At 70.5% G+C, this 55,243-nt stretch carries 52 protein-coding genes and 2 pseudogenes; 23 read left to right on the forward strand and 31 right to left on the reverse strand.

Annotation, left to right across the window (positions count from 1 at the left end):
• Positions 1-91, forward strand: a 91-nt coding sequence (locus tag ABZ208_RS01325) for an adenosylhomocysteinase (RefSeq protein WP_356907737.1), incomplete at its 5' end; no start/stop codon positions are given.
• 76 nt (positions 92-167) lie between these two features.
• Here ABZ208_RS01325 and ABZ208_RS01330 read toward each other — a convergent pair.
• Genes ABZ208_RS01330 through ABZ208_RS01340 form a run of 3 tightly spaced genes read right to left on the reverse strand, consistent with a single transcriptional unit; the run spans position 168 to position 1,513 of the window.
• Positions 168-461 carry a hypothetical protein gene (locus tag ABZ208_RS01330; RefSeq protein ID WP_328393658.1) on the reverse strand — a complete coding sequence of 98 codons (294 nt, stop codon included), beginning with the start codon at positions 459-461 and terminating at the stop codon, positions 168-170.
• A 48-nt stretch (positions 462-509) separates the two neighbouring features.
• Complete coding sequence (locus ABZ208_RS01335; protein WP_356907510.1) at positions 510-1,046, reverse strand: hypothetical protein; 537 nt, start codon at positions 1,044-1,046, stop codon at positions 510-512.
• The gene (locus ABZ208_RS01340) at positions 1,040-1,513 is read right to left on the reverse strand and encodes an ATP-binding protein (RefSeq protein WP_356907511.1); all 474 of its coding nucleotides are present in this window, start codon (positions 1,511-1,513) and stop codon (positions 1,040-1,042) included. Before ABZ208_RS01340 ends, ABZ208_RS01335 begins: the two co-directional genes overlap by 7 nt.
• 126 nt (positions 1,514-1,639) lie before the next feature.
• Between ABZ208_RS01340 and ABZ208_RS01345 the strand changes: the two genes are divergently transcribed.
• Positions 1,640-2,500: a helix-turn-helix transcriptional regulator gene (locus tag ABZ208_RS01345; RefSeq protein ID WP_356907512.1), complete on the forward strand. Its 861-nt coding sequence runs from the start codon at positions 1,640-1,642 to the stop codon at positions 2,498-2,500.
• Positions 2,501-2,737 carry a DUF397 domain-containing protein gene (locus tag ABZ208_RS01350; protein ID WP_328393650.1) on the forward strand — a complete coding sequence of 79 codons (237 nt, stop codon included), beginning with the start codon at positions 2,501-2,503 and terminating at the stop codon, positions 2,735-2,737.
• Here ABZ208_RS01350 and ABZ208_RS01355 read toward each other — a convergent pair.
• Positions 2,730-4,637, reverse strand: coding sequence for a M64 family metallopeptidase (locus ABZ208_RS01355; RefSeq protein ID WP_356907513.1), 1,908 nt, complete (start codon positions 4,635-4,637; stop codon positions 2,730-2,732). The two genes, ABZ208_RS01350 and ABZ208_RS01355, sit on opposite strands and share 8 nt — an antisense overlap.
• Positions 4,638-4,816: 179 nt before the next feature.
• Here ABZ208_RS01355 and ABZ208_RS01360 point away from each other — a divergent pair, with 179 nt between their 5' ends.
• From ABZ208_RS01360 to ABZ208_RS01370, 3 genes and pseudogenes are all read left to right on the forward strand, one after another.
• Positions 4,817-5,419: a hypothetical protein gene (locus ABZ208_RS01360; protein WP_356907514.1), complete on the forward strand. Its 603-nt coding sequence runs from the start codon at positions 4,817-4,819 to the stop codon at positions 5,417-5,419.
• Positions 5,420-5,516: 97 nt separating this feature from the next.
• Positions 5,517-5,657, forward strand: a pseudogene (locus ABZ208_RS01365) (molybdopterin-binding protein); the annotation flags it as partial.
• Positions 5,658-5,805: 148 nt separating this feature from the next.
• Positions 5,806-6,828 (forward strand): hypothetical protein, encoded by a 1,023-nt coding sequence (locus ABZ208_RS01370; protein ID WP_356907515.1) that lies wholly within the window; start codon positions 5,806-5,808, stop codon positions 6,826-6,828.
• A 189-nt stretch (positions 6,829-7,017) separates the two neighbouring features.
• On the opposite strand, the gene ABZ208_RS01375 is transcribed toward ABZ208_RS01370, so the two are convergent.
• Positions 7,018-7,617, reverse strand: coding sequence for an NAD(P)H-dependent oxidoreductase (locus ABZ208_RS01375; protein ID WP_356907516.1), 600 nt, complete (start codon positions 7,615-7,617; stop codon positions 7,018-7,020).
• Between the two features lie 149 nt (positions 7,618-7,766).
• Here ABZ208_RS01375 and ABZ208_RS01380 point away from each other — a divergent pair, with 149 nt between their 5' ends.
• On the forward strand, positions 7,767-8,621 hold the full coding sequence (locus tag ABZ208_RS01380; protein ID WP_356907517.1) for a helix-turn-helix transcriptional regulator: 855 nt from the start codon (positions 7,767-7,769) through the stop codon (positions 8,619-8,621).
• Positions 8,622-8,666: 45 nt separating this feature from the next.
• On the opposite strand, the gene ABZ208_RS01385 is transcribed toward ABZ208_RS01380, so the two are convergent.
• On the reverse strand, positions 8,667-10,013 hold the full coding sequence (locus ABZ208_RS01385) for a 6-phospho-beta-glucosidase (protein ID WP_356907518.1): 1,347 nt from the start codon (positions 10,011-10,013) through the stop codon (positions 8,667-8,669).
• A gap of 30 nt (positions 10,014-10,043) precedes the next feature.
• On the reverse strand, positions 10,044-11,837 hold the full coding sequence (locus ABZ208_RS01390; RefSeq protein ID WP_356907519.1) for an FAD-dependent oxidoreductase: 1,794 nt from the start codon (positions 11,835-11,837) through the stop codon (positions 10,044-10,046).
• Between the two features lie 116 nt (positions 11,838-11,953).
• Here ABZ208_RS01390 and ABZ208_RS01395 point away from each other — a divergent pair, with 116 nt between their 5' ends.
• Together ABZ208_RS01395 and ABZ208_RS01400 are read left to right on the forward strand one after the other, a co-directional pair.
• Complete coding sequence (locus ABZ208_RS01395; RefSeq protein ID WP_356907520.1) at positions 11,954-12,394, forward strand: YchJ family metal-binding protein; 441 nt, start codon at positions 11,954-11,956, stop codon at positions 12,392-12,394.
• A 127-nt stretch (positions 12,395-12,521) separates the two neighbouring features.
• On the forward strand, positions 12,522-12,875 hold the full coding sequence (locus ABZ208_RS01400) for a hypothetical protein (protein WP_356907521.1): 354 nt from the start codon (positions 12,522-12,524) through the stop codon (positions 12,873-12,875).
• Between the two features lie 65 nt (positions 12,876-12,940).
• On the opposite strand, the gene ABZ208_RS01405 is transcribed toward ABZ208_RS01400, so the two are convergent.
• Entirely contained in the window at positions 12,941-13,741 is an 801-nt protein-coding gene (locus tag ABZ208_RS01405) for an alpha/beta hydrolase (protein WP_356907522.1), read from the reverse strand.
• A gap of 136 nt (positions 13,742-13,877) precedes the next feature.
• Between ABZ208_RS01405 and ABZ208_RS01410 the strand changes: the two genes are divergently transcribed.
• Positions 13,878-14,456 carry a DUF6434 domain-containing protein gene (locus ABZ208_RS01410; RefSeq protein ID WP_356907523.1) on the forward strand — a complete coding sequence of 193 codons (579 nt, stop codon included), beginning with the start codon at positions 13,878-13,880 and terminating at the stop codon, positions 14,454-14,456.
• Positions 14,457-14,602: 146 nt separating this feature from the next.
• On the opposite strand, the gene ABZ208_RS01415 is transcribed toward ABZ208_RS01410, so the two are convergent.
• Entirely contained in the window at positions 14,603-14,860 is a 258-nt protein-coding gene (locus tag ABZ208_RS01415) for a hypothetical protein (protein ID WP_356907524.1), read from the reverse strand.
• A gap of 683 nt (positions 14,861-15,543) precedes the next feature.
• On the reverse strand, positions 15,544-16,614 hold the full coding sequence (locus ABZ208_RS01420) for an ATP-dependent DNA ligase (RefSeq protein WP_356907525.1): 1,071 nt from the start codon (positions 16,612-16,614) through the stop codon (positions 15,544-15,546).
• Between the two features lie 52 nt (positions 16,615-16,666).
• Here ABZ208_RS01420 and ligD point away from each other — a divergent pair, with 52 nt between their 5' ends.
• Positions 16,667-17,692, forward strand: coding sequence for a non-homologous end-joining DNA ligase (gene ligD, locus ABZ208_RS01425; RefSeq protein WP_356907526.1), 1,026 nt, complete (start codon positions 16,667-16,669; stop codon positions 17,690-17,692).
• A 405-nt stretch (positions 17,693-18,097) separates the two neighbouring features.
• Here the strand turns inward: ligD and ABZ208_RS01430 are convergent, their stop codons facing one another.
• The 6 genes from ABZ208_RS01430 to ABZ208_RS01455 form a co-directional block, all read right to left on the reverse strand.
• Positions 18,098-19,255, reverse strand: a complete 1,158-nt coding sequence (locus ABZ208_RS01430; protein ID WP_356907527.1) for a cytochrome P450 — start codon at positions 19,253-19,255, stop codon at positions 18,098-18,100.
• The gene (locus tag ABZ208_RS01435; protein WP_356907528.1) at positions 19,252-20,712 is read right to left on the reverse strand and encodes a class I adenylate-forming enzyme family protein; all 1,461 of its coding nucleotides are present in this window, start codon (positions 20,710-20,712) and stop codon (positions 19,252-19,254) included. Before ABZ208_RS01435 ends, ABZ208_RS01430 begins: the two co-directional genes overlap by 4 nt.
• A gap of 374 nt (positions 20,713-21,086) precedes the next feature.
• The gene (locus tag ABZ208_RS01440; RefSeq protein ID WP_356907529.1) at positions 21,087-21,851 is read right to left on the reverse strand and encodes a glycosyltransferase family 2 protein; all 765 of its coding nucleotides are present in this window, start codon (positions 21,849-21,851) and stop codon (positions 21,087-21,089) included.
• A complete protein-coding gene (locus tag ABZ208_RS01445) occupies positions 21,848-22,870 on the reverse strand; it encodes a ketoacyl-ACP synthase III (RefSeq protein WP_356907530.1) in 1,023 nt (340 codons plus the stop codon). The genes ABZ208_RS01440 and ABZ208_RS01445 overlap by 4 nt, the downstream gene beginning before the upstream one ends.
• A 155-nt stretch (positions 22,871-23,025) precedes the next feature.
• On the reverse strand, positions 23,026-25,236 hold the full coding sequence (locus tag ABZ208_RS01450; RefSeq protein ID WP_356907531.1) for a family 16 glycoside hydrolase: 2,211 nt from the start codon (positions 25,234-25,236) through the stop codon (positions 23,026-23,028).
• Positions 25,233-27,722, reverse strand: coding sequence for a ThuA domain-containing protein (locus ABZ208_RS01455; protein ID WP_356907532.1), 2,490 nt, complete (start codon positions 27,720-27,722; stop codon positions 25,233-25,235). The genes ABZ208_RS01450 and ABZ208_RS01455 overlap by 4 nt, the downstream gene beginning before the upstream one ends.
• Positions 27,723-27,919: 197 nt before the next feature.
• Between ABZ208_RS01455 and ABZ208_RS01460 the strand changes: the two genes are divergently transcribed.
• Positions 27,920-28,921 carry a multicopper oxidase domain-containing protein gene (locus tag ABZ208_RS01460; RefSeq protein ID WP_356907533.1) on the forward strand — a complete coding sequence of 334 codons (1,002 nt, stop codon included), beginning with the start codon at positions 27,920-27,922 and terminating at the stop codon, positions 28,919-28,921.
• A gap of 373 nt (positions 28,922-29,294) precedes the next feature.
• Here ABZ208_RS01460 and ABZ208_RS01465 read toward each other — a convergent pair whose 3' ends face one another.
• Positions 29,295-30,263 carry an ArsR family transcriptional regulator gene (locus tag ABZ208_RS01465; protein ID WP_356907534.1) on the reverse strand — a complete coding sequence of 323 codons (969 nt, stop codon included), beginning with the start codon at positions 30,261-30,263 and terminating at the stop codon, positions 29,295-29,297.
• Between the two features lie 157 nt (positions 30,264-30,420).
• Here ABZ208_RS01465 and ABZ208_RS01470 point away from each other — a divergent pair, with 157 nt between their 5' ends.
• Positions 30,421-31,698, forward strand: coding sequence for an alpha/beta hydrolase (locus tag ABZ208_RS01470; RefSeq protein WP_356907535.1), 1,278 nt, complete (start codon positions 30,421-30,423; stop codon positions 31,696-31,698).
• 9 nt (positions 31,699-31,707) lie between these two features.
• Here the strand turns inward: ABZ208_RS01470 and ABZ208_RS01475 are convergent.
• Both ABZ208_RS01475 and ABZ208_RS01480 read right to left on the reverse strand, forming a co-directional pair.
• Positions 31,708-31,873, reverse strand: a pseudogene (locus ABZ208_RS01475) (carboxymuconolactone decarboxylase family protein); the annotation flags it as partial.
• A gap of 383 nt (positions 31,874-32,256) precedes the next feature.
• Positions 32,257-33,123, reverse strand: a complete 867-nt coding sequence (locus tag ABZ208_RS01480) for a hypothetical protein (RefSeq protein WP_356907536.1) — start codon at positions 33,121-33,123, stop codon at positions 32,257-32,259.
• A gap of 263 nt (positions 33,124-33,386) precedes the next feature.
• Here ABZ208_RS01480 and ABZ208_RS01485 point away from each other — a divergent pair, with 263 nt between their 5' ends.
• Together ABZ208_RS01485 and ABZ208_RS01490 are read left to right on the forward strand one after the other, a co-directional pair.
• Positions 33,387-34,184 carry a VOC family protein gene (locus tag ABZ208_RS01485; RefSeq protein ID WP_356907537.1) on the forward strand — a complete coding sequence of 266 codons (798 nt, stop codon included), beginning with the start codon at positions 33,387-33,389 and terminating at the stop codon, positions 34,182-34,184.
• A 64-nt stretch (positions 34,185-34,248) separates the two neighbouring features.
• Positions 34,249-34,503: a WhiB family transcriptional regulator gene (locus ABZ208_RS01490; RefSeq protein ID WP_356907538.1), complete on the forward strand. Its 255-nt coding sequence runs from the start codon at positions 34,249-34,251 to the stop codon at positions 34,501-34,503.
• Between the two features lie 3 nt (positions 34,504-34,506).
• Here ABZ208_RS01490 and ABZ208_RS01495 read toward each other — a convergent pair whose 3' ends face one another.
• The 4 genes from ABZ208_RS01495 to ABZ208_RS01510 all read right to left on the reverse strand — a co-directional run bounded on the left by ABZ208_RS01495 (position 34,507) and on the right by ABZ208_RS01510 (position 37,357).
• The gene (locus ABZ208_RS01495) at positions 34,507-35,112 is read right to left on the reverse strand and encodes a hypothetical protein (protein ID WP_356907539.1); all 606 of its coding nucleotides are present in this window, start codon (positions 35,110-35,112) and stop codon (positions 34,507-34,509) included.
• Positions 35,109-35,714 (reverse strand): hypothetical protein, encoded by a 606-nt coding sequence (locus ABZ208_RS01500; RefSeq protein WP_356907540.1) that lies wholly within the window; start codon positions 35,712-35,714, stop codon positions 35,109-35,111. Before ABZ208_RS01500 ends, ABZ208_RS01495 begins: the two co-directional genes overlap by 4 nt.
• A 103-nt stretch (positions 35,715-35,817) precedes the next feature.
• Positions 35,818-37,053: a hypothetical protein gene (locus ABZ208_RS01505; RefSeq protein ID WP_356907541.1), complete on the reverse strand. Its 1,236-nt coding sequence runs from the start codon at positions 37,051-37,053 to the stop codon at positions 35,818-35,820.
• Positions 37,046-37,357, reverse strand: a complete 312-nt coding sequence (locus tag ABZ208_RS01510; protein ID WP_356907542.1) for a hypothetical protein — start codon at positions 37,355-37,357, stop codon at positions 37,046-37,048. The genes ABZ208_RS01505 and ABZ208_RS01510 overlap by 8 nt, the downstream gene beginning before the upstream one ends.
• A gap of 131 nt (positions 37,358-37,488) precedes the next feature.
• Between ABZ208_RS01510 and ABZ208_RS01515 the strand changes: the two genes are divergently transcribed.
• Positions 37,489-38,844, forward strand: a complete 1,356-nt coding sequence (locus ABZ208_RS01515; RefSeq protein ID WP_356907543.1) for an SDR family oxidoreductase — start codon at positions 37,489-37,491, stop codon at positions 38,842-38,844.
• Here ABZ208_RS01515 and ABZ208_RS01520 read toward each other — a convergent pair.
• From ABZ208_RS01520 to ABZ208_RS01535, 4 genes are all read right to left on the reverse strand, one after another.
• Entirely contained in the window at positions 38,816-39,769 is a 954-nt protein-coding gene (locus ABZ208_RS01520) for a chitosanase (protein ID WP_356907738.1), read from the reverse strand. The two genes, ABZ208_RS01515 and ABZ208_RS01520, sit on opposite strands and share 29 nt — an antisense overlap.
• Positions 39,770-39,910: 141 nt before the next feature.
• Positions 39,911-40,885 carry an acyl-ACP desaturase gene (locus tag ABZ208_RS01525; protein ID WP_356907544.1) on the reverse strand — a complete coding sequence of 325 codons (975 nt, stop codon included), beginning with the start codon at positions 40,883-40,885 and terminating at the stop codon, positions 39,911-39,913.
• Positions 40,886-41,000: 115 nt separating this feature from the next.
• The gene (gene ddaH, locus ABZ208_RS01530; RefSeq protein ID WP_356907545.1) at positions 41,001-41,777 is read right to left on the reverse strand and encodes a dimethylargininase; all 777 of its coding nucleotides are present in this window, start codon (positions 41,775-41,777) and stop codon (positions 41,001-41,003) included.
• Between the two features lie 178 nt (positions 41,778-41,955).
• Positions 41,956-43,596: an ATP-binding cassette domain-containing protein gene (locus ABZ208_RS01535; protein ID WP_356907546.1), complete on the reverse strand. Its 1,641-nt coding sequence runs from the start codon at positions 43,594-43,596 to the stop codon at positions 41,956-41,958.
• Between the two features lie 367 nt (positions 43,597-43,963).
• Here ABZ208_RS01535 and ABZ208_RS01540 point away from each other — a divergent pair, with 367 nt between their 5' ends.
• Entirely contained in the window at positions 43,964-44,836 is an 873-nt protein-coding gene (locus tag ABZ208_RS01540) for an isocitrate lyase/phosphoenolpyruvate mutase family protein (RefSeq protein ID WP_356907547.1), read from the forward strand.
• Positions 44,837-44,858: 22 nt separating this feature from the next.
• Here ABZ208_RS01540 and ABZ208_RS01545 read toward each other — a convergent pair whose 3' ends face one another.
• Entirely contained in the window at positions 44,859-45,275 is a 417-nt protein-coding gene (locus ABZ208_RS01545) for an SsgA family sporulation/cell division regulator (RefSeq protein WP_328405389.1), read from the reverse strand.
• Between the two features lie 159 nt (positions 45,276-45,434).
• On the opposite strand from ABZ208_RS01545, the gene ABZ208_RS01550 reads away from it, so the two are divergent.
• On the forward strand, positions 45,435-46,532 hold the full coding sequence (locus ABZ208_RS01550; RefSeq protein WP_356907548.1) for an oxidoreductase: 1,098 nt from the start codon (positions 45,435-45,437) through the stop codon (positions 46,530-46,532).
• A gap of 4 nt (positions 46,533-46,536) precedes the next feature.
• On the opposite strand, the gene ABZ208_RS01555 is transcribed toward ABZ208_RS01550, so the two are convergent.
• Positions 46,537-46,836, reverse strand: coding sequence for a YciI family protein (locus ABZ208_RS01555; RefSeq protein ID WP_356907549.1), 300 nt, complete (start codon positions 46,834-46,836; stop codon positions 46,537-46,539).
• A 43-nt stretch (positions 46,837-46,879) separates the two neighbouring features.
• Here ABZ208_RS01555 and ABZ208_RS01560 point away from each other — a divergent pair, with 43 nt between their 5' ends.
• Positions 46,880-47,575 (forward strand): endonuclease V, encoded by a 696-nt coding sequence (locus ABZ208_RS01560; protein ID WP_356907550.1) that lies wholly within the window; start codon positions 46,880-46,882, stop codon positions 47,573-47,575.
• A 45-nt stretch (positions 47,576-47,620) separates the two neighbouring features.
• Here ABZ208_RS01560 and ABZ208_RS01565 read toward each other — a convergent pair whose 3' ends face one another.
• Positions 47,621-48,820 (reverse strand): saccharopine dehydrogenase NADP-binding domain-containing protein, encoded by a 1,200-nt coding sequence (locus ABZ208_RS01565; protein ID WP_356907551.1) that lies wholly within the window; start codon positions 48,818-48,820, stop codon positions 47,621-47,623.
• Between the two features lie 202 nt (positions 48,821-49,022).
• Between ABZ208_RS01565 and ABZ208_RS01570 the strand changes: the two genes are divergently transcribed.
• From ABZ208_RS01570 to ABZ208_RS01585, 4 genes are read left to right on the forward strand one after another with little or no spacing between them, the layout of a single operon-like run.
• The gene (locus ABZ208_RS01570; protein ID WP_356907552.1) at positions 49,023-50,177 is read left to right on the forward strand and encodes a CaiB/BaiF CoA-transferase family protein; all 1,155 of its coding nucleotides are present in this window, start codon (positions 49,023-49,025) and stop codon (positions 50,175-50,177) included.
• Entirely contained in the window at positions 50,174-51,316 is a 1,143-nt protein-coding gene (locus ABZ208_RS01575; protein WP_356907553.1) for an acyl-CoA dehydrogenase family protein, read from the forward strand. The genes ABZ208_RS01570 and ABZ208_RS01575 overlap by 4 nt, the downstream gene beginning before the upstream one ends.
• A 49-nt stretch (positions 51,317-51,365) precedes the next feature.
• The gene (locus tag ABZ208_RS01580) at positions 51,366-52,580 is read left to right on the forward strand and encodes an acetyl-CoA C-acetyltransferase (protein WP_356907554.1); all 1,215 of its coding nucleotides are present in this window, start codon (positions 51,366-51,368) and stop codon (positions 52,578-52,580) included.
• 38 nt (positions 52,581-52,618) lie between these two features.
• Positions 52,619-54,793 (forward strand): 3-hydroxyacyl-CoA dehydrogenase NAD-binding domain-containing protein, encoded by a 2,175-nt coding sequence (locus tag ABZ208_RS01585; protein WP_356907555.1) that lies wholly within the window; start codon positions 52,619-52,621, stop codon positions 54,791-54,793.
• 114 nt (positions 54,794-54,907) lie between these two features.
• Here the strand turns inward: ABZ208_RS01585 and ABZ208_RS01590 are convergent.
• Positions 54,908-55,243, reverse strand: a 336-nt coding sequence (locus tag ABZ208_RS01590; protein ID WP_356907556.1) for a hypothetical protein, incomplete at its 5' end; no start/stop codon positions are given.

The raw sequence follows: 55,243 nt of genomic DNA on the forward strand, positions 1-55,243 counted from the left end.
CGTCAAGCTGACCACCCTGCGCCCGGAGCAGGCGGCGTACATCGGCGTCGAGGTCGAGGGCCCGTACAAGCCCGACCACTACCGCTACTGACCGACCCGCACCATCCCAGAGACCAGGCCCCCGCCAATCCCCCGGGCGGGGGCCTGACCTGTGCCCCCGCACGCTGTCAGCGCATCGCGGCGATGGCCCACTCCGCGACGATCGCCACCGCGACGCCGACACCGAGCACCGCGGTGGCGACCTTTGTGCGCCCCACCCGGCTGAGTACCAGCGCGCTGCCCGACAGAATGAGCGCGATGCCGTAGAAGCCCAGGGTGAGCACGGAGTGCGTGCTGCCCAGCCGCAGCACCAGCGTGACCGCCACGGCGATCATGATGGCGGCGGAGAGTGCGATGCGGACGTGGCGTGCCTGACGTGGTGTGAGCCCCTGCCGCTCCGGGCCCGTATTGGCTTCTGACATGCCCGAAAGCCTATCCGTCGTGCTGCGCCGCGGGGCGGCCAACCCCGATCATGGCCTGCCGGTCCCGACGCGGGCCGGCCACAGCGGCGCTGTGCCCGTGAGCTGGCACGTCATGAGGTACAGCGGGATCGGCGGGGTGTACGGGCTGGAGTTGTCGGACGGGCCGACCAGCCGGGGGCTGGTCGCGGGTACCCGGGCCCCGCGGGCGTAGTGCGACGGCAGCGGCCAGGTCAGCCCCAGGTCGGAGCCCGCCGGCACGATCCACCACCACCAGTGGCTGTCGGCGAAGACGCAGCCGTTGCGCGGCAGCCGCGCAAGAAGCCGGAATCCGTAGCGCGCGGGCACACCGACGGCGTCGCAGCCGAGCGTGACGGGGAGCCCTGACGGGACGCGGAGCCGGGTGAGCCGGCTCTCACCGCCCCAGCTCGCAGCGAGCCTGCTTTCGAAGTCCCGCCTCGCGGCGTCCGCCCCCGTTCCGTCCCCCGCGCCCCGGGGTGCCCGACGGTCCGGCGGTTGCGCGCCGCCGTGGTGACCCCCGTCGTGGCGCCCGCTCCTGGTGAGAAACGCCGCCAGGCTTCTCAGCACGCCCATCCCGTCTCGCGGGAGAGCTCCGCCCATACGATGCGGCCGGTGCCGTGCTCACAGTCGTGCGCGCCCCAGGCGCTGCTGACGGCCTCGACCAGCAGCAGTCCGCGCCCGCGCTCCTCCTCGGCGGCAATGCCCTCCTCGGCGTTGCGGCACACCCGCGGACCCGTGGGCGTCGACCCCTGGTCCTGCACGGTGATGCGCAACTGCCGGTCTCCGTTGACGACTTCACAGGCCACCAGACTTCCACCGGTGTGCACCACGGCGTTGGTGACGAGTTCGGATATGACGAGCAGCGCGGTGTCGTGCAGGTCGCCGTGGATGCCCCAGCAGCGGAGCTGATCTCGCGCCAGTTTCCGTGCCTGTGAGACGAATTCGACGCGCGCCGGCAGCTCGAAGCCGTACCGGTTGAGGTCGGTTCCCGAGTGGGGGTCCAGGAGCTGGGCAGTGAGCGCGTCACGGTTCACGCCCCCCACTCTCCCGCTGCATCAAGCACCTTGGCAAGAGCCACTTTGAAAAATGCAGAGTGGGCATATTCATCGCTGGGGTGCCGTGGCACACTGCTCGCAACAGAGCACGTGGGGAGGTCTCAAGTGAGTGAACCGCGGTCCGCCCCCACCGTGGGCCAGGTGGTTCTCGGCAAGCGCCTGCAGGATCTGCGGGAACGCGCAGGTCTCAAGCGCGAGGAAGCGGCCAAGGTGCTGCGCGTGGCCCCCGGCACCGTCCGCAGGATGGAGACGGCCGAGGTCGCGCTGAAGATTCCGTACGTGCAACTGCTGCTCGGCGCGTACGGGGTGCCCGACGAGGAGGCCCGCGGCTTTCTCGAGCTGGCCGAAGAGGCCAACAAGCCCGGATGGTGGCAGCGCTTCCATGACGTCCTGCCGGGCTGGTTCAGCATGTACGTCAGCCTGGAGGGTGCCGCAAGCCTCATCCGTGCGTATGAACCGCAGTTCGTGCCCGGTCTGCTGCAGACCGAGGACTACGCGCGGTCGATCATGCTCGGCGGAGCGATCGGCCACACCGAGACGGAGGAGATCGAACGTCATGTGGCCCTGCGGATGGAGCGGCAGAACCTGCTGACCCGTCCGGATGCGCCCAGATTCTGGGTGATCATGGACGAGACGGTGCTGCGCAGGCCCGTGGGCGGACCCGGTGTGATGAGGGCCCAGATCGACAAACTGCTCCAGGGTGCCGAACTGCCTCATGTCACCTTGCAGATCGCGGAGTTCAAGACCGGTCACCACCCGGGCACCTACGGTCCCTTCGTGCTGTTCCGGTTCGCCATCCCCGAACTCCCCGACATGGTGTACAGCGAGTACCTGACCGGCGCCGTCTATCTGGACGCCCGCCCCGAGGTCGCCACACACCTCGAGGTCATGGACCGTATGGCGGCCCAGGCTGCGACTGCGCAACGCACGAAGGAGATTCTCCGGGATCTCCGCGAGGAGCTGTGAATGGATCACATATACAACGGGATGCCCGCTGCTGAGCTGGGCGAGGAGGGCTGGCACAAACCGTGGAGCGGCGGCAACGGCGGCAACTGCGTCGAGGCCATGAGACTGGCCGACGGCCGGGTCGCCGTACGCCAGTCCGCCGACCCCGACGGCCCGGCGCTGATCTACACCTCCGGTGAGATCGCCGCCTTCATCCAGGGAGCGAAGTCCGGCAAGGCGGATTTCCTGGTCAACTGAGCTGCTGCCGCGGGGGGAGCAGTGTCACCAGGAATTTCTTCGCGGCCGAGACGTTCCCGGCGGAGTCGACGGTGCGGTACTCGATCGTGTGGGTGCCGTAGTCCGGCGTTGCGTCGTCCCAGGGCACCACGCGGGGTGTGCCGAGCTTGCCGTACACAAGGCCGTCGATCTCGGTGCCCCGCGGGGTGAAGCGGTAGGGCGCGTCCGCGTCCGTCGGCCAGCCGTAATACGTCTGCCAGCCGTCGCCGTCGACCCTGAACTGGCGGACCACATGGCCGCCGTGGTCGTCACGGGCGGTCAGCTCCATCGTGAAGGGGCCGTCGTACACGTACTCCACCGGCCTGCCGGGCCGGTGGACCGTGCGCAGCGGCTCGGAGAGTGCGTACGCGCTCCCGGCCGGGGAAGCGTCCACCGTCCAGGACAGCCGGGCGCCGGTGCCGGCGATCCGGGCGGTGAGCGTGTGAGTGCCGGGGCGCAGGTGCAGCGTGCCCAGGTCGAGGTCGCGGTCGTTGCCCGGATTGACGACCGGGCGGCCGTCGAGGGCCCAGCGGACCGACAGGTTCCGCGTGCTCGGACGGGTGGTGTCCGCGTGGACGACCGCGTCCGCACCCACCGGGGCCGAGGTGTCGGTGTGCCCGGTGAAGGCGGCGGTCACCTGGTCCGGCGGTGTGCCGACGGCGGTGTCCACCGTCCAGCTCACCGTCCGGGTCAGCGCGGATGACCCGCGGATCGCCGGATCGCGGACGAACGGCGTGAGGTCGGTGACGGTTGCCGTCAGGGTGTGCGTCCCGGGCCGCAGGCGCAGTGCGCGCAGATCGACCGTCCGCGCCCCGACGGCATCCGCGAGGCGGCGGCCGTCCAGCCGCCATTCGACGTCGAGTTCACCGCCGACCGGATGCAGTGTGTCCACCCACACCGTCCGGTCGTCGCCGATCGGGGACGAGTTCGAAGTGTGGTCCTGCACCAGGTTCACCTTGGCCGATATCTTCTGCACCATCACTTCGCGTTCGACCTGGTCGAAGGCGTAGCCGAGGGTCTTCATCAGCGAGTGCCTGCTCGGCCGCCACACCCCCTTCGTGGAGTACATCCCGCCCTCGTACCGGCCTATGACCCCGCCGGCCTCGCTCTTCTCGCCCAGCCAGCGCCACCACTTGGCCCGCTGCTGCCTCATCTCGTCCTCGGTGAGCAGCGTGTGATGAGCCGAGCCCGGCTCGCCGTCCGAGTGGACGCCGCCGGGCACACCGCGGGTGTAGTAGTCGTACTCGTCCTGGAGCTTGCCCAGCGAGTGCCCTATCTCGTGCGGGGTGATCAGCGAGGACAGCGCGTTGCCGCCCGACGCGGTCGCATAGGTGCCGCCCGCTCCGCCGTACGTGCCGCTGTTGGCGAGCGCGACGATCTGCCGGTTCGCGCCCGCGGTGCCAGGTATCAGGTCCGCGAGCGCCGTCGCCGCCGCGCTGTCGACGCTGAGCAGGCGCTGCACGCTGTCCGCATTGCAGCCGCCCCAGAAGCCCATGTTCAAAGGGGTGTCACGGCGCGGGTCGCCGAGGCCCGGGTCGCAGTCCACGCCGGACTCGGCCGACGGGAGCTCGACCGCCCACACATTGATGTACGACCGGTAGGAGGCGAACGGCTCCGTCGACCAGAGCACGTTGAGGTGGGTCTCGACATCCGCGCGGAACTTGGGCAGTTCACCGGCCGTGTAGCCGTCGCCCAGCAGTACCAGGTTGAACCGTTTGTCGGCGGGGCCGGTGGTCTGCACAGGCACGACCGTCGCGGCCTCGGCCACCGGCGCATCGGCCCGGGCGGCCGGGACGCCCGGGCCGAGGAGCAGCACGGCCAGGACGGCGCCCGCGGTGGCGAACAGACCGGCTCTGCGGATTCCTGCGACGGATGAGGTCATGGTGAGGGAGCGTAGTGATGAGTCCAACTCGTAGTAAAGGAAGGGCAGTTGGCGGCACGTCTCAGGAGAGGCGTATCAGCCGTCGGAGCCCCGCCGGACTCGCTGCGAATAACCGGTCGCCTTCGAGTTCGGGCATCGGTAGCTTCCGTGCTTTCGTCACAAGAACCGGAGGAACGGACATGGACAGCGAGTTGAGCGCGATGTGCGCCTGGAGGGAGGCAACGCGGAAGGCTTCCAAAGCTCGGGGCGAGGAGTATGCGACAGTCCTTCCGGACATCGGGTGGGACGTCGGCGCGCCGATGCCTCATGTCTTCAGCTCCGGCCACCAGGCCTTCGTGTTGTTCCACCTGGCGCAGCCTTCACCCGACTGGGACGGGACGTGGATCCGCGTGGTCGACCCCGCCGATCCGGCGCCGGCGGCTCTGGGCCTGATCGAGTTCGTCAGGCCCCACTCGGTCAAGTTCGGCGGCCCCAACGATGAGGTGCTCCACGGGCATCCCCTGTCCGAGCGGGGCCTGGAGGCCTACAGGGCCCACGAAGTCCACAACTCGCGCTGGATCACGGAGGAGGAGCGCATCAACTCCGTCCACAGCAACCACCAGGGCGGATGGCACCAGCGCATGCACCACTACGTGCTGGCGTTCCATGACGAGACCCTTGAATGCCTCGCCGCCGATCTGCGCCTGGAGCGGCTCACCTGTGCGTTCCCCGAGGCGGTCGCCCAGGTCGCCGCCAGACTCGTCGCGCTCCCATCCGACGACGACGCCGAACCGGAGGACTGACCGCTCCCGGAGCCCTGGGGCACATCTGGGCGGCACACGCCCCCTGGTCCCCAGCACCTCCGGATCCGGCACCGCGGGCGCGGCGGGCTGCACGTTGCACACCGTGACGCTGCCCATCGCCTTCGTGGAAGGCTGGAGCAAGTCCGCCCGGTGGACCGGTGTACCCGTCCGCGATCTGCTGGAACGCGCCGGAGCGGCCCCCGGAACGGCCGCGCGGGTGGTGTCGCTTGAGCGCCGCGCCCCACAGGGGCTGCCACGCCGTGCGCCTGCCGGTGGGTGCGCCGTTGCCTCCCCAAGCTCTCGCGCTTGACGGGGGCTGATCGAGGGCTCCTGGGGTGTCGGTGTGGTTCTCGGGGTGTTTGTCCGGGTGCTGGAAGGCTGGGTTCATGAAGCCAGCCGTGACCCAGGCCGCCGGCGAAGCACTGGCGCGGCACGCCTGGGGGGACGTGTTCGCGATCCTGTCGGAGGCCGATCGGCACCAGCCACTCGATCCGGAGGACCTTGAGCGGCTCGCGCTCGCCGCGCACCTGATCGGCAAGGATTCGGAGAGCGACGAGCTGTGGACGAGGGCCCACCATGCGTGGCTGACCCGTGGCGATGTGCCGCGGGCCGTCCGCTGCGTGTTCTGGCTCGGTCTGGACCTGGTGCTCAGCGGCGAGTGGGCCCGTGGCGCCGGCTGGACGGCGAGGGCACAGCGGCTCCTCGATGCCGGGCAGCCGGACTGCGTGGAGCAGGGGTACCTCCTGGCGCTGGAAGCGCTCCAGAACCATCTCGCAGGGGATGCGGCGACGGCCGAGGCTGTCGCCGAGCAGACGTTGACGTTCGCGACGCGGTTCGGGGACCCGGACCTGATGAATTTCGCCATGGTCTCCATCGGCGAGAGCCTGGTCAGGCTCGGCCGGGTGGAAGAAGGGGTCCAGCTTCTCGACGAGGCCATGGTTGCGGTGACGGCGGGTGAGGTGTCCCCGGTCGTGTCCGGGCTCGCGTACTGCGCGGTGATCTCGGCCTGCCGTGAAGCCTTCGATCTGCGCCGGGCCCGGGAGTGGACGGCCGAGCTGTCGCGGTGGTGCGCGGCGCAGGAGGAGCCGGTGCCCTGCCTGGTCCACCGCGTCGAGTCAAGGCCAACCGGTCGGACACGGAAGCCGGCTACCTGGCCACCATGGCGTCGGTTCCGTCTTTCGCCGAACGGGCCGCGGCGGCCACGCGAGTGGGACGTCTCGTCGGCATGGCGGTCCCCAACTTCTTCCGCAGGCCGTACGGCCCCGGCTGGGCACTGGTCGGTGATGCCGGATACCTCAAGGACTTCATCACCGCCCAGGGCATCCAGGACGCCTTCCGCGACGCAGAACTGTGTGCGCAGGCGCTTCACCAGACCTCTGCCGGCAGGCGGACGTTCGACACGGCGATGAAGGGCTACCAGGAGAGCAGGGACAGGCAGGTCATGCCGATGTACGAGTTCACCGCTCAGCTCGCCTCACTGGATCCGCCGCCGGAGATGCAACAGCTGCTCGGCGCGGTGTCGCGCAGCCGTCCGGCCCAGGACGGGTTCGCCAGGGTGGCGGCCGGGGTGACCTCGCCCGCGGAGTTCTTCGCGAACCCTACAGCGCGAAGGGACGGTCGCGACGGGCGTCGTGCAGCACCGAGCCCCACCACTCCAGCTGGTCGAGCAGCACCTTCGCCGCGCCGTTCGGGCCCTGTGGCTCGATGAGTGTGCCGTCGGGAGCGAAGAGCTCGAAGTAGCGCGGGAAGGACACGTAGTCGCGCAGTGTGTGCGCATGCAGTTCGCCGAAGACCTGCCGCAGCTGCTCGATCGCGAGCAGACCACCGCTGCCACCGCTGTACCCGACGAAACCGATCGGCTTGGCCTGCCACTCGGTGTAGTGCCAGTCGATCGCGGCCTTCAGCGAAGCGGGGAAGCTGCGGTTGTAGTCGGGTGTCACCACGACGATCGCGTCCGCCTCGCGGATCCGCCGCGTGAGGTCCGCCATGCCGTCCGGCCGCGGCAGATCGGGCTGCAGCGCCGGCGGTACAGGTGGCAGTTCCAACGGCAGCGGTGTGTCGGCGAGATCGACCAGGTGCGCCGTGAACCGGCCGTGCTGCTCGGCCTGTTCGACGAACCACTTCGCCACCACCGGGCCGAACCGGCCCTCCCGGACACTGCCGATGATCACTGCGAGATCAAGAGTTGCATCGGACATGGGTGTGCTCCTTGTCGGCATCGTGAACGTGCGGCCTTGGCACCGCACACCGGTCAACCTGCCGGTCGCGGCCGACCCGAGGAAGGCCGGGCGGAGGCTGGTAGTGGCAGGGCCACGATCCGCCCGGACCCGGCTGTTACGGTCGATGGGTGAGCGACAACGAGCTGGGCCTGTTCCTGCGCACCCGCCGCGAGGCCGTCACCCCCGCCGATGTCGGCCTGCCCACCGGCCCCCGCCGCCGTACGCCCGGGCTCCGCCGTTCCGAACTGGCCACGCTCGCCGGCGTCAGCGTCGAGTACGTGACCCGGCTCGAGCAGGGCCGCGACCGCCGGCCGTCCGCGCCCGTGCTTGCCGCGCTCGCCGACGCACTGCGGCTCACCCCCGGCGAACGCGTCCATCTGCACCGCATCACCAAGGCCGCGGAGGGAGGCTTCAGCTGCATGGGTGCCGCGATCCCGTCGCGTACGGTGCGACCCACCGTGCGTGCCCTGATCGACAGCCTCGAGCCGGCCCCCTCCGTACTGCTCAACCGGCTCGGCGAGATCCTCGCCTGGACCGAGGGCTACGAACGTCTCGCACGGCCCATAGGCCTGCTGGACGGCACCCCGCCGAACCTGGCCCGCTTCGTCTTCCTCGACGAGCGGGCCAAGGCCGCCTGTCCCGACTGGGACCAGGTCGCCGACGAACAGGTCGCAGCGCTCAAGCAGGGTCCCTTCCGCGCAGATCAGCAAGTCGCTCTCCTCGCAGACGAGTTGACCCTCATGGCCGGGGCCGCCTTTGCCGACCGGGCGGAGGCCTTGCCCGGCCTGCCGAAGGCGAACGGGATCACCCGGCTCGTCCACCCGCAGGCAGGTGAGCTGCGCCTGGCGTACGAAACCCTCGAACTGCCCGCGGACGACGATCAGCGCCTGGTCGTCCACCTCCCCGCCGACGACCTCACCGCCGCGGCCCTCGACCGTCTCCAGGGCCGTCGGCCGGGAGCGCTGCGGGCGGTCTCCGGCTGACGGGGGGTCCGGCGCCGCCCATCCGGCCTGATCCGACGACAGGCCCTACGGCCGGGTCAGATAGGCGAGTCCGGGATGCTCGGCCCGGTATCGGTCCAGCAGCCGCCGCGCCACGCTCACGGAGTCGACCAGGGGGTGCAGCGCGAAGGCCTTGACCGCGCTCGCCCGCGAACCGCTCTCCGCCGCCGCGAGCACCTCGCGCTCCACCGCCTTCACCGAGGCCACGAGACCCGCCGCGTGATACGGCAGCGGGTCGACCGCCACCGGATGCGCGCCGTTCACGTCCACGAGGCAGGGCACCTCGATCACGGCTTGCGCGTCCAGCACGGCCAGCGTGCCCTGGTTGCGGACGTTGAGGATCAGCGTCGTGCGCTCGTCGCGCGCGATCGCACGCATGAGGGCCAGCGCCACCTTCTCGTAGCCGCCCGACTCCAGATCGTCCTCGTCCCGCTCGCCGGTCCCCGCCGCCTCGCGGTTGGCCGCCATGTATGTCGCCTCGCGCTCCGCGAGCGTGCGGTGCCAGGTCGCCAGCGCGGGTGTGCCGGGACGCCGCATCTCCTCGTAGAAACCGGCTTGTTGGGTCCGAAGGAACGCGCCGCGTGTCTGCTTCGCCTCCTGGTAGGCGCGCACCGTCTCGCGGTTGAAGTAGTAGTAGTGCAGATACTCGTTGGGCACCGCGCCCAGCGACCGAAGCCAATCGGGCCCGAAGAGCCTGCCCTCCTCGAACGAGCCCAGAGCGTCGGTGTCCGCCAGCAGCCGCGGCAGCTCGTCGCGACCGCCCACGCGCAGCCCGCGCAGCCAGCCGAGGTGATTGAGGCCCACATAGTCGATCCAGGCCGTCGCCGGGTCGGCGCCCAGCGCCCGCGCGACCCGCCGCCCGAGCCCGACGGGCGAGTCACAGATGCCGATCACCCGGTCGCCCAGCACCCGGCTCATCGCCTCGGTGACCAGACCGGCGGGGTTGGTGAAGTTGATGACCCAGGCATCGGGGGCGAGCCCGGCGACCCGGCGCGCGATGTCCATGGCCACGGGGATCGTACGCAGCCCGTAGGCGATCCCGCCCGCGCCGACGGTCTCCTGCCCCAGCACGCCCTCGGCCAGGGCAACTCGTTCGTCGGCCGCGCGTCCTTCGAGACCGCCGACCCGGATCGCGGAGAACACGAAGTCCGCACCGCGCACGGCCTCGTCGAGGTCACGGGTCACCACGACCCGGGGCGCGTCCGGGTGTGCGGCGGCCTGTTCCGCGAGCACCCGGGCCACCGCGTCGAGCCGGTCTGCGTCCACGTCGTGCAGGGTGACCCGGGTGACACGGCCCTCGCCGCGATCGGCGAGCAGCGCCCCGTACACGAGGGGCACGCGGAATCCGCCGCCGCCGAGAATCGTGAGCTTCATGCTGTTACGCTACTCGGCGGCCGGCGGCCCTCAGCCCAGGTCGAGCGCGTTGCGCAGCCCCAGCCGGTAGCGGATGCGGTCGTGGCGCTTGAGGATCTCCAGCTCCGGGGCGCGGAACATCGGCGTGATCGTGCAGCGGGCCGCTGCCGAGCCGTCGCGGTCGAGAAGGGCGTTGACCGCGGCGCGCGCCGAGGCGTTGGCGCCCTCCATCGTCGCCAGGTCGATGTCGACGGACACGTAGTCGCCGGCCAGGAAGAAGTTGGGGATCGCGGTCGCCGCCTGCGGGCGGTTGTGGAAGGTGCCGACCGGGTGGATGAGCAGCTCGTCGTCGTTGGTGGGGTTCGGGGTGCCGAGGCCGTCGACGCCCGGGTCGAGGTACCAGGAGTGCAGGGCGCCGTCCTTGAGCACGGTCTTGCCGGTGTCGTTGACGGCCGCTTTCAGCTGAGCCCATACCTCCCGCGCCACCTCGTTGCGCGTGCACTGCTTGGCGGTCTTGCCGTACAGGATCCCTGGCTGGTCCCATTCGGAGATGTCCACGGACAGGCAGTCCACCGCGACACCGTCGCCGTAGTCGGCGGGGAAGTCCCTTTCCGGCCAGTGTCCGGCCTGCTGAATGGCCGTCAAGGACCAAGGTGAGTCGATGCAGTTGAAATGTCCGTGCAGGAGCGGTGCCCGCTCGGTGAGGTAGAACTGAATGCCCGTCATCCAGTCCGTCTCCAGCTTGTCGCAGCGCCCGAGCTGCGGGTCGGCCGCCCGCAGTGCCGGGCCCCAGGTCCGCCGCGCATGCTCGACAGGCATCGCGGAGACATAGTGGTCGGCGGTGACGGATGTGCGTACACCCTGCGGGTCTTCGATCACCGCGGCGGCGACGCGCCCGGATCCGTACTTCACCTCCCGTACGGTCCAGCCGATACGGAACTCCACGCCCAGATTTCTCAGATGCTCCACCCACGGGTCGATCCAGGCCTCGTTGGTCGGGGCGTTGAGGATCCGGTCCAGGGGCCCGTCGGCGCCGCGTCCGAGCGCGTTGAAGATGAAGGCTTCGAGGAGCGAGGCGACGGTGCGGGTGCTGGCCTCCTCGGCCTTGGTCGCCACGATGTTGCGGGTGACACCGACGGCGAGGATGCGCTGGTAGTCGTGGCTCATCTGCCCGGCCCTGACGAAGTCCCACCAGGGCTTGTACTCCCATGTCCCGTTGCGCCGTTCGTCGCAGCTGGTGAAGAAGACCAGTACGCGCCCCACGAAGTACGCCGCCTCGTGGGGCGGGATGCCGCGGACGGTCTCCAGCAGGCCCGTGAGAGCCCGGCGGATGTCGTCGAGGGAGAGGTCGGCCGGCTTGTGTCCGGGCCAGGGGAGGGGGAGGCGCAGATCCTCACGCCCGGTGCGGGCGAACGACATCTCGGGCGGCGCCACCAGGTTGTCCCACACCCCGTTGGCGTTGCCGGGGAAGGGGATGCGGCGCATCGTGTCCGGCAGGTTGTGATAGATGCCGGGGATGAAGCGGAAGCCGTGCTCCGCGGGTAACGCGCGGCGTCCGCCCTTGGCGCTGTTCGGGACGTCCATGCTGCGGGCCTTGCCGCCCAGCGCCCGGCGCTCGTACACGGTGACCTTGAAACCGCGCTCGGCCAGCTCGTGCGCGGCGGTCAGCCCGGCGACGCCGCCGCCGAGCACGGCGACGGACCGGACACCGCCGGCCGCGACGGACCGGACGCCTTCGGCTGCGGCAGCTGTGCCGGCCGCCCCTGCCGTGGCCAGCGCGGCACTGCCGCCGACCGCGGCCGTCCCCGCAATGAACGTTCGTCGTGAGGTGCCCGACCGATCCATAACCGATCCCCTTACCCGACGGTAACTGTCGCGTCCGGCGCAGGAGCATACGGAGATCCCCCACGCCCCGGAAGCGCTCTGTGGGCCCGTTCGCGCATTGGCTGGAAAATGGAGTCATGGCCCGACACATCTCACGTCCCAAGCGGACTGCCGCCCCCGCTCTCACCGCGGACTCGCCCTGCCCGTGCGGGCTTCCCGCGACCTACGCGGAGTGCTGCGGCCGCTTCCACAGCGGCGAGGAGTCCGCCCCCACCGCCGAGCACCTGATGCGCTCCCGCTACAGCGCCTTCGCCGTCCAGGACGCGGCGTATCTGCTGCGCACCTGGCATGCCTCGACCCGGCCCCGGCATCTGGAGCTGGACCCGGCTATGCACTGGGCGAGCCTGGAGATCGAGGAGGCGACGGACGGAAGCGCGTTCCACGCGAAGGGCACGGTCACCTTCCGCGCGCGCTACCGGCACCACGGCAAGCGCGGCGAACTGCACGAGCGCAGCAACTTCCAGCGGCAGAACGGGGTGTGGGTGTACGTGGACGGCACGTTCATCGACGGCACATGAGGGCCGGGGCGCCGGCACTCCAGGTCGGCTGCGACTCCCCGGCGGAAACCGGATGGACGACGGTGCGCGGCACGGATACTGTCCTGTCTTCCGACCAGTCAGCCGCATCCGCCGGAGAACGATCCCGATGACCAGCCGTCCCGCAACGACCACCCTCTGGCGCCCGACCGGCCCCAAGGAGCTCGAGCTGGTACGGGAGTTGGAGTTCCGGGCCTGGCCGCCGCGGCTGCCGGAGCAGCCGATCTTCTACCCGGTTCTCGACGAGGACTACGCGATCACGATCGCGCGGGACTGGAACGTGAAGCACGACGGGGCCGGCTTCGTCACCCGCTTCCAGGTCGAGTCCGGGTTCCTGACCCGGTACCCGGTACAGCAGGCCGGCGGGCGGACCATTCTCGAACTGTGGGTTCCCGCCGAGGAGCTCGGCGACTTCAACGCGCACATCGTCGGGACGATCGAGGTCGTCCACGAGTTCCACTGAGACCACCGGGCCGCGCCGGGCGACGTCGCTCGGGACCGCTCGTCCGGCGATCCGAACGATGCGGCTCAGTCGAGGACCACCCGAGCGATCAGTTCGGCGACCCTGGCCGGCTGATCCGTCATCACCATGTGGCCCGCGTCGGGCACGGTGACCATGGTCACGCGGGTCATGGCGGCGAGCTCGTCGTGCTCCTCGTCGGTCAGCCCGATCTCGTCGCGGTCGCCGCGTACGACCCATGCCCGCGCGCCCGACTCGCGCAGCCGGGGGACCAGCGATCCATGGTGGTCCAGATAGTCGAAGTAGTGCCGGACGATCTTGCGGCAGACCGGCGGGTCGTTCTTCTTCAGCTCGGCGATCAGCTCGTCACGACTGGCCCCGGGCAGGCTCTCCGCCATCGCATGCGGTGTCATGTGCACCATCGCGGACCAGGCCAGGGCCCCGATTCCGGGCACTCGGCCGAGGCGGTCGGCGACCTCGAGCTCCTTGAACTCGTCCGGACGCGAGAACGTCGGGGACAGCAGGACGACAGGGCCCGTGAAGTGTCCGCCGGCGGCCATCTCCAGGGCGATGTTGGCGCCGAGGCTGTGGCCGACCACGGCATCGCATCCGCGCTGCGCGGCGAGAGCGCCGTAGAGCGCCGCGTAGGTCTCCATACGCGGATCCTGCGGGGCGGGGGTGCCCGCGAAGCCGGGGATCGTCACCGCGGCCAGCCGCACCGGCGCCCCGGCGAGCGCCGGTGCGCCCATCAGGCCGTCATAGAACGCCGTGCTGAGCATCGCACCCGGCAGCAGCAGCACGGTGTGCGGGGCGTCGGCGGGCCCTGACTCGTGGATCTGCCATGCGTGGAACTCCTCGGTACTGCTCACGACCGGACCTCCGTCTACGCCTGCGGCCGGCCCACAGTGTGGCGTGCCGTCGGTCGCGCTCCGGCGACCCTGACCCGAACGCGGCATGTCACGGCGCGGGTGTGTGCCTGCCCGGCGGATGCGTAAGAATGGGAACGTGAGTACGAATACGGGGGAGTCCCGCCCGCCTTTGAGTGCGGCCATGACGGGGTCCGAGTTGCTGCGCTGGTACTGGACGCTGGCCGAGCTGACGGGGCTGGCCCGGTCGACGGGCGTTTCGACCGCAGGCGGGAAGGCGGAACTCACCGCTCGCCTGGCCGCCGCCCTCGACGGAGCACCGCCGCCGGCCGAGGCGCTGCCCACGCCCGCCCGCCGCTCCCGGGCTGTCCCGCAGCTTGCCGCGCCGGTGGATGCCGGCACGGTGATCCCGGAGGGGCAGCGGTGCAGCCAGGTGCTCCGCGCCTTCTTCGCCGCCCGGATCGGTCCGGCGTTCCGCTTCGACGCCTTCATGCGCGCGTTCATCGCCGAGAGCGCGGGCCGGACGCTCGGTGACGCCGTACAGCACTGGTACGACACGCGGGAGCAAGCGGCGAGGCCCCAGGAAGTCGGCGCCCAGTTCGAGTTCAACCGCTTTCTGCGGTCCTGGCATGCCGAGCATCCGTCGGGCACTCGCGCCGAGGCGCTGAACGCCTGGCGGGCGCACCGGGCGACGCCGAAGGGCGAGGCCGGGCCGTGATGCCGGCGGCGACGCGGTCGGTGGATACCCGGTCCTGGGCTGATCCGGCGCGGTGGGATGGCCTCGCGGGCTGAGTGAAGGGCCGCCCCAACGTGGGCGGCCCCTGGATCGCCGGAGCGATCGCCGCGACAGCGTGACGGCGGGTACTACCAGCCGCGGCCGGGCTTCACCGTCAGTCGCGGGTTGTATGCGGCCAGTACCTTGTTCGCCCGGGCCAGCGTGGACAGTGCGTGCTCCCGGTCCGCCCGGTCCTCGGCACACAGCGGGCCACGGAAGCGGTGCACCTCGCGCGCCGCGCACTCTGCTTCGATCTCCGCCTGGAGCACATGTGCCGGCATGCAGGAGCCGATCAGTACGGCGACGCGATCGGGGATCGGCACGGGGATGAGGGGGGAGGCGGTCACGGCTTGTCCTTCTCTGCTTCTCTGCTCCACCCCTCCATTCCTACAGAAGGGGCTTCCGGGTCTGTCTGCGGGGATGTCTCCGTGCTGCAACCGTTCTCGGATCATCCGTTGCTTCCCGTCACCTTGCCGATCGCGTCCCGATCGGACTGGTCAGGGAACCCGGAGTCGTACGAGATGCGCAGTGCACGCCTCGCCGCGCCGGCTGCCTGTGGCGGCACCGCCGACATACCTTACGCGAACGCCGGCCAGGACCTCGCACCGGTGGTGCTCCGGAGCCACGGCGACGACGGATGCCGACGTACCGCCAAGTCACCGCGACCGCAAAGAGGTTGGCGGTCGCCGAGCCGGAGGCGGGCGGCCGGGTCGCGATCATGTCCCGTACCCGCTACGAGTGACCGCGCTCGACGTCGCGATCCGGGCGCCGGGCGGCCGCATCGTTCCGATGTGCGCCACATCCTCCGCCTACCAGGGCAAATAGAACTTTCAGGACAGCTGCGCCGGTCACCTGGTCGCCGAGAACCATGAGCGCACCGGCACTGTGGCCACCGCCACACCGCATCCTGGCGAACCTCCCCCGTCCGGAGGTCCGGCGGCGGTGCCCCGGACCACCCTCACCGCGCTCGGCCGGGTGATCCCCGGCGAGATCGAGGGGGTCCAACGGTGACGGTCACCGTGACCGCCGTTCACCCGCCCGGAGCCGACAGCACCTCGGACAGGTCGTACCGCACCGGCTCCTCCAGCTGGGCATAGGTGCAGCCCGCGGCTTCACGGTCGGGCCGCCACCGCCGGAACTGCGCGGTGTGCCGGAACCGGTCGCCCTCCATGTGGTCGTAGGCGACCTCCACCACCCGCTCGGGCCGCAGCGCCACCCATGACAGGTCCTTCTTGCCCGACCAGCGGCTCGGCGCGCCCGGCAGCCGGGCACTCTCATGGGCGCTCTCGTCCGCCCACGCAGCCCACGGGTGACCCTCCGGCGGATCCATCCGCAGCGGCTCCAGCTCCTCGACCAGCTCCTCGCGCCGCTTCGCCGAGAACGCGGCGCACACCCCGATGTGCTGGAGTGCACCCGAATCGTCGTACAGGCCCAGCAGCAGCGAACCGACGATCGGCCCGCTCTTGTGGAAGCGGTAGCCCGCCACCACCACGTCGGCCGTGCGCTCGTGCTTGACCTTGAACATCAGGCGGGCGTCAGGGCGGTACGGCAGATCGAGCGGCTTGGCGATGATCCCGTCGAGGCCCGCGCCCTCGTACTGCTCGAACCACTGCTGGGCGAGTGCGACGTCCGTGGTGGCCGGCGCCAGATGGACGGGCGGCCGGGCCCCGGCCAGTGCCTCGGTGAGCATCACCCGCCGCCGCTCGAGCGGTGCGTCGAACAGGGAGTCGTCGCCGAGCGCGAGCAGATCGAAGGCGACGAAGCTCGCGGGCGTCCGCTCGGCCAGCATCCGCACCCGCGAATCTGCGGGATGGATGCGCTCGGTGAGCCGGTCGAAGTCGAGGCGGCCCTCATGGGCGATGACGATCTCGCCGTCGACGACCGACCGGGCCGGCAGCTGGGTGCGCAGCTCGTCGACCAGTTCGGGGAAGTAGCGCGTGAGCGGCTTGCCCGTACGGCTGCCGATCACCACCTCGTCGCCGTCCCGGTGCACGATCGCCCGGAAGCCGTCCCACTTGGCCTCGTACTGCATCCCGGGCGGGATCTTCTTCACGGCCTTGGCGAGCATCGGCTTCACGGGGGGCATCACCGGCAGATCCATAGGGCGATTGTCCGGTATGCGAGGACTCTCGGCACGGCCTACGCTGGCGGGCATGGCCGCAGCGGTGGAGCTGGAAGTGGGCGAGCGGACCGTCCGTGTGTCCAATCCCGACAAGGTGTACTTCCCTGAGCACGGCTACACCAAGCTGGACATGGTCCAGTACTACCTGGCCGTCGGCGACGGCATCACCCGCGCGCTGCGCAACCGCCCCACCACGCTGGAGCGCTACCCCGACGGTGTGACCGGCGAGTCCTTCTTCCAGAAGCGCGCCCCCAAGTACCTCCCCGAGTGGATCCCCACCGCGCACATCACCTTCCCCAGCGGCCGGTCCGCGGACGAGATGTGCCCGACGGAACCGGCCGCGGTCCTGTGGGCGGCCAATCTCGGAGCCGTCACCTTCCACCCGTGGCCCGTGCGACGCGAGGACACCGACCACCCGGACGAGCTGCGCATCGACCTCGACCCGCAGCCGGGCACCGAATACGCCGACGCAGTGCACGCCGCCCACGAACTGCGCGACGTGCTCGACGGGGCAGGTCTGCGCGGCTGGCCCAAGACCTCCGGCGGACGCGGTCTCCACGTGTTCGTGCCGATCGAGCCGCGCTGGACCTTCACCCAGGTCCGGCGCGCCGCGATCGCCTGCGGGCGGCAACTGGAACGCCGGATGCCCGACCGGGTGACGATCAAGTGGTGGAAGGAGGAACGCGGGCAGCGCATCTTCGTGGACTACAACCAGACTGCCCGCGACCGCACCATCGCGTCCGCCTACTCGGTCCGCCCCCGCCCGCACGCCCCGGTCTCGGCACCGCTTCGCTGGGACGAGATCGACGACGCCGTGCCGGAGGACTTCGACATCAAGTCGATGCCCGCGCGCTATGCCGAAGTGGGCGATGTCCACTCCGACATGGACGACCAGCGTTTCAGCCTGGAGAGCCTGCTGGAGCTGGCCGACAAGGACGAGGCGGAGCACGGACTGGGCGATCTGCCGTACCCGCCGGAGTACCCGAAGATGCCGGGGGAGCCGAAGCGCGTCCAGCCGAGCCGGGCCAAGAAGGACGACGCCGAGCCCGCCGAGTAGGGGCAGGGCCCGCGCCGACGCTCCGGATGAGCCCGCCTCTCGACGGCGAGGCCACCCGGAAGCCTCCGGCCCCGTGACCGGTCCTGCCCGGACCGGACGGGAGCCGTGGAGCGAGGGCGCCGAGCACCTCCGGCCGCGACGACCACATCGGAACGCCGGCCCGGCGTCCGGCCCGCGGGGGACGGTGACACTGCCGTACCGCTGGGGGTCGGCCGGTTTCCGGGGCGGGCCGGTGCGCGCACCACGTCGAGGACGACGGTGTGGGCGAGTCCGTCCTCCGCACGGCGCCTCAGAGCCCATCGCCCCGCCGCGGCCGGGCATGTCCGCCGCAGAAGCCGGCGGCACCGGTCACAGTGATGGGGGGTCCGGCCGGTCATCGGAGGGTCTCCGGGCGGTCCGGACCCGTCAGGCCCGCGGGAGCGGACGGCCGGCGCGTACCGTGAGGGTCCGCCAGCTGGGCAGGGCCGCCCTGCGGTCGGCCTCGGCCCGCACCACGACCGGGCGGTACGGCGCCAGGGCCTGGAGCACATCGGCCAGCTGGACCCGGGCGAGCCTGGCCCCCGGGCAGGTGTGCTGCCCCGCGCCGAAGACCAGGTGGGCGACGTCGGGAGTGGCGGGACGCCGGGCGTCCGGTGCGCTCCGGTGGGCGCCGACGGCGTGCCGGGCGACCAGCAGGAGCCGGTCACCGGCGCGCACCGGGCAGCCGCCCGCCGCGCCGTCCGCCGCGGCCACCCGGGGCAGCAGCGGAGAAGCGGCCGTGACGCGCAGCAACTCGTCGGCCAGGGGCCCGCGCAGGGCGTCGTCCCCGGCCTGGTCCCACAACCGGGCGTCCGCACACCAGGCAGCGGCCCGGGGCAGCGCCGCGACCGTGGTGTTCACGGCGGCGACCGCCACCATCGCGGACAGCGCGTCGTCCCCGGTGCCGAGCAGCTGCCGCAGCCGAGCCGTCGCCCGCGCCGCCTCGGCCCGGGCTCCCCGGCGGGGCAGCCCCGGCAGCTCGCTGCGGATCGAGGCGGCGGCAGCATCGGCGGCGGCAGCGGCCACGGCGGACGGGGACGCGCCCGAGCCGGTCAGCGCGCAGACGACCGAGCCCGACAGCTCCCGGGCGAGCGCGACGAGGTCCACCTCCTCGCCCGTGGCCAGCGGTTCGAGCCGTCGCACGAGCCAGGGCTGCCACACCGCCCGCAGTCGCTCGACGCCGAGCGCTCCGAGATCCTTCGCCAGAGCACGTCGCCCGGACCGGTGTTCGTCGCCCTCCTGGTCGAACAGCATCCCGCCGTACGGCTGTTCCGCCGGACTCAGCGCGGACCGTGCCGCTGCGCCCGTGGTTCCGGCCGCCGTACGGTCGAGAGGCAGGCGGGTCAGCACCTCGCGGTACGCGTCCGCGTCGTTCACCAGCAGCGTGCGTCCGATCCGGAGCACAGGGCGGCGGCGGGCGGCCGCGAGGAGAGCGAACAGGACGGGGTGACTGCGCAGATACACCTGCCGGTCCCGGCGCCGGGCCCGTGCAACGCCGGTGCCGCCCGCAGCCGGCACCGGATCCTGACGAACGGCAGCACTCATCCGAGACGTACCGCCGCGAGCTCTGCCGTGGCCGCACGGTCCGGCTTGCGTGAGCGGCCGGACAGCGGGACGGGGGCGAAGAGCAGCGCGTCGGGCCGCGCGGAGCCCATCCGCCGCATCGGGTCGGCGAGCGCGGACCGCAACTGCTGCTCCGTGTAACCGGGCCGGGGCTCGACGACGGCGACGAGCCGTTCGTCGCCGTCGCCCGCGGGCACACCGACGAGCACGGCCAGTTCCACACCCGGCACGTGCAGGGAGGGTTCGTACAGGCCTGGATAGATGTTCTCGGCGCGGCGCAGCACCATGTCCTTGCAGCGGCCCTCCAGAACGATCCGTCCGGCGGTGTCCAGGTGGGCCCGGTCGCCGGTGCGCACCCAGGGGTCCGGGTCGTCGCCCAGGCAGCGGTGCCGGGCCGCGGCCCCGGCGAGCAGCAGCTCGCCCGCGTCGTCCGTCCTGGCCTCGACGCCCGGCAGCGGCGCGCCGACGAGATCGCCCGCACCGTCGTACGCAGCCTTCTGCCTGGACTCGACCGCGGCGACGGGGAAGAGTTCGGTGAGCGCGTACACGCCCCAGGCCTCCGCCGCGCCGGCCTTCCGTACGCGGTCGAGCAGTTCGGCACTCGCGGGCGCCGAGCCCGTCCACACCCGGCCGGTGAAGGGGGCCCCGGCGCGCAGCGCGTCCCTGAGCTGAGGTGGAGTCAGATAGGTGCCCTGGGGCCGTAGCCGGTGGAGCTGCCGGGCGAGGATCCGGGGCGAGCGGGTCGGGAGCGCGACCGGTGCCCCCTGCGTCAGAGCCGGCACGAGGACGAAGAACGTACCGCCGACGACGGGTTCGTCCGGGTGCGCGGAGAAGAGGGCGCGGACCGTGTCCATGCCGGCGGACAGACTGGAGCGGGTGTGCACGACCGCCTTCGGGCGGGACGTCGTACCGGACGTGAAGACGATGACCGCGTCGCCGTCACCGTGGTCGGTCACCGGGATGCGCGTCCGCGCCGCTTCGAGCGCGGGTGCACAGCCGGGCAGCCTGCGGCCCACGGTCGCGACCGGAGCGAGCTCGGCCAGATCGGGCAGCGTGAGGCGGGCCCGCGCTGCCAGTGGCCGGGCCCAGCCGGCGACCGCCTGTGCGGTGGCATCGGCCAGCACGAGCGAGGGGCGGGCGAGTGAGAGCCGAGAGCGCAGCACGTCCGGGCCGGCGCCGGGATCCAGCACGGCGCCGCGCAGCCCGAGCCGCCACAGGGCGAGCAGGACGGCGAGCGCCCGAGGGCCGGGACGCACCGCGACGCCGACGGTGTCCCCGGTGCGCAGACCGCGTGCGTACAGCGATGAGGCGTACGCGTCGGCAAGCCCGGCGAGTTCACCCCGGGTCGCCCGCACCCGGACATGCCCGGTCAGCGTCGCGCCGAACACGGCCGGCCGTTCCGGGGCGGAGCGCAGCGCGTGGTCGAGAAGGTCGAGCATCAGGAGCCATCCACGGGTAGGTGACGGTGGGCGGGGGGACGAAACCGGAGCGCGGGCCGGCGAGGGCGGCGAGAGCCTAGGCGGGGCCGGCCACGCCGCCACCGGCCTTCGGACCGCGGCTGCGACCGACGGGCGCACCACGTCCCGGCCGCCGGCGGAAGGGCGGATCCCCGAAGGCAACAGCGCGCACGGCCCGCAGACAGCCGGTCCGTTCGGACCCTGCGACGCGACGGCGCATGCGCGGGGCGCGGCCGTTCGGCGTACGGCCGAGGCGCGCCGGCGACCCTGAAGGGCCGAGGCGCGCGACGGTCCGCGAGCGGATGGTGCGTAGGAGCTGTGACGCCGTGGCGCAAGCGCTGCGCGGCAGGGACGTTTCAGCGGGGGTCGTCCCCGCGCCCGCCGCTGCCGCGGTCCAGATACCAGCGGGCCGTACCCCTGATGCCGTATGCGCCGAGCCGGCGCGTGGAGTTCTCCACGACCATGGCCCGGCAGTGCACGATCCGGTCCGTCTGCCGCCGCACCCGGTTGAGGAACAGACGGTCCGTGGGCGACGGTCGCCGGGGCATGCCGCCCGCGGCGAGGTACAGGCCGGCGGTGATCGCCATGTTGTTCCCGGCGTGCATGCGGTACGGCGCCAGGTAGCCGTTCCTGCGGGCATGGGCGGGCCTGAACCGGCCGAACAGGGCGGCAAGGCGCACCAGAAGGGCGAAGCCGGTGCGGCCGAGCGGCCCGTGTTCGTCGTGCCGGGCCACGATCCGGCCGCACACCATACGCGGCTCGGCGGGCGTGCCCCGGTCGGTGAGCGCGGCACGGGCCGCGGCCGTCCAGCCGGGCCGTGGCAGGCAGTCGGCGTCCGTGCGTGCCAGCAGGGTCGCACCCCGGTCGATCGCGTGCCGGAACCCGGTGTCGACGGCGCAGCCCACACCCTTCGCGGGCTCGTCGAGCACCTCGACGGGAAACGGTGCGCGCCCGGCGAAATCCCGGGCGATGGCGCCCGTACGGTCCGTCGAGGCGTTGTCCACCACGAGCAGTGTGAAGTCACGGTCCTGCTGGGCGGCAAGGGCGCCGAGGGTACCTGCGAGCCTTGCCTCCTCCTGGTGCGCGGGCAGGATCACCCACATAGTGCCGTGGCCCTTCACGACTTCTCCCAGATCATCGTCATGATGCTGATGCCGCCCCCGAGGCCCACGAACAGCACGCGGTCGCCGGGAAGCAGCTCCTCGTACGCCTGCTCCAGCTGGACCCCGATGCTTGCGCTGGCGATGTTGCCCAGTTCCGGGACGGTGATCACCAGCTTCTCCGCCGGTACCCCGGTCAGTTCGGTGAAGCGCTCCAGATACGGCACCGTCACCTGGTGCACCAGTACCTTCGCGAAGCAGCTCCAGTCCAGTCCGTTGCGGTGCAGCGTGCGTTCGACGACCGAGGTGCCCGTCTTCTCGAAGACGCCGCGCAGTTCATGGCCGTCACCACGGAAGTACGTGTGGTCGTCGCCGCGCGGATGCCGGGAGCCGCCGCCGGGGATGCCGCCGACGTCCCAGTGCTCCGAACGCGTCTCGGTGTCCACGTCGAGAATGCCGCCGCGCTCCACCGCCTCCAGGACGACCGCCGCGCCCGCGTCGCCGAAGGTGTAGCCCGCGAAGCCGTCGCGGAACGCCGCGAGATCGGCGGGCGCCCGGCGTACCGCACGGCTCGGGGTCTCACCGGTCACGACCAGGGCGCGCCTGGCCCGGCCCGCCTGGATCATGACGCGGGCGAGGTCGATCCCGTTGATGAAGCTGTTGCAGGCGTTGGTGACATCGAGGGCGTGTGCCTTCGAGCCGAGTTCGGCCTGCACGATGTGCGCCGTGGCGGGCTCGACCATGTCGCGCGACGCGGAGGCGAAGAGCAGCAGGTCGATGTCGTGCGGGTCGAGAGACGCGGCGGCCAGCGCCCGGCGGGCGGCGCGAACCGCGAACGTCGACGCGTGTTCGTCGTCGGCGGCGACGCGGCGCGTGATGATTCCGGTGGCCTGGGCGAGCAGCGTCGGCGGCAGGGCCCTGCCGAGTCCGCGCGCCGCTTCGTGCAGCAGGCTCTGCGATGTCAGTACCGCGTCCGGCAGCGCGCTGCCGACGGCGGTGATTCCGACCCGCGGACGCGGATCGCTCGTCTGTTTGAGCATGTGTTGATGGTTTCAGGCCATGATCCGCCGGACCTGAGTACGGCGGCTCAATTCCCGGTGCCCGAAGGTGAGTAGGGGCGCGGATGGCGGCGCGCGAAGAGGGCCGGGTGCCACCCCCTCTTGGAGAGTGGCGCCCGGCCCGGCTTCGTATCCGGTCACAGCTCCTTGATGCGGATGTTGCGGTACGAGATCACATCGGTCGTGCCGTGGACCTGGAGGCCGATGTAGCCGGTGGCGTAGCGCCGGCCGTCGGTGCCAGGGTCGTCGGCGCGGGGCGGGGTGAAGACCTGGCCCCCGGCGTTGTCGAACTCGTTGATCAGGACTCCGTTGCGGAACACCGAATAGTGCTGACCCTCCACCCTGATCTCGTAGTCGTTCCAGGTGCCCTTCGGGGTCACTCCGGCGCCGCCGAGCCCGACCCGGTCGAAGCCGTAGACCGAACCCGTCTTGTACATGTCGCCGTCAGGCCGGTCCAGTACCTGCACCTCATGGCCGTACTTGATCGCGACCCACTCGGGACGGGACTCCTCCGGGTTGCCGTGGACGTACGGGAAGCGCACGAAGACACCGCTGTTGGCGTTGCCGGTGCCGGGGGCGTCGTCGCGCCACTGCAGTTTCAGCGAGAAGTCCCCGTACTGCCGCTGCGGGAACCACAGCATGCCGAGACCGCCCTTGGTGGTGCCGCTGGTCATCGACCCGTCGGCGCTCAGGCCGAACGAACCGCCGCCCACGTGCTGCCACTTGGCGAACGAGCCCGGCGTGCCGTCGAAGAGATCGCGATAGCCGGTGTTCTGCCCCGGCTTGCCGAGACCGGACTGTTTGGCGGCCCGGTAGATCTTCTTGTGCTCACGCTGGTCGATCACACCGTCGGTGAGCAGTTTGTCGAGCACCGTGTCCACGTGCCTGAGGAACAGGGCGTGCGAGGACCAGTCCTTCTCGTCCTCGATCAGCTCGTTGACGGTGCAGCGGCTGCGGGTCATCCGGTTGGGTACACCGGTGTCCACCGTGCCGACGACGACGGTCAACCGCTCGTCGAACTCGGGGCAGTTGGGCGCGGGGACACCGCCGCCCTCGGCGATCGTGAAGGACACGCTCTGCGCGGCGGCTGTGTTGCCGGCCTTGTCCGTCGCCCGGTACAGCACCGTGTGGTGGCCGACCCGGTCGACGATCACCGGTGTGGTGTAGGCGAGATACGGGCCGCCGTCGAGCGAGTACTCGACCTTGTCGAGACCCGACCCGGTGTCGGCCGCCACGACCGTCACCTTGGCGCTGGTGATGTACGCGCCGTCGGAGTTCTTCTCGCCCGAGACGCCTGCCGTCATCTCCGGCGGCGTCGTGTCCTCGGCCGGCGGCTCGACGACCGTGAAGTCGACGGACTTCTCCGCGGCCGCGTTGCCCGCCTTGTCGGTGGCCTTGAACCGGACCTTGTGCGAGCCGGTCTCGTGCACCATCACCGGTGAGGTGTACGGCTGCCAGGCGCCGTCCGCCCCGAGCGCGTACTCGATGGTGTTGACGCCCGAGCCGGTGTCGGAAGCGGACACGGTGACCGTCGCCATCCCCAGATACCGGCCCTGCCCGTCCTTCTCGCCGCTCACCGTCGCAGAGGTCTCCGGATCGGTGGTGTCGTCCGTCGGCGGAGCGGCCACGGCGAAGTCGACGGACTTCTCCGCTGCGGTGTTGCCCGCCTTGTCCATGGCGCGGTATCGGATTCTGTGGGTGCCCACCTGGTCCACGACCACGGGGGTCGTGTAGGCCTGCCAGGGGCCGTCCGCCCCCACCGCGTACTCGATCCTGTCGACACCCGAGCCCGCGTCGGTCGCGCCCACGGTCACGGTGGCCTGGCCGATGTACGCGCCGTCCGCGTTCTTGTCGCCGTCGAGCCTGACCGTCGTCTCGGGAGCGGTGGTGTCCTCGCCGCTGCCCTCGGTGACGGTGAGGATGCCCTGCATCGCTCCGTGGCCGGGGATCGTGCACTTGAACAGATACCGGCCGGGCGTGAGCGTGACCTCGGCGGTGTGCCGGCCGCCCATGTCGTCGTTCGGATTGGCGAGGATGTTCAGCGGCACATCGTGGTTGTACTCGGGGTCGGACACATCGAAGGTCAGCGTGTGCGGCATTCCGGTGGTGTTGCCGGTCGCCCTGCTGTTCTCGAACACGATCGTGGTCGCGCCCGCCACCGCGGTGGTCGGGAACGACAGATAGCGCTCGATGGAGTCGCCGGCCGTCCATGTCAGTACCTGGGCGGCGGCCGCTGCCCGGTCGTTGTCGGTCCTGCCGTACGCGGCGGCGGAGGTCAGTGCGAGGACCGTCACCACGGCAGCCACAAGTGCCGTCCAGAAACTCGCCGTTCTGCGTCCGAGTCTCACCGATCCGCCGCCTTTCTTGCCAACTGGTCCGCGGTCGGCGTCGCCTCGCCGCCCTTGTAGGTCACGTGCCACAGCGCGGACCTGGAGTCTGAGGTGAAGAAGCCGCGCCCGTAGTCCAGGACGTACAGCGAGCCGTCCGGAGCGAACTTCCAGTCCATGAGATTGCGGATGCCGTTGGCCCCCACGGGGATGATCTTCTTCAGGGATTCGGCGTGGACCGGGAGGCCGCCCTTGCCCACGGTTCTGGGATCGGTGAGCACCGCGTGCCTCGGCTGGTCGCCGTCGTAGAAGTCACCGACGAACCACTTCCCGTCCCAGTACGACGGCCACTTCACGGTGCTGGTGCTCGCCGCGTCGTAGCGGTAGACGGGACCGTTCATGGTGGCCTGGCCGCCGCCCTTGAGCCAGGGCAGCAGGAGCTTCTGTTCCTCCGTCCTGTAACTCGGGATGCCGTTCGCGTCCCGCGGGTAGTCGACCCCGCCGCCCTGCGGCGAGTACCAGATGGTGTTGGAGGTGACGGGCGGCAGATTCACCAGGCCGTCGTTGTTCGGGGACTCGTTCTTCGGCGCGTCGCAGTTGTACCAGCCGAGCGGCTTGCCGGGATCCGGCAGATTGCGGTCGCGGTAGGGCTGCTTGTTGCCCATGCAGTACGGCCAGCCGTGGTTGCCCGCCTTGGTGATGGCGGCGAAGGTGTCGTACTTGGCCGGACCCCAGGTGGTCGACGGCGCACCGGCGTCCGGGCCGACCCAGCCCGCATAGAGGATGTCGGTCTTCTTGTCGACAAAGATGCGTGCCGGGTTGCGTACGCCCATCACATAGATCTCGCCGCGGGTCTTGCCGCCGCCCTCGTCCGGTTCCCGGCCTGTGAAGAGGTTGCCCTCCGGGAGCGTGTAGGTGCCGTCGTCCTGCGGATGGATACGCAGGATCTTGCCGTTGAGATTGTTGGTGTTGCCGGCGGTGCGGCGGGCGTCGGCGAACGACACGCCCTTGAAGTTCGGCTCGGGGTTGTTGCCGGAGTAACCACCACTGAAACCCGAGGAGTTGTTGTCACCGGTGGCGATGTACAGATTGCCCTTGGAGTCCCAGGTCATCCCGCCGCCCGCGTGGCAGCAACTGTGGATCTGCACCGGCCATGTGAGCAGCACCTTCTCGCTCGCCAGGTCGAGCCGGTTGGTGGCGAGATCGAGGGTGAAGCGGGAGATCCGCCGCTCGGCCATGTGCGTGTCGCGGTTGATCCGTGCGTGCGGTGTCCAGTGCAGATACACCCAGCCGTTGGCCATGAAGCCGGGGTCCAGCTCGACGCCGAGCAGCCCCTCTTCGACCTTGATCAGCTCGTCGCCGCCGCCCTTGTTGCCGAACACGGTCAGCGCCCCCGCCTTGGTGACCTTCCCGGACGAGGGGTCGTAGACGTGGATCTCACCCTCGCCCTTGCCGATGTCGGGGTTGTTCCAGTCGGTGACGACCGGCTTGCTCGAGTCGGCGCCGCCGCGGCCGATGTACAGCACTCGCCCGTCGGGGGCGGCGACCAGGCCGTGGGGCTCGCCGATCTGGTCGTTCTGCCCGGGCTGGTTGGGCCGGGTGACGCGCTCGGCCGTGTAGTTGGCGTTGATGGTCGCCTTGCAGTCCGCCTGCGAGAGCCGGGTGGTCCAGGCGAGTGCACCGCGCAGATGGTCGCGGAAGTCCGTCTCCGTGAAGCTGTCGGCCGTACCGCCCATGCCGGTGTAGAAGGAGCGGCCGCCGTCGTAGTCACGGCACCAGGAGACCGGATGGTCCCAGCCGTTGGCGCCGGTGCCGGGGGAGTACGAGCTCTCCTTGACGCGGGCGACGGTGTGCACGCTCCCCGACGGGTTCACCGCCCAGTTGAACCACTTGTCGGGCCGCTTCCACTGCAACGGGAGCTGCTTCGTGGCCGGGTGCTGCCGGTCACCGACCTCGACGGTCGCCCGCTGGACGGCACTTGCGGCACCGGCCGGCCGGGCTCCGATCAGTCCGGTGAACCAGTCCGAGTACGGCTCGGTGCGCGCGGCGTCATGGATGCCGACGAAGCCGCCGCCCGCCTCGAGATAGGACTCGAGTCCGGCCTCCTGCTCGGGGTCGAGCACATCTCCGCCGCCGGTCAGGAACACCACCGCGTTGAACTTGCCGAGCCGTCCGCCGTTGGTGAACACAGCCGGGTCGTCGGTGGCTTCGGTCTTGAACCTGCCTGCGGCCGGGCCGGTCAGCCCGATCGTCTCGATCGCCGCGATGCCGGCGTCGACGGTCGGCGACTCCTCGGTGGCCGAGGCGTGGAAGACGAGCACCTTCACGTTCGCCCCGCCGGGCGGCGAGGGAAGGGACAACGTTGTCGGCGGCTCCGGGTAGGGCCTGGCGCTGGCGACACTGCCGCCCAGCAGGGAGGCCGTCAGTCCTCCGACACCAAGAAGGGCCGCGAGTAAGCCCTTCCGGGATCTTGATCTTGTCGACCTGCGGTGTGGTGCGCGCTGCATGTGGTCACTCACCCCTCTGTGGTCACAACAACAGCCGCTGAAGCTAGACCTCTTTTCGCGGTTCGCCAATAGGTGGGACCGCAATGGCACAAACTTTGTCCTGTGTGTGGATAAACCGAGATCCCCCGGCTACCGTGAGCCCGTCCCTGGGGTCACCTTCGCCCCGTCAATCTCCGTACAGGACTGGAGAGTTCGGCATGGACAGACGGAGCTTCAACCGGCGGATGCTCGCGGGTGGCGCAGTAGCCGCGACGGGTGTGACATCGTTATCACTTGCTTCCGCCTCCAACGCGGCGCCGGTTGCCACAGGTGCACCGAAGACTGCCCCGGCCGGTGGCCGGATACGCCATCTCAAGCTGTGCGCCGAGAAATTGGCCGACGGCCGGATGGGATACGGCCTGGAGCAGGGTAAGGCGACGGTCCCGGGCCCGCTGATCGAACTCGTCGAGGGCGACACCCTCCATATCGAGTTCGAGAACCTGATGGACGTGCCGGTCAGCCTCCACCCGCACGGAGTGGACTACGACATCGCCAACGACGGCACCCGCATGAGCAAGAGCCATGTCGAACCCGGCGCCACACGCACCTACACGTGGCGCACCCACGCGCCCGGCAAGCGCACCGACGGCACCTACCGTCCGGGGAGCGCCGGCTACTGGCACTACCACGACCACGTGGTGGGCACGGACCATGGCACCGGGGGCATCCGCAAGGGCCTCTACGGTCCGGTGGTGGTGCGCCGCAAGGGCGACATCCTGCCGGACAAGCAGTTCACCATCGTCTTCAACGACATGACGATCAACAACCGCCCGGCCGCCGACCCGCCCAACTTCCAGGCCACCGTGGGCGATCGCGTCGAGATCATCATGATCACGCACGGCGAGTACTACCACACCTTCCATATGCACGGTCACCGCTGGGCGGACAACAGGACGGGCCTGCTCTCCGGCCCCGACGACGTCAGCCGCGTGATCGACAACAAGATCACCGGCCCCGCGGACTCCTTCGGTTTCCAGATCATCGCGGGCGAACATGTCGGCGCGGGCGCGTGGATGTACCACTGCCACGTCCAGAGCCACTCGGACATGGGCATGGCCGGCCTCTTCCTGGTGGCCAAGCCGGACGGCACGATCCCGGGTTACGAGCCGCACCACCCCGCGACCGCGAAGCCGGGGGCAGCCGGCGGGCACGACCACTGAGCCCTGTCCGGGCGTTCTTCGAGGATCGGCCTGCGGTGGTCAGATGCATGGGGTCTCCCCGGGCCCGCCAGGGTCGAGGTGTGGGGTCTCCCCGGGCCCGCCAGGGCCGAGGCGTGGGGTCTCCCCAGGCCGCCAGGGCCGAGGCGTGGGGTCTCCCCAGGCCGCCAGGGCCGAGGGGACGCATCGCAAGGCGGTAGGGGCACCGCCCGCCCGGAGGCCGGGGGAGATCGCCCTTGTACCGGACGTACTTGGGCGACTGGGACAACACAGCGAGTGCCGCAGCTGTCATCGCTGGCCCGACAGGATCGCCCGGACAGGCCTGGAAGGGCCAGGGGCTGTCCGGTGGCGCGTGCGAGCCGCTTGCGCTTCTCCTTCAACTGTCCCGTCGCTGAACCAGGAGGCTCCCCAGAGCAGTGCGTTGATGCAGGACCGCCCGCCCGGCGCGGACGGTGGTGATCAGGCCAGCGCCGCGCAGTGCGGCGGCATGAGCGGAAGCGGTGGCATTGCTGACCCCCAGCCGCCGGGCGAGTCGGCTGGTCGTGTGCTCCTGCGCGAGCAGGAGCAGAGCCTCGAAGCGGGTTCGCCCGAGCACCCCGGCCAGCGCGTCGTTCGTGCTGCCCGGACCGGCCGGCGAGAGCGGCAGGCCCGGACCGGCCGGGTAGGTCACGATCACGGGGCGGTCGGGCACACAGGAGACGACGGGATGGGCCGTCCAGTGGAACGTGGGCAGGAGCACCACACCGCGACCGCGCAGCGCTACGTCCCGCGCACCGGATCCCTCGAACTCCCAGACGTCGTCCCGCAGCCGGGCACCGGGGACAAGCGAGGCGAGCACGGCGCCTGTGCCGTGCTCGGCCACGGCCAGGGCGTGACGGGTGAATTCCGCCTGGTGCAGGCCCTGAACCACAGGCCATACGGGGCGCACCACCGCATCGAACGCCGCCTGCTGTGCGCGACGCAGGATGTCCCATGCATCGGCGTCGCCCCGGTGCAGGTCCCGGATCCACGGCGGAACCGGGGAGGTGCGCCGGGCGTACACCCGCTCAATCTCGGAGCGGACCAGGTCCGTTTGCGAGGCCCGGACGAGATCCAGACTCTCCCGCAACGAGTCGCCGAGCACATCGATGAACCGGGGGGCCTCATCTGTGGGGACCAGGTCCCTCAGCGGAAGGACGGTGGCGGGCAAGGACCGCAGCAGTCGTCGTCGCCAGCGGCCGAAGAGCAACTCGTCGGTGGGGCGGGTCATCGTCATGAGGGCCGCGTTCAGTTCCTGCAACGGAGCGGGACGGGACGCGAAGCGGACGCGGGCGAAGTCGGCGGCCGTGAAATGGATCCGGATCACTACTCTCCCGGGCAGCGCTGCGCCATCGTTTCGGTCAGTACCTGAACGATCGCCTGCACTCCCCGCCGGGCGGCAGTGTTCGGTCAAGCCTCCTTCATTCATCCAGGGGGCCGCCGTGAGGCGCAAGGACTGATGTCACAGAGGTACAAGGGGAGCCATGTTGCAAGAAGACTTCGGCCATGGGCGGGCGGGTACCACCGGCGTAGGCCGACGGACCGTCGCCAAGTCGGCCGTACTGGCAGTGGCGACGCTGCTCGCGGGCGGAAGCGGCGTGGCACAGGCACACGCCCCGGGACGAACACGGGCGCGGGGCAGCGGCGATGTCGTCGTGCGGCTGCCGTCGCCGACCGGTCCGCACCGGATCGGGGTGACCACGCTTTATCTGGTCGATCGTTCCCGGCGTGACCCGTGGGTCCCAGAGATCCCCGTCCGGGAAGTGATGGTCACCGTGTTCTATCCGGCCCGCACCGTCCGCGGATACCCGCTCGCTCCGCAGATGGCCGCCGATGCCGTCGATCTGTTCAAGGCGATCGACGCGTCCGTGCACCACTTGCCGGCGAACGGCGTGAACTGGGCGGCCACCATGACGCATGCGCACACCGACGCACCCGCACAGCCCGTGCGGCGCCCGGTGCTGGTCTACAGCCCGGGAGGCGGCGACCCGCGCACGATGGGCACCGGGGTCGCCGAAGAGCTGGCGAGCCACGGCCACGTGGTGGTGACCATCGATCACCCCGGCGATGCCAGTGAAGTCTCGTTCCCCGGCGGGATGACGGGGAGGGACAAGGTCCGTCACACGGTGTTCACGGGAGATCCCCGGCAGGACCCACAGCTCTTCCGCACCGCGTTCGACACCCGGATCGCGGACACCCGGTTCGTGCTGGACCAGCTGGAAGTCCTGGCGGCCGGACGGAACCCGGACGCCCAGGGACGTGCCTTGCCGCAGGATCTCGGCCGTGCGCTGGACCTGCGGCGCGTGGGCATGTACGGCCACTCCGCCGGAGGCACCACCGCAGCCGAGACGATGTACGAGGATCGCCGCATCCGTGCCGCGGTCAACATGGAAGGCTATCTGGACCACCCGCCCAAGGCACCGGGAAAAGAAGGCGAGTTGTTTCCCGTCGCCCGGTACGGGGTGGGCCGGCCGCTGCTTCTGCTGGGAACCGACGGCTTCATCGACCGACGCGGGCTGGAGCGTTCCTGGTCGGCCATGCTCGCCCACCCGCAAGGGCGCACCCGTCGGCGTGGGCTTCACGACGCCGCGCACTGGGTGTTCACCGACTACGCCGCCATCGCGCCCCAGTTGCAGGCCGCGGGGGTGATGGCCGCCTGCGACCGGATCAACCTGGTCGGTGCGATCGACCCGGCGAGATCGGTGCCCGCAGTGCGTCATTGCGTGCTCTCGTTCTTCTCCCGGCACCTGCATCCGCACTGACCTCCACCGCTACTGCGTCGCGACGGGCAGGAGCCCCCGCTCGCCGAAGACCTTTCTTGGCGACGAACGTGGCGTTGAGCGCCCTGGGCATGCCGCAGTAGACGGCCGAGTGCATCAGCGCCTCCACGATCTCCTCGGGTGCGAGCCCCACATTGAGTGCGGCGTTGACGTGTATTGCCTGGGGTCTGGAGGAGATCCGTCTCGACGCGCCGGACCCCGGCCCGATGTCCCGCCTCCGCGCGCAGCGTGACCAGCCCGGTTTCGGTGTTCTGGCGGGCCGGGACCGCGTGTATCTGGGTGAGCAGGAGGACGGCGAGGGAACGCTCTGGCTGATGGAGCTCGGACCGGACGGGCGACGGCTGCGCCAGGTCGAGATCGGCCCGCAGGCCGGCGGGATCAGGACGGGCCCGGCGACTGGCCCTTCAACCCGCCCCACGATCTCCACGATCCTCGCTACGCGGCCATGGAGATCGGCGCGGACGAGTTCGAGGAGGCGTGGGGCCGCGCCCGCCGCGAAACCGAGGCCCCCTGAGCAGGGCACCCGGGCCGCGGCTTCGGTCACTCTGCCGTTGACAGGTCCCACACCTCCCAGGCGGTGTACGGCTCGGCCTGGACATAGATCCGCGGGCCGCGGCCGACCACTCGGCGGCGGCCGATCGCCGAGCCGTCCGGCCGGACGAGCGTCCCGTGCAAGTAGGGCTCGGCGGAGGTTTTGGTGAGGGTGCACAGCACCAGGCGGTCACTGTCTCCCCCGTACCCTCCGAAAAGGGCGACACCCCGGCCGTGCACCGCGATGGCACTGGCTCCGCTCACCGGAGTGGTCCATACCGTCACGGGACGTCCGGCACGGATCCGGAGCAGGGGAAACTCGGTGTACGGGTATGCCCACGCCGTACGCGCATGCACGTTCAGCGCATAGCAGTCCGCGACGTACTCGACCTCGGAGGCCGGCTTCAGCGTCCACACCGCCTCACCGGTCGGCGACCAGCAGCGCAGGCCGGGCGAACTGAGCGGGTCGTCGCCGAAGACGCCTTCGTCGAAGTGACCCACCCAGAGATCGCCGGACTCATCGGCGAGCAGGTGCTCGATTCCGTCGCCGACGGCGAAGGACCACGACGGTCGGCCCAGCGCGTCGAAGACCTGGACATGATCCGCATTCCCGCGGCGGCGGGCGTCGGCGACGACGAAGCCGCCGTCGGGAAGTGCGTCCATATGGGGGTGTCGCGCGGTCACGGCGCTCAGCCGCGTCTCGTGCACCCGACCGTCGTCGACCGTGACGACCAGCGCGTCGTACACCAAACCGCGCTCCGGCCCGGCGAGCAGCCAGTGGGCCTGCCCGAACGCGTCGACGGTGCTGCTCAGGATCGTCCGCCGCGCATGGGCGCGCGGCAGCCGGGCGTACGGAGTGAGTGAGGTGGTTTCCATGGTGCTCCTCGGCGGGGGCGGCGGACTCGGGCGACGGATCACGCGGTCCGGCGGCGCATGGGCCGAGGGCAGCAGCGGCGGGCGCCTACGCGGCATGGGCCTTTCGGATGGTCATGGACAGGAATCCTGCATGAGCGGGCGGCACAGGCGCAACGGACTTCGCGGCGAGGGGACCCGCCTGGGGCCTTACTGGGTGCGCCGGTCCCGGATCGGTAGCAGACTCGGGACAGTCAATACGGGGGGACCCCGCAGAGGAGCGGACCATGCTCACCACCCCTTATGTCACCGGCACCCCGAACTGGATCGACCTCGGGACGCCGGACATGGACGCCGCGGAAACCTTCTACCGGGGCGTTTTCGGCTGGTCCTTCCGGTCGGCAGGACCCGACGCGGGCGGCTACGGCATGTTCCAGCTGGAGGGCAGGACCGCCGCGGGCGCGATGACCGTCCCCCCGGAGCAGGGCCCGCCCGCCTGGAGCGTGTACTTCCAGTCGCCGGACCTCGATGCCACGGCGAAAACGGTCATGGACAACGGCGGCGGCGTCGCACTCGAACCCATGGACGTCTTCGACCTGGGCCGCATGGCGATCTTCACGGACCCGGCCGGCGCCCGCTACGCCGCCTGGCAGCCCGGCAAGAACAAGGGCCTGGACGCCGTGAACGATCCCGGCGCCGTGGTCTGGCTGGAGCTCTACACTCCGGAGCCGGATGCGGCGCTCGACCACTACGCCGCGGTCTTCGGCTGGGAGACCTCCACCATGCCGCTGCCGGACGGGAGCGGCACGTACACCATGGTGAACCCGGCCGGAGCGGGCGCGGACGCCATGTTCGGCGGCTTCGTACCCCTCGCCTCGGACCCGCTGGAAGCGCAGGGCGACCCGTACTGGCTGCCGTACTTCGCGGCCGCCAACTGCGACGCGACAGTGGCCATTGCCCAGCAGCTGGGAGCGACGGTCCGGATGGCTCCGGTGGAGATGGAGGGCGTGGGCCGCTTCGCCAAGCTGGCCGACCCGGCGGGCGCGAGGTTCGCGGTCCTGCAGGGTGTGGAGACGCCGGCCTGACCCCTCGGGCTTCGTTGATGCTTCATTGACTCGGCGTTTATCGCCGGGCGGCAACGTGTCAGTCATGCCGATCAACATCATCACCGACCAAGAACTCTCCTGGCAGGAGACCGCGTTGTGCGCCCAGGCCGGCCCGGAGTTCTTCTTCCCGGCCCCAGGCTCCTCCACCCGCGAGGCCAAGCAACTGTGCGGGGCGTGCGAGGGCCGCGTGGCGTGCCTGGAGTACGCGCTCGCCAACGACGAGAGGTTCGGCGTCTGGGGCGGCCTCTCGGAAAAGGAACGCCACAGCCTCCGGCGCGCGGAGCGCGCGCCGCGCTGATCCCTAGGTTGTCCGCACCTTCCCGCCTCTGACCAGGTCCGCCCGCTGGGCGAGCTCGTCCGCCTCGGGGGTCCCGTCCGGTACGGCTTCCCGGGGCGCATCGGGCACGACCCGCACGGGAAAATGCCCGCCGACGGGCGAAACCACGCCGCCGTACCGGATGTCGCCGGCGAACCAGATCATGTCGGGCCGAGGGTTCTGCTTCTCCTTGAGGTTCACGGAGAACGGCGTGAATCTGAGAGTCGGGGCGTGGTTGTCGGTGAACTTGATCCTGATGACCTTGGGGCTCTCGAGCGAGCGGTGGGGGTACTCGCAGGGGTAGGCGCGCCAGGGGTACGTCTTGAGGATGGCGGCGTTGCGGCGGGTGCGGCGTAGGGCGAGGAACGTGACTCCCAGGGTGAGCGGGTAGAACAGGATGTTCAGAATGATGAACCCGACCATCCGTGACGGTGGCTCGGCAGCCACCATGTAGGCGGATCCTGTTCCCACCAACAGGACGCCACCCAGCCAGGCGCGACGCTTGAGGACGAGACGGCGCTGGCCGGTTGCCGTGGGCGGATGGTCGAGTGCTGCTTTGGTCAGCGGAATTGCTGACGGCCGTGGCGTCATTGCAACAGCTCGAGAATGCGGGAGGGCGGTCGGCTCGACACCGTCGACTGTGCAGGTGATTCGAACGTCATGGTCTGCGCGATTCCCTCCACAATGTCGGTGTACGACTCCGCGTGGCGGATGGCTGCGCTGGTGAGATCGGCCACGGCAATGTGCCTGTTGGTTGGGAACGGGACAGCCAGCCGCGCCTGAAAGACCTCGCACGTCGATGCGTCGATTCCAGCCCCCGCGAGGAGTTCGGCTGGTGGCGCAGACAGAAACCCGGCAACGAGTGTGGCCGACATGCCAATCGGCAATTGAAGGTGCCTTGTTGTATTGGTTCTCCAGACGGGGGACTTCGCGATCGCGAGTGCGCTCTGCGCGGCTGCCAGCGCTGGGCTGCGAATCTCGGTGCGGGTCACGGAGAGCGAGAAGACAGAAAAGGCCGCCCCGACATCCCCGTCCGGATGGACACCGAGCGAAGCGTGGACGCTGTCGTTGCCGCGCATGGCGCTGAGCAGGCTGAAGATTACGCGTAGTTCGTTCAGCGTGCGGTCAACTGTCGAGCGATCGTCCAGGATCGACGGCAGGACGGTTCTGGCGACTTGGTCGATGTCTGCCAAGCCCATTGTGTCCAACTGGTGATAGCCCGGTGGTAACCGGAACCAGAGTGGGGGCGGGGGAGCGTCTGACGCGTTCATCATGAAGCTGCCTCATCGTTTGTGACTAGCGTGCAAGGGCGGCCCAGGCCTGTGCCGCCTTCGCCGCGGCGCTGGGACCGTCGTCAAGAAGTGCCCGCGCACCGTCGACCCCGGTGGCGGTGTTGGCGATGGATTCGTTGTCATCGAAGGGCGGGTAATGAGTGACTGCGGCTGCTGCTCCTGCCCCTGCGAACGTGTACTTGACACCTTCCTTCACGTACCGCGGAGTACTCTGCAGCGCCCACTCAGTGAGCGGGTTCTCCACCTGACGCAGGTCGTCCGTTGCGTTCCACGCCCCGCTGGAGAACCCCCGCCCGCCCGCAACCGTCGCCGCAAGCGTGCCGGAATCCGCCGCAGCATTCGCAGCCTGGACCGCAGTCGTCGCGGACTTCGCACCGTGCGCGATCGCGGCGACGCCGGGAACCGAGCCAAGCGCGTCACCCGTCAACGTGACCGCGCTGTCCCAGAAGTCTGCGTCGAACTCGCCTTTGGTGAAACCGTCCTTGAGAGACTTGCGCATCTTGGAATCCGCCAGATGCAGCGTCAGAGCGCCGATGCTGGCACCCGTCGCCACCAGCATCAGCACCAGCCCCGCCGGCGGAAAGACCGGCCCGATGGCCAAGGCCAGGAATCCCGCAATGGCGGAAACATCGGACAGCAAATCCCCCAGGTCCTCATCGATCCACTTCAGAACCTGGTCCATCACCCCCGGCTCCCGCGGCGCCAACCTGTCCGTCGCCTCGCTCAGCGACTTCGCGATGCGCGACGCCTCCGCCCGGTGCGTCTCCTCCAGTTCGCGGGCCTGGGCCCGGACCGTGGCCAGGGCCTCCCGGGCGCTCGTCACCGCCGCCGTCGCCGCCGAGAGTTCGGACTGGGCGATCTCCGACGTGGCGCTGACCGCGTCGTGGTGGGACTCGGCCCGGGACAGGGCCGCATGGTCGAGCTTCGCGCGGGTCTCGTAGCGCGTGGCCGTCGCCTGGTAGCTCACCAGGCTGTCGTGCCAGGTGCTCAGTTGGGCCGCGGCCTTCGAGACCGAGCGGTGGGCATTCTTCAAGTGGCGGGGGAGCTCGCCGTCCAGCGAGTCGCGGAACGCCGTCGCCGCTTCGCCGCGCCAGTGCGTACTCTCGCCCAGAAGCTGCTCGACCAGCTTGTGGGCTGTGCCCAGTGCCGTCGCCGACGTCGTGAGCTTCTTCTGCAGGGCATCGATCGCCGTGGGGCTGCCCGGTACGGGGTCCCAGCCCAGGTACGGATACTCAGGCATGTGCGTCCCCGGTTTCCACCGCCAGGAACGCCGCGGCGATCGCCGTGTTGACCTCCGTGTAGCCCTTGTGGCTGGCCTTCACCCCGTCATTCACCGACTTGATCCGTGAATCCAGCTGCTGCGCCCCGTACTTCCAGCGCTCCTGGAAGGCGTCGCACGCGTCGTCCAGTTCCTTCGTGCCGAGCTGGTCGGCACGGACATGCTCCAGCCCGTGTCTCGCCTCGGCGAGCGAGGTCAGTGAGCGGTCCAGCGCACGGGAGAAGCGGCCCAGTTGATTCATGTCCGCCTGAAGAAGGGCATTCATGGCCGACCACCTTGGCAGACCATCGACCGGACCGGATACATGCCGTACCCCGTACGGGTGGTGGGATATCCGGATGCTCGCCTTGACGGCCGGTCGTTAGGATCACCGGACACACGGGGGTGGTGGATCACATGAACGACCAGGTCACGAGCGACGATCTCGAGACATTCGACCTGACGGTACGACGGCTGCGCGCCCTGCCCCTGGGGCATCCCCTGCGGATGCGGGGCGAGGAGATCGCCGCATCCTTCGCGCGCGAGAGCCGCAACAAGCGCCGCAAGGCCTTCCGGAATGCCCGCTCCGAGGCCGATGCGGCCCTCGCGGCCGGCACCGCGACCGGTGCGCTCGACCGGCGTGAGGACGCCCCGCTCGAAGCGGGAGCGGACTCCGGTGCGGGCAGGGGCCGGGGTGCCGTCAGGTACTACGCACGGGCACGGCACTGCTATGTCTGCAAGGCCCTCTATCGACAGGTCGACAGCTTCTACCACCGGCTCTGCCCGCCCTGCGCGGCCGACAACACCGCGCGTCGCGCCCTGTCCACCGACCTCACCGGCCGCCGCGTCCTGCTTACCGGCGGCCGGGTGAAGATCGGGTTCCAGCTGGCGCTCATGATGCTCCGCGACGGCGCCGAGCTGCTCGTGACCAGCCGGTTTCCCGACGACACCCTGCGCCGCTTCCGGGCGGCGCCGGGCAGCGAGCGGTGGCTCGACCGGATCACCGTCGTCGCCGTCGACCTGCGCGACCCGCGCCAGGTGCTCGGTCTGTGTGAACAGCTGCGGAGCGAGGGCCGCCCGCTCGACATCCTGGTCAACAACGCGGCCCAGACGATACGCCGGCCACCGCAGTCGTACGCGCTGCTCTCCGCGGGTGAGAGCGGTGTGCCCGTGCCCGGGGTGCTCACCGCGCCAGGATTCGCGCCGATGGCCGCGATCGCGGGGACGGGCGGCGCGCTCGCCCTCGTACTGGAGGACGCCGACGAGGCCGGACTGCTGCCCGACCTCTCACCCGGCAATTCGTGGTCGGCGCGGCTCGGGTCCCTCGACCCGGCCGAGTTGCTGGAGACCCAGCTGGTCAATGCCCTCGCGCCCACGCTGCTGGCGGACCGGCTGCTGCCGCTGCTGCTCGCCTCGCCGCGGCCGCGCCGGTACATCGTCAACGTGACGGCCGTCGAGGGCCGGTTCGCCGTACGGAACAAGACGTCCGGCCACCCTCACACCAATATGGCCAAGGCGGCCCTGAACATGCTCACCCGCACCAGCGCTCAGCAGCTGGCCGCCGAGGGCGTCCATATGTGCAGCGTCGACACCGGCTGGATCACCGACGAGAACCCGGCGCCGCGCAAGGCGCGTATCGCCGCCGCCGGCGGACGTACGCCTCTGGACGTGGTCGACGGCGCGGCCCGGATCTACGACCCGATCGTGCGGGGCGAGGCGGGCGAGCCGCTGGCCGGCGTGTTCCTCAAGGACTACCGGGAGGCCGCGTGGTGAGCCGGCCGGGCAGCTGCGCGGACGTGATGCGGAAGGCCTCCCCGTAGACCTGCCAGGTCAGCGGCGTCGCCAGATCCATGTTCCCGTTGCGCAGGAAGACCCGCTGTGCGGTGTCGATCCGGGACGTGTCCCTGGCCTGTTCGCTCTTCTGCCGGATCATCACGGCACGCCGTGCATCGAGGAAGGCGGTGAGATACGCCCTCTCGTCGCCGCCCGCCGCCGCCGTGTCGGCCTTGCGCATCGCCGCCTCACGGATGCCGTAGAAGCCCTCGGGTCCGAGGCCCGGGCCGTGCAGCACCATGGCGTCGTAGTAGATGAACTGGCCCAGCGTGGACAGTCCGTCCAGTTTCGCGAGCCGTACGGCGGGATCGAAGGAGATCCGGTCCCGGATCTCGTCCTGGGCCGTGCGGAACGCGGGGTCCTCGGCGGCCTTCGTCCAGGCGGCCTCGAAGCGGGGGCCGAGTCCCTCCCGGGAATCGGTGCCGTCGACCGCGCGCAGGGCCGGGAGGTAGGAGGCGAGCGGGTTGCCCGGGTGCTCCTTCGTGAAGTGTTCGACGAGCTGGAGCATGTCGTTCGTGCCGGAGCAGAAGCCGATGATGCCGGCGACGTAGCCGTCGCCGTTGCCGGAGTACTCGATCGCCCCGTACAGGCTGCGCCAGTCCAGGGTCGAGTTCTCCGCGCTCGCCACCAGCCGCGCCGCCATCTCCTTCTTCAGCGGGGCGGCGAGTCCGGGCGGCATGGCGTCGATCAGCGCGTCCTGCTTCTTCTGCTCGCTCTCGCTCCCGGCTTTCAGCGGATCGGGTGCCGTTGCCTGCCGGGTCCGCAAGGCGGGGTTGTCGGCCGGCCGCTCGCCGTGGCCGCCCAGGCCGGAGACGAAGGCGGCGGCGATGGCCACAGGCGCGCCGAAGAGGACGAGTCTGGTCAGGGGTTTCACGCGGCACAGCGTACGGTGCGACCGATGGCCGCCGGCAGGGCCACCCTCATCGCGGAGTTTGCGCCACCTGCCCGCTCTGCGGACCGGTGGCCCGGGGCGCGGCCCGCTGCGGCGCGCGCCCCCCGGAACGCCTCAGCGGGCCGCGCGCGCGGCCAGTCGGGCCTTGCGGGCCTCGAGCTTCACGTCGAACTTGAGTGCCTCGGAGTTCAGCCCGTCCATGTAGAGGCCGAGCTCGTCCTGGGCCTGCTGCCCCTCGGGGCCGAGCCCGTCGATCTCCATGACCTTGAGGAAGCGCAGCACCGGCTGCAGCACGTCGTCGTGGTGGATGCGCAGGTTGTAGATCTCGCCGATCGCCATCTGCGCGGCCGCCCGCTCGAAGCCGGGCATGCCGTGTCCCGGCATCCGGAAGTTCACGACGACATCGCGCACGGCCTGCATGGTGAGGTCGGGGGCGATCTCGAAGGCCGCGCCCAGCAGATTGCGGTAGAAGACCATGTGCAGGTTCTCGTCGGTCGCGATGCGCGCCAGCATCCGGTCGCAGACCGGGTCGCCCGACTGGTGTCCGGTGTTGCGGTGCGAGACCCGGGTGGCGAGCTCCTGGAAGGCCACGTACGCGACCGAGTGCAGCATCGAGTGCCGGTTGTCAGACTCGAAGCCCTCGGACATGTGGGCCATCCGGAACTGCTCGAGCTTGTCCGGGTCGACGGCGCGCGAGGTGAGCAGGTAGTCACGCATCACGATGCCGTGCCGGCCCTCCTCCGCGGTCCAGCGGTGCACCCACGTGCCCCATGCGCCGTCCCGGCCGAAGAGCGACGCGATCTCATGGTGGTAGCTGGGGAGGTTGTCCTCGGTCAGGAGATTGACCACCAGCGCGATCTTGCCGATGTCGGTGACCTTGGAGTGCTCGGGCTGCCAGGCCTCGCCGTCCTCGAAGAAGCCGGGGAAGTTGCGGCCGTCGGAGAAGGGGACGTACTCGTGCGGCATCCAGTCCTTGGCGACCTTGAGATGGCGGTTGAGCTCCTTCTCCACCACCTCCTCCAGCGCGTACAGCAGCCGGGCGTCGGTCCACGCTTCCGAGCTGCCGAGGTGGGGAGAGGTGATCGTCACGAGTACTCCTGGGGACGGGAGAGCTACCTACGTTCTCGTAGGTTACGAAGCCGTAGGTTAAGCAGGCGGTAAGCCGCTCGCCAAGCCCGCGACCGCAATGTCCTATTACGTCGCGCTATGCATACAGGTCACGCAGTCGTACGGAGAGGCAGGTCACACAGCCTTCGAGCTTTTCGAACTCGCTGATGTTCACCGGTACGGGCTCGTAGCCGAGGTCCGCGAACAGCTCCGCCGTCTTCGGCGCGCTTGCCGCCATCAGCAGCTTTCCGCCGCCGAGGAGCACCACGTGGGCCCCGGACTCCTCGGGTACCTGAAGGTGGCGGGGGAAGTGGGAGAAGCTGTCGACCAGGGGCGGGTAGCCGATGACGGTGGAGTCCGGCAGCGCGGTGACGGCCGACTTCAGGTGCAGGACCTTGCTCACCGGGACGGCGACGACGCGCGCACCGAGCGGCTCGAAGGCGGCCCGCAGCTGCTGCACCCCGTCGGCGTTCGTACGGCCGCCGCGGCCGACGTAGATCGTGTCGCCGACCTTGAGGACATCGCCGCCGTCGAGGGTGCCCGGCCCCCACACCCAGTTCACCGAGCAGCCGAGCCGTGCCAGCATCTCCTCGACCGCGGAGGTCTCCGGCCGCCGGGACTCCGCGCCCGGGCGGGCGATGAGGGCGACATTGCGGAACATCACCACGGTGTCCTCGATGAAGACCCCGTCCGGGCAGTCGTCGGCCGGCGCCACCTCGACGGTCTCCCAGCCGTGCTCGCGCAGCGCCCCGGTGTACGTCTCCCACTGGGCGAGTGCCAGCTCCGGGTCGACGGGGCGGCGCTCGACATGGGTGACCAGCCCCTCGGCGAGACGTGGGCTGGGGCGGCGGATCAGGGCTTTCCTGCTGGGCACGGGCGACTCTCCTGGTGTCTCGGGTGCGGGCCCATCATGTCCCGCGGGTTCGGGGGAGGGAATCCCCCGGACCGCGTGCCCGCCGGGCGTGGCGTCGAACCGTGGCGGCGGCCCCGAAAGCCGTCGGGCCGGTGCGGCCGTTCGGCTGCCGGGGGCTGCGGTCCGCCCCCGGCGCCCCTCACCGCTCCCGCAGGCCTTCGAGCACCTCCTCCGCCGTCGTCGGGCGCAGCTCGCCGTCCAGCAGCAGCCAGCGCGTGATGCCGATCGACTCCAGGAACGTCACGTCGTGGCTCGCCACGATCAGTGCGCCCTCGTACGACTCCAGCGCGGCCGTCAGCCTGCGCACGCTCGCCATGTCCAGGTTGTTCGTCGGCTCGTCGAGCATCAGCAGCTGCGGCGCCGGTTCAGCGAGCAGGAGCGCGGCCAGCGCCGCACGGAAGCGCTCGCCGCCCGACAGGGTTCCGGCCGCCTGATCGGCTCGTGCGCCCCGGAACAGGAAGTGCGCCAGGCGCGCCCTGATCCGGTTGTCCGTGGCCTCGGGAGCGAACCGTGCCACGTTCTGCGCGATGCTCAGCCCGTCGTCGAGCACATCGAGCCGCTGCGGCAGGAAACGCAACGGCACCTCGGCCACCGCAGTGCCCGCGAGCGGCGTCAGCTCGCCGGCGATCGTCCGCAGCAGGGTGGTCTTGCCCGCGCCGTTGCGGCCGACGAGCGCGACGCGCTCCGGGCCGCGCACCTCCAGCTCGCCGCGCACCTCGGCCCCGTACGGCAGCCGGAGATCGCTCAGCCGCAGTACGCCGCGGCCGGGATGGACCTTGGTGAACGGCAGCTCGATACGGATCTCGTCGTCGTCGCGCACCGCGTCCACGGCCTCGTCCAGCCGCTCCTTCGCATCGGCGAGCCGCTCCGTGTGCATGATGCGGTGCTTGCCCGCGGACTCCTGGGCGGCCCTCTTCCGCGCACCCATCACGATCTTCGGCTCCCGCTTGGAGTCCCACATCTTCTGGCCGTACCGCTTGCGGCGGGCCAACTTGACGTGTGCGTCGACCAGTTCGCGCTTCTGGCGCTGCACGTCGGCCTCGGCGACGCGCACCATGCGCTCCGCGGCCTCCTGTTCGACGGCGACCACTCGCTCGTACGCGGTGAAGTTGCCTCCGTACCAGCTCACTTCGCCGTCGCGCAGCTCGGCGATCTGGTCGACGAGGTCGAGCAGCCGGCGGTCGTGACTGACGACGACCATCACTCCCGACCAGCCGGCCACCGCGTCGTAGAGCCGCTGACGGGCGTACAGATCAAGGTTGTTGGTCGGTTCGTCGAGCAGCAGCACCCCCGGACGGGCGAGCAGCAGGGCCGCCAGCCGGAGCAGCACGCCCTCGCCGCCCGAGACCTCCCCGATGGTGCGGTCGAGGCCGATGTGCCCGAGGCCCAGTTGCTCGAGCGTGGCGTATGCGCGCTCCTCGACATCCCAGTCGTCGCCGATCGCGGTGAAATGCTCGTCGCTCGGGTCACCGGCCTCGATGGCGTGCAGTGCGGCACGCTTCGCGGCGATGCCGAGCACCTCGTCCACCCGCAGCGCGGTGTCGAGCACCAGATTCTGCGGGAGGTAGCCGATCTCGCCCAGAGCGCGTACCGCTCCACCGGTCGGTGCGAGGTCGCCGGCCATCAGCCTCAACAGGGTGGACTTCCCTGACCCGTTGAGGCCGATGAGCCCGGTACGGCCCGGGCCGACCGCCAGATGGAATCCGTCGAAGACGCTCGTGCCGTCCGGCCAGGCGAAGCTCAGCGAGGAGCAGGTGACATGCGTGGGGAAGGTGGTCATACAGCGGTCTCCTGGTTGCGTGGAAGGGGTAGGGCAACGGATGGAGACACCACAGCGCGGGCGACGGCGGCCGAAGGGGCGACGAAGAGAAGGGTCCCGGTCGGACAGTGGACGGCGGTACGCCGAGGTCGCACACGACGAGCACGGGCAGAATCCGTGCCACACGGTGTCTCATGACCTCAGACGAGCAACGTCCTACTCCGATCGACGACAACAGAACCACTCGTCACGGTAGGAGGCCCCCTGGGGAGCGTCAAATGTATTTCCCGAGGCATCGGTACCGAGGTGCCGAGACGCCGGGCAGCCGACAGGTTGACGTCGCAAAGCTGCCAGCCACCCTGCCCGGAGCGGTGGTTGGGTGCACGGCATGACGAACCTTCACGATCTCGCCCGCCGTTTCCACGCCCTGCACGTCCCCGGCCGTCCGCTGGTCCTCCCCAACGCGTGGGACACCGCCGGCGCCCGGATCATTGCCGAAGCGGGCGCCGCTGCGATCGCCACCACCAGCGCGGGAGTCGCCTGGAGCCTGGATGCCGCGGACGGTGACCGGGTGGACCGCGCGGGCGCGCTCGCCAGGATCGCGCGTATCGCCGCCGCCGTGGACGTGCCGGTCTCGGCGGACATCGAGGGCGGCTACGCGGTGGACGCCGACGGGGTAGCCGCGACGGTCCGTGAGGTGCTCGACGCGGGTGCCGTCGGCGTCAACATCGAGGACGGGCCCCGGCCGGCGGCCGAGCATGTGCGATGCATCGCCGCGGCCCGCGCGGCCGCCGACGCCGCGCAGGTGCCGCTCTTCGTCAACGCCCGTATCGACGTCTATCTGGCCGGCATCGGTCCGGTGGGGGACCGGCTGGAGGAGACGCTGAGGCGGGCTGCCGCATGCATCGCCGCCGGAGCGGACGGGATCTTCGTCCCGGGCGTCGTCGACCCGGACACCGTCGAGGCACTCGCCAAGGGCATCGGCGCGCCGCTCAACGTGTTGGCGGGACCCGGTGCTCCGGCCACGACGGAACTGGGACGGCTCGGTGCGGCGCGCGTCAGTGTCGGCTCCGGGATCGCGCAGGCTGTCCACGGGCTGGTACGCGCCGCGGCCGCAGAACTGCTCACCGACGGTACGTACGCATCCCTGACCGGGGGTTACGACTACGCGGAACTCAACGCGCTGCTCGGTGCGGATGTCCGCCAGCGCCCTTCTTCCGGTTCAGGTGAGCCCGGCAAGATCGGGATGAAGTGCCTCTGAGCCCGGCCGCCGAAGGACCGGCTCAGCAGGGGTCGCGCAGCAGCTCGGTCAGATCGCGGTCGAGATCCAGATACAGATGCTCGTGCCCGGACGGGACCAGCCCCTGTACGCGCTTGAGGAAACGGCGCAGCTCGCCTGTGCGGATGTGCACCATCGCCATGCCTTCGGGGGCATGGAACTCCAGCACCGTACGGTCATACCCGTACGGCCGGACGCGAACGTCCCCGACACCCGCCGGTTCGTGGACGCCCGCGGCCAGGAGCTCGCGGGAGAACGCCCACGAGATGTCCTCACCCTCGAGCGTGGCGGGCGCCGGGAAGTCCAGCCGCACGGCGAAGGGGTCCTCGCGGTCGTAGCGCAAGGTCACCGGGATGGACTCCATCAGGGGTGCCGAGGCGACCAGGCGGGCCTGGACGCCCTGCTCGATGACGGTGGACAAGGCCTGCTCCTCAATGCGCGGCACGCTGTTGGCTCCCTGACATGGGTGTAGACGGCGGAACGACCGGATCCGTGCATCGCGACGGGACGTGACCTGCGTCACCGTCCGGCAAGGACGCGCCCTGGACGGGGTACCGCCCGTGGGCTAGCTTCCAGCGCCATGACATCCAAGGGGAAGACGGGACGAGCGGTTTCGCTGGGGTTGTGCACGGTTGTTGCGGCAGCAGTGCTGGCCGCTCCGGCGCAGGCATTACCGGCGGAGCACCCTGCGACCGGGCAGGGCGGTGCGCCCGCCTGGAGCGTGAAGGACACCGGGACCGACGCGCGCTTTCGCGGGCTTGCGCCCGTCAGCCGCAGGATCGCGTGGGTGGCGGGGTCCAAGGGAAAGGTGCTGCGCACGGTGGACGGGGGCCGCAGCTGGCTCGATGTCTCGCCGCCGGGCGCGGCCGAGCTCCAGTTCCGTGACATCGAGGCGTTCGACGGCAGACGTGCGGTGGTGCTGGCCATCGGGGAGGGGGAGGCGTCCCGGGTGTTCCGTACCGACGACGGCGGGGCGACCTGGACCGAGTCGTTCCGTAACGACGACCCGAGGGCGTTCTACGACTGCATCACGTTCTTCGACAGCCGGCACGGGCTCGCCATGAGCGACCCGGTGGACGGCAAGTACCGGATCCTGTCGACCGGCGACGGCGGCAAGTCGTGGAAGGTGCTGCCGAACGACGGGATGCCGGCGGCGCTGCCCGGCGAGGCGGGCTTCGCCGCCAGTGGCCAGTGCCTGGTGAGCTCGGGGCCCAAGGACGTCTGGCTGGCGACCGGCGGCGGGGCGACCGCCCGGGTGCTCCACTCCGCCGACCGCGGCCTGCACTGGAGCGCCGCCGAATCCACGATCCCGGCCGGGGACCCGGCGCGCGGCGTCTTCGCCCTCGCGTTCCAGGGCCGTGGCCACGGTCTCGCGGTCGGCGGCGACTACCGCCCCGACCAGGCGTCCCCGCAGGCTGCCGCGGTCACGGACGACGGCGGCCGCAGCTGGAGGCAGTCCACGACGCCGCCGCCCGCGTACCGCTCGGGGGTGGCCTGGCTGCCGCACAGCAGGACGGCGGCGCTCGCGGTCGGGCCGACGGGCACCGATCTGACGGTCGACGCCGGGCGCACCTGGCGCACCGTCGACACCGGCTCGTTCGACACGGTCGACTGCACACCCGACTTCGGCTGCTGGGCCGCCGGCGAGAAGGGCCGCGTGGCGCGCCTGGAATTCTGACCGGTCAGGACGGCAACTGCTGCCGGTAGGGGGCGAGTTCTGGCACGGTCCTGGTCATGATGAACTCCGTGATCCGGTACGTGCACACCTCGCCGGCGACGAAGGGGTCGGCCGCCGTGATCCTTTCCATCCGCGCGCGGTCGTCCCCGACGGCGAGGATCACCCCGCCGTCGCGCGGGTTCTTGCGGCCCGAGGCGATGAACACCCCCTCCTCGTACCGGGCGTCGAGCCACTCCACATGGGCTTCGAGCAGCTCATCGACCCTCTCGAGCGGGGCGGTGTAGGTCAATTCGAGTACGAACATGATCCGGAGGCTACCTCTCGGGCCGCGTAGGCTGTGCCGCACCATGAAGATCGTCGAAGCGCCCGCCGGCTGGCCCATGACCGAAGCGGCTGCCCTGGCCGTCCAGGACGAACTGCGAACCCGAGTCGTCCTGGACGAGCCCGGCCCGCCGCCCGGCACCGGACTTGTGACAGGCGTCGATGTGGCGTACGACGACGAACGCGACATCGTCGCCGCCGCGGCCGTCGTCCTGGACGCCGCGACGCTCGCGGTCGTGGACGAGGCCACCGCGATCGGCCGGGTCACCTTCCCTTACGTCCCGGGGCTGCTGGCCTTCCGTGAGATCCCGACGGTGCTGGCCGCGCTGGACGCCCTCACGGCCGGTCCCGGACTTGTCGTCTGCGACGGTTACGGCCGGGCGCACCCGCGGCGCTTCGGGCTCGCCAGCCACCTCGGTGTGCTCACCGGTCTGCCGACCATCGGCGTCGCGAAGAACCCGTTCGTCTTCACCTACGGTGAACCGGGCCGCGGGCGCGGCGACTTCGCCCCGCTGCTGGCGGACGACGCCGAGGAGGTCGGCCGGGCGCTGCGCACCCAGAACGGCGTCAAGCCGGTCTTCGTCTCCGCCGGCCACCGCGTGACCCTGGCGAACGCATGCGCCCACACCCTGCACCTGGCCCCCGACTACCGCATCCCGGAGACCACTCGTCGCGCGGATTCCCTGTGCCGTCGCGCACTGCAGGAGGCCACGTCGGCGTGACCCCCTCCGGGGGGCGCGGGCCCGACAGGATCGCCCGGACAGGGCCTAGCGCGAGTCCGCCACGCGGAACGTGATCCCCGCGGCCCGCAGCCGTTCCAGCAGCGCGTCGCCCATCGCCACCGTCGTCGTCACCTGTCCCGCGGTTTTCGGCAGGTCGTCGAAGGCCAGGCACATCGCCGACTCGGCGAGCATCTTCGCCGTCTCGTCGTAGCCCGGGTCGCCTCCTGCGACCTCGGTGAAGACCCGGCGCCCGCCGCCCTCGCCCACGAAGCGGACCGTGAACCAGCTCCGCGCGCGTCGCTTCTCGCTCGGTCCTTCGCCCGGCTCGTAACGGTCCATCAGCCAGCGCCGGGCGGCCGGGATCTGGGCGAGCGCCACGCCCGCGCCCACCGCCGCCGGGCCGCCCAGCGCCATCGGCAGCGACTTGACCGCCGCGTAGTGCCGGTAGCGGAAGTCGGGGCCGTAGCGATCGAGCGCACGGGCCGAGCGCGCCACGATCTGCCCGTCGATCGTCGGCAGCGGCAGCGCCCACGCACCGGTCTCGCGGCTGAAGCGCGGAGCGCCGAGCGGTGCCCGCGCCCGCCGCCCGACCAGGCGCGGCTCGTGCAGCCGGCGCTCCTGCGCCGCGCGTGCCGACTGGCGGGGCCGGCCCATGGCGGTGAGCGCGGACGCCATGGTGCCACCGGAGAACATGGCGTTCGACCGGACGAATCCGTCGACGGCCAGCGGCACGCCCTCGGGCAGCTGCCGCACCGTGAAGTACGCGCCCAGATCGTGCGGTACCGAGTCGAAGCCGCAGGCATGGACGATCCGGGCACCGGTCTCCCTGGCCCGCGCGTCGTGCCGGACGAACATCAGGTCCACGAACTCCGGCTCACCGGTCAGGTCCGCATAGTGGGTCCCGGCCTCGGCGCACGCAGAGACCAGGCCCTCGCCGTACCAGACATAGGGACCGACCGTGGTGGCGACGACATGGGTGGACTCGGCGAGCTCCCGCAGCGCCTCGTGGTCGTCCGCGTCCGCCACGATCAGGGCGAGCTCGGCGCAGCGCGGATCGAGAGCGGACAGCCGTTCGCGCAGTTGCTCCAGCTTCACCCGATTGCGCCCCGCGATCGCCCAGCGGCAGCCGTCGGGCGCGTGCCGCGCGAGGTACTCGGCGGTCAGCGCACCGACGAATCCCGTGGCCCCGAAGAGCACCATGTCGTACGGGCGCTGCGCGCGACCGGTCCCGTTCTGGCTGTTCAATGGCCCCTCCGCCGTTGCCCCACGCTGATGTCGGTGGCTGAGGCTAGCGTGCCCGGCGGCCGCGCAGAAGATGCGTTTCCCATCAGTAACCTGCGAGTCTGGGGAAGCTAAGCGCTTGCTCGGCCCAAGGTCTTGTGCGGAGTGGAACGCGTTCTTACCATCACTGGTGTTACATCAGTAGTGTCACATTGCTGGGGGCTGGATGACAGCGTCAGGGAACGGTCCGCTGGCCGGGGTGCGTGTGGTGGAGCTGGCCGGTATCGGGCCCGGCCCGTTCGCCGCGATGCTCCTCGCCGACCTCGGCGCCGATGTCGTACGCGTCGACCGCCCCGGCGGTGCGGGGCTCGCGATCGATCCGGCGTACGACCTCACCAACCGCAACAAGCGGTCGGTGCTGATCGACCTCAAGGCCGAGGACGGCCCCGGCCAGGTGCTCGACCTGGTCGAACGGGCCGACGTACTGATCGAGGGGTACCGCCCCCACGTGGCCGAGCGGCTCGGGGTCGGCCCCGACGAGTGCCTCGCCCGCAATCCGCGCCTGGTCTACGGGCGCATGACCGGCTGGGGGCAGGAGGGGCCGCTCGCCCAGCGCGCCGGTCACGACATCGCGTACATCGCCGTCACCGGCACGCTCGGCATGATCGGCAAGCCGGACGAGCCCCCGACCGTCCCCGCCAACCTCGTCGGCGACTATGCGGGCGGCTCGCTCTACCTCGTCATCGGCGTCCTCGCGGCGCTCCAGCACGCCCGTGCCGGCGGCACCGGACAGGTCGTCGACGCGGCCATCGTCGACGGCGCGGCGCATCTGGCCACGATGATCCACGGCATGATGGCGGCCGGCGGCTGGCAGGACCGCCGCGGCGCGAACCTGCTCGACGGCGGCTGCCCCTTCTACGGCACCTACGAGACCGCTGACGGTCAGTACATGGCGGTCGGGGCGCTGGAGCAGCAGTTCTACAACGAGTTCATCGAGCTGCTCGGCATCAAGGACGAGGTCCCGGCCCGCAAGGACTTCGACCGGTGGGGCGAGCTGCGTGCGGCGGTCGCCGCACGGTTCAGGACGCGCACCCGCGCGGAGTGGACGGCCGTGTTCGAGGGCTCCGATGCCTGCGTCGCCCCCGTCCTCTCGCTCCGCGAGGCCCCGGCCCATCCGCATCTCGCGGCCCGCGGCACCTTCGTCGACCACGGCGGCATCACCCAGCCCGCGCCCGCACCCCGCTTCTCCGCCACTCCGGGGGCCGTGACCCGTCCGCCCGCCCAGCCCGGCGCGGACACCGAAGCGGTGGCCCGCGACTGGGACGTACCCAGCATCACGACCGGCATCGAGGCCGGTACCCGGCCCCAGGAGGACCGTTGAAGCGTCAGATCTTCGCCGCGGAGCACGACGCCTTCCGTGACACCGTCCGTACCTTCCTCGCCAAGGAGGTGCTGCCCCACTACGAGCAGTGGGAGAAGGACGGAATCGTCAGCCGGGAGGTGTGGCGGGCCGCGGGCCGTCAGGGGCTGCTGGGCCTCGCGGTGCCCGAGGAGTACGGGGGCGGCGGGAACGACGACTTCCGGTACGCCGCCGTGCTTCACGAGGAATTCACCCGTGCGGGTGCACCCGGACTCGCGATCGGGCTCCACAACGACATCATCGGCCCGTACCTCACCTCACTGGCCACCGACGAGCAGAAGCGGCGCTGGCTGCCCGGCTTCTGCACCGGCGAGATCATCACCGCCATCGCGATGACCGAACCGGGTGCGGGCTCCGACCTCCAGGGCATCCGCACCACCGCCGAGGACCGGGGCGACCACTGGCTCCTCAACGGCTCGAAGACCTTCATCTCCAACGGCATCCTCGCCGACCTGGTGATCGTCGTCGCGAAGACCACCCCTCAGGGCGGCGCGCGCGGCCTGACCCTGCTCGTCGTCGAGCGCGGCACGGAGGGCTTCGAGCGCGGCCGCAACCTCGACAAGATCGGCCAGAAGGCGCAGGACACCGCGGAGCTCTTCTTCAACGACGTACGTGTCCCCAAGGAGAATCTGCTCGGCGAACTCAACGGCGCCTTCGTCCACCTGATGACCAATCTGGCGCAGGAACGCATGGCCATCGCCGTCGCCGGGATCGCCGCCGCCGAGCATCTGCTGGAGATCACCACCGAGTACGTGAAGGAGCGGGAGGCTTTCGGCCGGCCGCTCGCGAGACTTCAGCACATCCGCTTCGAGATCGCGGAGATGGCCACCGAGTGCGCCGTCACCCGGGCCTTTCTGGACCGTTGCATCGAGGACCACGCGAATGCCGCGCTCGACGCCGTCCACGCCTCGATGGCCAAGTGGTGGGCCACCGAGCTGCAAAAGCGCGTGGCCGACCGCTGCCTGCAACTGCACGGCGGCTACGGGTACATGACCGAATACCGCGTCGCCAAGGCCTTCACGGACGGACGCATCCAGACGATCTACGGCGGCACGACCGAGATCATGAAGGAGATCATCGGCCGCTCGCTGCTCGGCTGACCCCCCACCTGATTCTGCTCGGCCCACCCTCATCGAAAGGCTCCCGACAGTGAGCACCGAAGCGTATGTGTACGACGCGATCCGCACCCCGCGCGGCCGTGGCAAGGCCAACGGCGCGCTGCACGGCACCAAGCCGATCGACCTCGTCGTCGGACTGATCCATGAGATCAAGGCCCGCTTCCCGGGCCTGGACCCGGCCGCCATCGACGACATCGTCCTCGGCGTCGTCGGCCCGGTCGGTGACCAGGGCTCCGACATCGCCCGGATCGCGGCGATCGCTGCGGGGCTGCCCGACTCCGTCGCCGGCGTACAGGAGAACCGCTTCTGTGCCTCGGGCCTCGAAGCCGTCAACATGGCCGCGATGAAGGTCCGCTCCGGCTGGGAGGACCTGGTGCTGGCCGGCGGCGTCGAGTCCATGTCCCGGGTGCCGATGGCCTCCGACGGCGGTGCCTGGTTCGCCGACCCCATGACCAACTACGACACCGGCTTCGTACCGCAGGGCATCGGCGCCGACCTCATCGCCACCCTCGGTGGCTACACCCGCCGCATCGTCGACGAGTACGCGGCGCTCTCCCAGGAGCGGGCCGCGGCCGCCTGGAAGGACGGCCGCTTCGACCGCTCGGTCGTCCCGGTGCGCGACCGCAACGGCCTGGTCGTCCTCGACCAGGACGAGCACATGCGCCCTGGCACGACGGCAGAGTCCCTTGCCGCGCTCAAGCCGTCCTTCGCGGGTATCGGGGATCTCGGCGGCTTCGACGCCGTCGCGCTGCAGAAGTACCACTGGGTCGAGAAGATCGACCACGTCCACCACGCCGGCAACTCCTCCGGCATCGTGGACGGCGCGGCGCTCGTGGCGATCGGCAACAAGGCGGTCGGCGAGCGCTACGGGCTCACCCCGCGGGCCCGCATCGTCTCGGCCGCCGTCTCCGGTTCCGAGCCGACCATCATGCTCACCGGCCCGGCGCCGGCGACCCGCAAGGCGCTCGCCAAGGCCGGGCTCACCATCGACGACATCGACCTGGTCGAGATCAACGAGGCGTTCGCGGGCGTCGTGCTGCGTTTCGCCGACGACATGGGTCTCCCGCTCGACAGGATCAACGTCAACGGCGGCGCGATCGCCATGGGCCACCCGCTCGGGGCGACCGGAGCCATGATCCTCGGCACCCTCATCGACGAACTGGAGCGCCAGGACAAGCGGTACGGCCTCGCCACGCTGTGCGTCGGCGGCGGCATGGGCATCGCCACCGTCATCGAGCGTCTCTGACCCCCCGTCCTTCCCTCCCGTACGGAGTAACCAGAACCATGAGTGAATCCACCACCATCCGCTGGGAACAGGACGAGACCGGCGTCGTCACCCTCGTCCTCGACGACCCCAACCAGTCCGCCAACACGATGAACAACGCCTTCAAGGCATCCATCACGGCGATCGCCGACCGGGTGGAGGCCGAGCAGGAAGCCATCCGCGGCATCATCTTCACCTCCGCGAAGAAGACGTTCTTCGCCGGCGGCGACCTCAAGGAGATGATCAAGGCCGGCCCCGAGGACGTCCAGGCCGTCTTCGAGGCGGGTATGGGCATCAAGCGGGCCCTCCGCCGCATCGAGACGATCGGCAAGCCCGTCGTCGCCGCCATCAACGGCGCGGCGCTGGGCGGTGGCTACGAGATCGCCCTGGCCTGTCACCATCGGATCGCCCTCGACGCGCCCGGTTCCAAGATCGGCCTTCCCGAGGTCACCCTCGGCCTGCTGCCGGCGGGCGGCGGCGTCACCCGCACCGTGCGGCTGATGGGCATCGCCGACGCGCTGCTCAAGGTCCTTCTCCAGGGGACGCAGTACAACCCGCAGCGCGCCCTGGAGAACGGCCTCGTGCACGAAGTGGCCGCGACGCCCGAGGAGATGCTGGCCAAGGCCCGCGCCTTCATCGACGCCAACCCGGTCTCCCAGCAGCCCTGGGACGTCAAGGGGTACAAGATCCCCGGCGGCACCCCGTCGAACCCCAAGTTCGCCGCCAACCTTCCCGCCTTCCCCGCGAACCTGAAGAAGCAGACCGCCGGCGCGCCCTACCCGGCGCCGCGCAACATCCTCGCGGCCGCCGTCGAGGGTTCCCAGGTCGACTTCGAGACCGCGCAGATCATCGAGGCGCGGTACTTCACCGAGCTCGTCACCGGCCCGATCGCCAAGAACATGATCCAGGCGTTCTTCTTCGACCTGCAGGCGGTGAACTCCGGCGCCAGCAGGCCCAAGGGCATCGAGCCGCGCCCCGTCCGCAAGGTCGCCGTGCTCGGCGCCGGGATGATGGGCGCGGGCATCGCGTACTCCTGCGCCCGCGCCGGCATCGAGGTCGTCCTCAAGGACGTCACCGCCGAGGCGGCGGCCAAGGGCAAGGCGTACTCGGAGAAGCTGCTCGACAAGGCGCTCTCCCGGGGCCGTACGACCGAGGCCAAGCGCGACGCGCTTCTCGCGCGTATCACGCCGACGTCCGACCCCGCGGACCTCGCGGGCTGCGACGCCGTGATCGAGGCGGTGTTCGAGGACACCGCCCTCAAGCACAAGGTGTTCCAGGAGATCGAGGCGGTCATCGAGCCGGACGCCCTGCTCTGCTCCAACACCTCCACGCTGCCCATCACGGTCCTCGCGGAGGGCGTGGAGCGTCCCGTCGACTTCATCGGTCTGCACTTCTTCTCGCCCGTCGACAAGATGCCGCTGGTCGAGATCATCAAGGGTGAGCGCAGCGGCGACGAGGCGCTGGCCCGCGCCTTCGACCTGGTCCGCCAGATCAACAAGACCCCGATCGTGGTCAACGACTCGCGCGGCTTCTTCACCTCGCGCGTCATCGGCCAGTTCATCAACGAGGGCGTGGCGATGGTCGGCGAGGGCGTGGACCCCGTCTCCGTCGAGCAGGCGGCCGCCCAGGCCGGTTACCCGGCCAAGGTGCTCTCCCTGATGGACGAGCTGACGCTCACCCTGCCCCGCAAGATCCGCAACGAGAGCCGGCGCGCGGTCGAGGAGGCGGGCGGCACCTGGACCGGCCACCCGGCGGACGCGGTGATCGACCGCATGGTCGACGAGTTCGGGCGCCCGGGCCGCAGCGGTGGAGCCGGTTTCTACGAGTACGGCGAGGACGGCAAGCGGGCCGGTCTGTGGCCGGGGCTGCGGGAACACTTCGGCAAGACCGGCGTGGAGGTCCCGTTCGAGGACATGAAGGAGCGCATGCTCTTCTCCGAGGCTCTGGACACCGTCCGCTGCCTGGAGGAGAACGTGCTCACCTCCGTCGCGGACGCCAACATCGGCTCCATCATGGGCATCGGCTTCCCCGCCTGGACGGGTGGCGTGCTGCAGTACATCAACGGCTACGAGGGCGGTCCGGCCGGCTTCGTGGCGCGCTCCCGTGAGCTGGCCGAGCGCTATGGCGAGCGGTTCGAGCCGCCGGCGCTGCTGGTCGAGAAGGCCGAGCGGGGCGAGGTCTTCACCGACGCCTGATCCGGTCCCGCGGCATCGGGGCGGACGGGATCCACTGCTGCGATGTGAACCGCCCACCAGGGGCGCAGCCGTCCGGCTGCGCCCCTGGGTTTTCCGGCAGGTCAGCTCACCGCGTCACGGGGCGTCGACGCACACGCCCCAGACAGTGACGTTGATGGTGCTGCCGGTGGCGTTGCGGTAGGTGCCGGACCATGTGGTGTCGTTGATCGGCTGGGTCTCCATGACGTAGAGACCGCTGCTGGCCAGGACGGCACTGTCCAAGCCCCCGCCCGTGACCACCTTGCCGGCCGGACAGCTCACTGAGATGGTGCAGATGTTGTCACCCGTGCAGGCCACGGTGTTGAAGACCCTTTGGTAACCAGTGACCGGGCCAGAGCCCGTGGCGCCCGTCGGGCCGGTGGGACCCGTGGGGCCGGTGTCCCCCGTCGGGCCGGTGGGGCCCGTTGGTCC

Source organism: Streptomyces sp. NPDC006208 (assembly GCF_040613775.1).
In the GTDB taxonomy this organism is placed as follows: domain Bacteria; phylum Actinomycetota; class Actinomycetes; order Streptomycetales; family Streptomycetaceae; genus Streptomyces.

What these genes read in the sequence shown, in the direction of transcription:
- ligD (WP_356907526.1), top strand. Translation starts at nt 16,667, where the DNA reads ATGGCCGCAGCGGTGGAGCTGGAAGTGGGCGAGCGGACCGTCCGTGTG.
- ABZ208_RS01535 (WP_356907546.1), bottom strand. Translation starts at nt 43,596, where the DNA reads ATGACCACCTTCCCCACGCATGTCACCTGCTCCTCGCTGAGCTTCGCC.
- ABZ208_RS01480 (WP_356907536.1), bottom strand. Translation starts at nt 33,123, where the DNA reads ATGGAAACCACCTCACTCACTCCGTACGCCCGGCTGCCGCGCGCCCAT.
- ABZ208_RS01560 (WP_356907550.1), top strand. Translation starts at nt 46,880, where the DNA reads ATGAAGATCGTCGAAGCGCCCGCCGGCTGGCCCATGACCGAAGCGGCT.
- ABZ208_RS01400 (WP_356907521.1), top strand. Translation starts at nt 12,522, where the DNA reads ATGACCAGCCGTCCCGCAACGACCACCCTCTGGCGCCCGACCGGCCCC.
- ABZ208_RS01505 (WP_356907541.1), bottom strand. Translation starts at nt 37,053, where the DNA reads ATGCCTGAGTATCCGTACCTGGGCTGGGACCCCGTACCGGGCAGCCCC.
- ABZ208_RS01495 (WP_356907539.1), bottom strand. Translation starts at nt 35,112, where the DNA reads ATGACGCCACGGCCGTCAGCAATTCCGCTGACCAAAGCAGCACTCGAC.
- ABZ208_RS01390 (WP_356907519.1), bottom strand. Translation starts at nt 11,837, where the DNA reads ATGGATCGGTCGGGCACCTCACGACGAACGTTCATTGCGGGGACGGCC.
- ABZ208_RS01395 (WP_356907520.1), top strand. Translation starts at nt 11,954, where the DNA reads ATGGCCCGACACATCTCACGTCCCAAGCGGACTGCCGCCCCCGCTCTC.
- ABZ208_RS01550 (WP_356907548.1), top strand. Translation starts at nt 45,435, where the DNA reads ATGACATCCAAGGGGAAGACGGGACGAGCGGTTTCGCTGGGGTTGTGC.
- ABZ208_RS01555 (WP_356907549.1), bottom strand. Translation starts at nt 46,836, where the DNA reads ATGTTCGTACTCGAATTGACCTACACCGCCCCGCTCGAGAGGGTCGAT.
- ABZ208_RS01355 (WP_356907513.1), bottom strand. Translation starts at nt 4,637, where the DNA reads ATGACCTCATCCGTCGCAGGAATCCGCAGAGCCGGTCTGTTCGCCACC.
- ABZ208_RS01350 (WP_328393650.1), top strand. Translation starts at nt 2,501, where the DNA reads ATGGATCACATATACAACGGGATGCCCGCTGCTGAGCTGGGCGAGGAG.
- ABZ208_RS01370 (WP_356907515.1), top strand. Translation starts at nt 5,806, where the DNA reads ATGAAGCCAGCCGTGACCCAGGCCGCCGGCGAAGCACTGGCGCGGCAC.
- ABZ208_RS01510 (WP_356907542.1), bottom strand. Translation starts at nt 37,357, where the DNA reads ATGAATGCCCTTCTTCAGGCGGACATGAATCAACTGGGCCGCTTCTCC.
- ABZ208_RS01485 (WP_356907537.1), top strand. Translation starts at nt 33,387, where the DNA reads ATGCTCACCACCCCTTATGTCACCGGCACCCCGAACTGGATCGACCTC.
- ABZ208_RS01490 (WP_356907538.1), top strand. Translation starts at nt 34,249, where the DNA reads ATGCCGATCAACATCATCACCGACCAAGAACTCTCCTGGCAGGAGACC.
- ABZ208_RS01470 (WP_356907535.1), top strand. Translation starts at nt 30,421, where the DNA reads ATGTTGCAAGAAGACTTCGGCCATGGGCGGGCGGGTACCACCGGCGTA.
- ABZ208_RS01515 (WP_356907543.1), top strand. Translation starts at nt 37,489, where the DNA reads ATGAACGACCAGGTCACGAGCGACGATCTCGAGACATTCGACCTGACG.
- ABZ208_RS01420 (WP_356907525.1), bottom strand. Translation starts at nt 16,614, where the DNA reads ATGGATCTGCCGGTGATGCCCCCCGTGAAGCCGATGCTCGCCAAGGCC.
- ABZ208_RS01540 (WP_356907547.1), top strand. Translation starts at nt 43,964, where the DNA reads ATGACGAACCTTCACGATCTCGCCCGCCGTTTCCACGCCCTGCACGTC.
- ABZ208_RS01455 (WP_356907532.1), bottom strand. Translation starts at nt 27,722, where the DNA reads ATGCAGCGCGCACCACACCGCAGGTCGACAAGATCAAGATCCCGGAAG.
- ABZ208_RS01385 (WP_356907518.1), bottom strand. Translation starts at nt 10,013, where the DNA reads ATGAAGCTCACGATTCTCGGCGGCGGCGGATTCCGCGTGCCCCTCGTG.
- ABZ208_RS01435 (WP_356907528.1), bottom strand. Translation starts at nt 20,712, where the DNA reads ATGCTCGACCTTCTCGACCACGCGCTGCGCTCCGCCCCGGAACGGCCG.
- ABZ208_RS01585 (WP_356907555.1), top strand. Translation starts at nt 52,619, where the DNA reads ATGAGTGAATCCACCACCATCCGCTGGGAACAGGACGAGACCGGCGTC.
- ABZ208_RS01360 (WP_356907514.1), top strand. Translation starts at nt 4,817, where the DNA reads ATGGACAGCGAGTTGAGCGCGATGTGCGCCTGGAGGGAGGCAACGCGG.
- ABZ208_RS01460 (WP_356907533.1), top strand. Translation starts at nt 27,920, where the DNA reads ATGGACAGACGGAGCTTCAACCGGCGGATGCTCGCGGGTGGCGCAGTA.
- ABZ208_RS01445 (WP_356907530.1), bottom strand. Translation starts at nt 22,870, where the DNA reads ATGCTCAAACAGACGAGCGATCCGCGTCCGCGGGTCGGAATCACCGCC.
- ABZ208_RS01375 (WP_356907516.1), bottom strand. Translation starts at nt 7,617, where the DNA reads ATGTCCGATGCAACTCTTGATCTCGCAGTGATCATCGGCAGTGTCCGG.
- ABZ208_RS01330 (WP_328393658.1), bottom strand. Translation starts at nt 461, where the DNA reads ATGTCAGAAGCCAATACGGGCCCGGAGCGGCAGGGGCTCACACCACGT.
- ABZ208_RS01570 (WP_356907552.1), top strand. Translation starts at nt 49,023, where the DNA reads ATGACAGCGTCAGGGAACGGTCCGCTGGCCGGGGTGCGTGTGGTGGAG.
- ABZ208_RS01430 (WP_356907527.1), bottom strand. Translation starts at nt 19,255, where the DNA reads ATGAGTGCTGCCGTTCGTCAGGATCCGGTGCCGGCTGCGGGCGGCACC.